The sequence below is a fragment of the Erwinia artemisiae genome (genome assembly GCF_051400835.1).
Classification (GTDB): Bacteria; Pseudomonadota; Gammaproteobacteria; order Enterobacterales; family Enterobacteriaceae; genus Erwinia; species Erwinia aeris.
Map to the genome: position 1 here is coordinate 1 of NZ_JBLFFM010000012.1, position 56,163 is coordinate 56,163.

The window sequence follows — 56,163 nt, forward strand, 5'->3', positions numbered from 1 at the left end:
AAAGAGCGTTGCGGCCAGTGCTTTCGCTTCCTGCCGCGAGGTGGCGTATATTACGCTTTCCTCCTTCAGAGTCAACCTCTTTTTCAGAAGTTTTTCTCCGGCGATTCAGCTTCCTGAACCTCCTGAGCCGCTGGCTGTAAGCCGTTGTGCCGTCTCAGTGGTTGCGCATTATAGGGAGTTCTTGACGGCTGACAAGCGTTTATTACAAATAAATGAACGACAGCCGTATTTTTCAACAAAGCGTCCGTTTTTACTTCACATTGCCTGATAAAGCGGCAAATTCATGGGCAAAACGCGTCACCTGCTCCCAGTCGGTATACTCCACTTCTTTACTGGCATCCGTTTCGCCGCCGGTCATCCGCATAATCAGCTGAATCATAAAGCGGTCGAAGAAGCCGTAACGCGGATAGCGCAGCGCGCCCGCGAACACGACGCAGCAGTCTGGCTGCCACGGCGAGTTCAGCAGGAACTTACGCGTGTAGGCGTTTGTCTGCGGCGTACGCTTCTCCGGCTTGCGCGCGGTCAGGTTAACCGAGAAGAATCCCGAAGGCCTTTTGGTAAGCTCGTTCAGATGCTGCTTAACAAACTTGTCGACCTTAGGATGGAAGTGGCCATAGCGAATAGAAGCGCCGATAAGTACCCTGTCGTACCTGGCCCATTCGATGTTATCCGCCTGAAGGATATTGATCGTATCGCATTCCTGATGCGCTTTGAGCTGGTTAGCTATATAAGCCGCGATTTCACGAGTCTGCCCGTCACGGCTGGAATAAAGAATAAGTGCTTTCATAAGATCCAACTTTTGTTATTCGCGCCAGAAGGTTGGCGTAAACAGAACCAACAGCGTGAAGACTTCAAGACGACCAAACAGCATTGTCAGAATCAAAATCCATTTCGCCGTATCATTCATAGTAGTGAAGTTATCCGCTACTACCCCTAAGCCCGGCCCCAGATTGTTCAGCGTTGCGGCGACGGCGGCAAAGGCTGAAAAATCGTCCACGCCCGTGGCGATAATGGCCAGCATGCTCAGCAGGAACACCAGCGCGTAGGCGGAGAAGAATCCCCATACCGCTTCCAGTATTCTTTCCGGCAGCGCCCGCTGCCCCAGCTTAATAGTGTAAACGGCATTGGGATGCACCAGCCGCTTCAGTTCGCGCGACCCTTGTTTGAACAGCAGCAGGATGCGGATCACCTTCAGGCCGCCGCCGGTCGATCCCGCACAGCCGCCGATAAAAGCAGAGCAAAGCAGCAGTACCGGTAAGAAGAGCGGCCAACGGGCGATGCTGTCGGTAGTGAAGCCTGCCGTCGTCGCCATGGAAACCACCTGGAAAAAAGCCTGGTTCAGCGTCTGCAGCCCGCTTTGATAGACATTGTGCGCCCAAAGCACCAGCGTGCAGATGATAACCAGCGTGAACTGCACCCCGATAAACATACGGAATTCCGGGTCGCGCCAGTAAACACGCAGATTACGTCCGCTGAGCAGCGTGAAATGCAGGCCGTAGTTACAGCCGGAAATCAGCAGGAAAATGGCAATAATGCTGTTAATGGTTGGGCTGTGAAAATAGCCGATACTGGCGTCATGTGTGGAAAAGCCGCCGATAGCTATAGTAGAAAAGCTGTGGCCGATGGCGTCAAACAGCGGCATCCCGGCCAGCCAGAGCGCCAGTGCGCAAATGACGGTTAACAGCACGTAGATCAGCCAGAGCGTTTTTGCCGTTTCGGCAATTCGGGGCCGCATCTTGTTATCTTTCAGCGGGCCTGGCATCTCCGCACGGTAAAGCTGCATCCCGCCGACGCCCAGTATAGGCAGGATAGCCACTGCCAGCACGATGATCCCCATCCCGCCCAGCCATTGCAGCATTTGCCGGTAGAACAGAATGGCTTTGGGCAGGGAATCCAGCCCCACCAGCGTCGTGGCGCCCGTGGTGGTCAGGCCGGAGAAAGATTCAAAGAACGCGTCGGTTAACGACAGGTTAGGATGTTCGGCAAAGATAAAGGGCATCGCCCCGACGCTGCCCAGCACCGTCCAGAACAGCACGACGATCAAAAAGCCTTCTCGCGGCTTCAGCTCGCTTTTCTGCTTGCGGTTCGGCCACCACAGCAGCGAGCCGATCAGTAACGCCATAAAGAAGGTTTGCGTAAAGGCTCGTCCGGCGCCGTCACGGTAGATTAGCGCCACCAGGCCCGGCACGATCATGGTGCCCGAAAACAAAATGACCAGTAAACCCACGATGCGGGTGATGGCACGAAAATGCATGTAGCCTTTCCTTTCCTGACAAGGTGTTAGTCGGTCGGGGCCAGATGGAGCGCCCCTCTGCTGAAATCGGTGAGATTGCGCGTGAAGCCTGCGACCTGCGCATGGGGCAGCGCCAGCGTCAGCGAGATGCGCTGTAAAAACTCGCTGTGCAGCAGCTGACCGTTAAAACGGGCGACCATCCTTTCTATTTCCGCCAGCTGCGCATAGTCGCAAACCAGCGTAAAGGTCAGCATGGGCACCTTCCGCGCACGAGGCAGCAATTTTAATGCCTGCTGCACGCCGCCGCCGTAGGCCTTAACCAGCCCGCCGGTGCCCAGCTGTATGCCGCCGTAATAGCGCACCACTACCGCCGTTATCTCGCCCACGCCGCTGCCCATCAGCTGGGCCAGCATCGGTTTGCCCGCCGTGCCGGAAGGCTCGCCGTCATCCGAGAAACCCAGCTGCTGCGAATCGTCAGGCGCGCCCGCTACCCAGGCCCAGCAGTGATGCCGGGCGGCAGGATGCTCGCCTTTCACCTGCTGCACAAAAGCGCGCGCCGCCTCCACGCCTTCGGTATGCGCCAGCAGCGTGATAAAGCGGCTTTTTTTTATTTCCTCGCTGAAGCTGAAGGTTTCAGCGGGGATCTCCCAGGCGTCCATTAATCCAGCTTCAGATCCCGGGTCATGTTTTCCACGCCCTGTTCATGGATCACCACGTTATCTTCGATTCGGATCCCGCCATAAGGCTTCAGCGCCTCAATGCGCGCCCAGTCGAAGTGCTGGCTGAACTTGCCTTCGCGCCATGGCGCGAGCAGCGACTCGATAAAGTAGATGCCGGGTTCAATCGTCAGCACCATGCGCGGTTCAAGGATGCGCGTGCAGCGTAAAAAGGGATACTGCTGCGGCGCGGCCAGATGGGTGCCGCTGTCATCCTGCATAAAACCGGCGACGTCATGCACCTGTAGGCCAAGCGGATGACCCACGCCGTGCGGCATAAACGGCCCGGTAAGGTTTTCCGCCACCATCGCCTCTTCGCTCAGCCCTTTGACCAGCTGATGTTTCAGCAGCAGTTTCGCCAGCCGCTGATGCATCTGCTGATGGTAGTCGGTATAGCGCACGCCCGCCTTCAGCGTGGCAATCAGCGCCAGCTCTTCTTCATTCATATCCTGAATAAGCGTCGCATAGTCGCTGGCGGGATCGTAAGCGTAGCTGCGCGTCAGATCCGCTGCATAACCGTTATATTCCGTGCCTGCATCCAGTAGAAAGCTGCGCGGCTGTTCCGGCGGCAATTGATCAAGCTTAGTGTAGTGCAGCACGGCGGCATGTTCGTTCAGCGCGACGATATTGCCGTAAGGCACGTCGATATCGCGATGGCCGGTAGCGCTGAGGTAAGCAATATTAATATCGAACTCGCTCATGCCGGAAAGAAAGGCTTCCTTCGCTGCGCGATGACCGATCACCGCCGTCTTTTGCGCTTCGCGCAGGCAGTAAAGTTCGTAATCGGTTTTATAAGAGCGATGATAATGCAGGAAGTCGATCACCCCTTTTGGGTTGATCGCGGCGGCGTTGATGCCAAGCTGAGCGGCACGCTGCGGCACCGGGCCGATATAGGCAACGTTTTCACGGTTTGTCGGCAACAGCTGGCCGATTTCATCCGCTTTTTTCAGCGCCGTAATCTCCATGCCGTCCGTCCAGAAGCTTTGCGGCAGCGGCTCGACGTTGTGCCAGTAATCCACCGGCGAATAAAACCAGAGCTTCGGCTTGTTGACGCCGTCGACCCACAGCCAGCAGTTGGGCACGGTGGTCACCGGCAGCCAGGCTTTAAACTGCGGGTTTACTTTGAAAGGGTAGTCGTGGTCATCCAGAAAAACCGTCAGCAGTTCGCCGGAATGGATCAGCATGGCATCCAGCTTAAAGCGGGCCAGCACCTGCTGCGCGCGCGCCTGTAGCGTCTTCAGATGCTCATGATAAAGGGCGCTCAACGAGTCCATCACTTTACCTCCGTTAATCACGTAATCAGGCGCATCTTAGCACGGCGAGATCGTTTTGCCGCGCCTGTGATCTTGTTTGCAAATAAGCAAACTCTCGTTTGCAAATAATTAACATCAACTCCACACTCTCGATCATCTGGTATGACCAGATCCCTTTAGCGCGGCAGCAGGAGAGAAGAATGCTTTACCAAGGCGACACCCTGACCCTGAACTGGCTGGAAAATGGTATTGCTGAACTGGTTTTTGATGCGCCCGGTTCAGTTAACAAACTGGATACGCAAACCGTCGCCAGCCTGGGCGAGGCGATAGCCGTGCTGGAGCGGCAGCCGGATCTGCAGGCGGTTCTGCTCAGTTCGCGCAAACCGGCGTTTATCGTCGGCGCGGATATTACCGAATTTTTATCGCTGTTCGCCGCCCCGGAGGAACAGCTGACGCAGTGGCTGCATTACGCCAACGCTATCTTTAATCGGCTTGAGGATCTGCCGGTGCCGACCTTGTCGGCCGTACAGGGCTATGCGCTGGGCGGCGGCTGTGAATGTATCCTGGCAACGGATTTCCGTATCGCCACGCCGGACGCGCGTATTGGCCTGCCGGAAACGAAGCTGGGGATCATGCCCGGCTTTGGCGGCTCGGTGCGCCTGCCGCGTCTGCTGGGCGCCGACAGCGCGCTGGAAATTATCGCCGCCGGAAAAGATGTCGATGCGCAAAAAGCGCTGGCGCTGGGCCTGGTGGATGCCGTTGTGGCCGCTGATAAGCTGCGCGATGCGGGCATCGCCATCCTGCGCGAGGCCATTAGCGGCAAACAGCCGTGGCGCGAACGTCGCGAGCCGAAGCTGCAACCGCTGAAGCTCAGTAAAATTGAGGCGATGATGAGCTTCACCACTGCCAAAGGCGTGGTGCTGCAAACCGCGGGCAAGCACTACCCTGCTCCGCTGACGGCGGTAAAAACGATTGAGGCCGCTGCTGCGCTGGGCCGTGATGAAGCTTTGCTGCTGGAAACGCAGGCTTTTGTCCCGCTGGCCCGTTCCGACGAGGCGCGTGCGCTGGTCGGCCTGTTCCTTAACGATCGCGCGCTGAAGGCGAAAGCGAAAAAGCTGGCGCAGAATAGCGCGCTACCGAAGCAGGCTGCCGTATTGGGCGCGGGCATTATGGGCGGCGGCATCGCTTATCAGGCGGCCAGCAAAGGCGTACCGGTATTAATGAAGGATATCAATCCGGCCTCGCTGGAACTCGGTATGACCGAAGCGGCCGGGCTGCTGAATAAGCAGCTGACGCGAGGGAAAATTGACGCGATGCAGCTGGCGGGCATCATCGGCGCTATCCATCCAACCCTGAGCTATGAAGGATTTGAACGTGCCGATATGGTCGTCGAGGCCGTGGTGGAAAACCCGCGCGTTAAAGCGGCGGTGCTGGCGGAGACGGAACAGCATCTTCGTCAGGATGCCGTTCTGGCTTCCAATACCTCGACTATTCCCATCAGCCAGCTTGCTGATGCGCTGCAGCGCCCGGAAAACTTCTGCGGAATGCACTTTTTTAATCCGGTGCACCGCATGCCGCTGGTTGAAGTGATCCGGGGTGCAAAAACCTCGGACGCCACGCTGGCGAAAGTGGTGGCCTGGGCCGACCAAATGGGTAAGACGCCCATCGTGGTGAACGACTGTCCCGGTTTTTTCGTCAACCGCGTGCTGTTCCCCTATTTTGCCGGCTTCAGCCTGCTGCTGCGCGACGGTGCGGATTATCGTCAGATAGATAAAGTCATGGAAAAGCATTTCGGCTGGCCGATGGGGCCTGCCTGGCTGCTGGACGTGGTCGGCATTGATACCGCGCATCACGCGCAGAGCGTAATGGCTGACGGTTTCCCGAACCGTATGAAAAAGGATTACCGTGATGCCATCGACGTGCTGTTCGAGGCGAAACGGTTCGGACAAAAAAGTCAGGCCGGGTTTTATCGCTGGGAGAAGGACAGCAAAGGTAAACAAAAGAAAATTGTCGATCCCGAAGTCGATAAACTGCTGCAAAGCGTCAGCCAGCCGCAGCGCGTTTTCAGCGATGAAGAAATTGTGGCCCGAATGATGATCCCGATGGTTAACGAAGTGGTGCTCTGCCTGGAAGAAAACATTATTGCCACGCCGGCCGAAGCGGATATGGCGCTGGTTTACGGGCTGGGCTTCCCGCCGTTTCGCGGCGGCGTTTTCCGCTATCTGGATACGCAGGGCAGCGCCCGCTTTGCCAGCCAGGCGGCCTTCTTTGCCGCGCTCGGCCCGCTTTATCAGCTGCCGGCCAGCCTGCAGGAAAAAGCGCAGCATAAAACGCAATGGTATCCGCAGGTTCAACCGGCCGATGACGTCCTGAAAACGGCGTAAGGAAAGAGAAATGGAAAAAGTCGTAATTGTTGATGCCATCCGCACGCCGATGGGCCGCTCCAAAGGCGGCGCTTTTCGCCATGTCCGGGCGGAAGATCTCTCGGCGCATCTGATGCGCTCGCTGCTGAGCCGCAACCCGGCGCTGGCGGCGGCAAGCCTGGATGATATTTACTGGGGCTGCGTGCAGCAAACGCTGGAGCAGGGTTTTAACATCGCCCGTAATGCCGCCCTGCTGGCGGAAATCCCGCATCGGGTGCCCGCTACCACCGTCAACCGCCTTTGCGGCTCCTCGATGCAGGCAATGCACGATGCCGCGCGCGCCATCATGGTTGGCGACGCCAGCGCCTGCCTGGTGGGCGGCGTGGAGCATATGGGCCACGTGCCGATGAGCCACGGCGTCGATTTTCATCCCGGCCTGGGCAAAACCGTGGCGAAAGCCGCCGGGATGATGGGCCTGACGGCGGAAATGCTGGCGCGTATGCACCAGATCGGTCGGGAAAGGCAGGATGAATTTGCCGCCCGCTCGCACCAGCGCGCCTGGGCCGCCACGCAGGCGGGCCACTTTGCTGCGGAGATCGTCGCGACCAGCGGCCATGACGGCGACGGCGTGCTCAAGCGCTATGATTTTGATGAAGTGATCCGTCCCGATACCACCACAGCGGGTCTGGCCGCGCTGAAGCCCGCCTTCGATCCGGTTAACGGCACGGTAACGGCGGGCAGCTCCTCGGCGCTCTCCGACGGCGCGGCGGCGATGCTGCTGATGAGCGAATCACGCGCTCGTGAGCTGGGCCTGAAAGCGCGGGCGCGGATCCGCTCGATGGCGGTTGTCGGCTGCGATCCGTCGATTATGGGCTTTGGCCCGGTGCCCGCCTCCCGGCTGGCGCTGAAGAAAGCAGGACTGAACGTCAGCGATATCGATCTGTTTGAGATGAACGAAGCGTTCGCCGCGCAGGTGCTGCCGTGTATTAAGGAGCTGGGATTGATGGAGGAGCTGGATAACAAAATCAATCTGAACGGCGGCGCTATCGCGCTGGGTCATCCGCTGGGCTGTTCCGGCGCGCGGATCGCCACGACGTTGTTGAACCTGATGGAGCGACGCGACGCACAGTTTGGTCTGGCGACCATGTGTATCGGTTTGGGACAGGGCATCGCTACCGTACTGGAAAAGGTTTGATGCAGCCGCCCGTGACGGGCGGCTTTTTTACGCAATCGTTCCGGCTCAGATAAAGGCGAAGGCGTCGCCAAACATCTGTTCCGCTTTCGCCTCGCGCTCGGCACAGAAGCGTTCGCGCGCGATTTTCGCCATTTCAAAACGGCCCGCGATATAGATCTCGTACTCGGCCAGGCTGCGGTGGTCGTTCATAACCGCCGTCAGCACGGTGCCGCTACGCCCTTCCCAGCCCGGCTCAGGCTGTTCCACCACCGGGATCACCTTCAGGTTCGGGTGCTTAACCGCCAGCGCTTCCAGTTCGTCCATATCGTAGAGGTGCTTCAGTTCACGGCCGCCCCAGTAAATTTCGATATGACGCTCCGGCCGCTGCGCCAGCGCGGTCAGCAGGATCGAACGGGCGTAGGAGAAGCCCGTGCCGCCCGCAATCAGGATCAGCGGACGGTCGCTCTCTTCACGCAGCCACGCGTCGCCGTGCGGAATATCCACGGTAATGCTGCGCTGCTCCTGGATCCGTTCCATCACCGCCATCGCGTAGAGATTGAGTTCCGAAGCGCCAATATGCAGCTCAATAATCTCTTTTTCCATCGGCGTGGAAGCCAGCGAGAACGGGCGTTTGTCGCGCTCGTCCATCACTACCATCAGATACTGACCGGCCCGGAAGCTGAAATCGGCTTCCGGCACCATACGGACTCGGTAAACGGTATCGGTTATCGCCTCTACCGAGATCACTTTACAGCTTAACGTTGTCATGCGTTCCCTCTGTCGGGTCGATTATTTGCCGGGCGCGTTTTTGCGCGTGGGCGACTCACTGAAGATGCCTAACTCGTCCCATATGGCATCAATGCGCGCGGTGACGGCGGGATCTTTGCGAATAGGGCGGCCCCATTCGCGCTGGGTTTCTCCGGGCCACTTGTTGGTGGCGTCCAGGCCCATTTTCGAGCCTAACCCGGAAACCGGCGAAGCGAAATCCAGATAGTCGATAGGCGTGTTCTCTACCAGCACCGTATCCCTGGCCGGATCCATCCGGGTCGTAATAGCCCAGATAACGTCGTTCCAGTCGCGCGCGTTCACATCGTCGTCACATACGATAACAAACTTAGTGTACATAAACTGGCGCAAAAATGACCAAACGCCCATCATCACCCGCTTGGCATGGCCTGCGTACTGCTTTTTCATCGTAACGATCGCCAGACGATAGGAACAACCTTCCGGCGGCAGATAAAAATCGACGATTTCCGGGAACTGCTTTTGCAGGATCGGCACGAAGACTTCATTCAGCGCCACGCCAAGCACGGCTGGCTCATCCGGCGGACGCCCGGTATAGGTGGAGTGATAGATGGCGTCGCGGCGTTGCGTAATGTGGGTGACGGTAAACACCGGGAAGTTATCGACTTCATTATAGTAGCCGGTATGGTCGCCATACGGCCCTTCCGGCGCCACTTCGCCCGCCTCGATATAGCCTTCCAGCACGATTTCCGCGCTGGCCGGCACTTCCAGATCGTTGGAGACGCACTTCACGACTTCGGTTTTGGTGCCGCGCAGCAGTCCCGCAAAAGCATATTCAGAAAGCGTATCGGGAACCGGCGTGACCGCGCCCAAAATGGTGGCGGGATCGGCGCCCAGCGCGACGGAGACCGGGAAGCGCTCGCCGGGATGCTGCTGCGTCCACTCCTGGAAATCCAGCGCGCCGCCGCGATGCGACAGCCAGCGCATAATGAGTTTGTTCTTACCAATAACCTGCTGGCGATAGATGCCCAGGTTCTGCCGCTCTTTGTGCGGGCCGCGCGTAACCGTCAGGCCCCAGGTGATCAGCGGCGCGGCATCTTCCGGCCAGCACTTCATCACCGGAATACGGCTCAGATCGACTTCATCGCCCTGCCAGATTTGCTGCTGGCACGGCGCGTCGCGCAGGCGCTTCGTCGGCATATTCAGCACCTGCTTCCACTGCGGCATTTTGTCGAAAAAGTCGCGAAAACCGCGCGGCGGTTCCGGCTCTTTCAAAAAGGCGAGCAGGCGGCCCACTTCACGCAGCGCCTTCACGTCTTCCTGGCCCATGCCCAGCGCAACGCGATCCGGCGTGCCGAAAAGGTTGCACAGCACCGGCATATTATAGCCTTTGGGGTTTTCAAACAGCAGCGCCGGCCCGCCGGCTCGCAGAGTGCGATCGGCAATTTCGGTCATTTCAAGATCGGGATCGATCTCTTGCTTAATGCGTTTTAATTCCCCGCGCTGCTCCAGCAGGGAAAGGAAGTCGCGTAGGTCGTGGTATTTCATGACTTCTCATCAATACGGTCAGTGAATCGGCCATTATAGGGAGGATTAAGCTCTCGTGCTTAGTTTTTCGCGGCAGGAGGTCGGCGCGCTCACGCTGCGACCGCCAAAAATTTTTTCTTCCGGCATCCCGACTCATCAACCGATCCGCTGATAACTACAGTTAATAAGCTTTATGCTTAACGCTGTCCGTTCATTCATCGCGATTTCAGACGCCTTCTGGCCTGCATGTTGCTATAACTATCACGCTATTTTTGTTATTCTTAGCGACCCTGTAATTGCAAAGTGACGTTATGGAATCCTGGTATTTACTTTATTGCAAACGTGGCCAGCTTACCCGCGCGAAAGAACATCTTGAGCGCCAGGCGGTGCATTGTCTCAGCCCCATGATTGCCTTAGAGAAACTGGTGCGCGGCAAGCGTACTCAGGTAAATGAGCCGCTGTTCCCGAACTACCTTTTTATTGAGTTCGATCCGGAAGCGATTCATACCACGACCATCAGCGCCACGCGCGGCGTCAGCCATTTCGTTCGCTTCGGCAATCTGCCCGCGACCGTGCCGCAGGACGTGATCGAAGCGCTGCAAACGCAGGCGACGGTAACGCTGCCCGCACCGACGCTACCGCAGCCCGGCGACAGAGTATTGATTACCGCTGGCGCTTTCGAAGGCCTGAAGGCAATTTTTACCGAGCCGGACGGCGAGGCGCGTTCTATGCTGCTGCTTAACCTACTGAATAAGCAGATCGTCCGCAGCCTGGACAATCGGCAGTTCCAGAAACTCTGAGGCTACTGCGCGTTCAGACGGAAAAGCGCTCGCGCATTGCTGTCGCACTGCTGCCCCAGCGTAGCCGCCTCTTCGCCGCGCAGTAGCGCGACCTGTTCCACGATATGTGGCAGAAAGCACGGCTCGTTACGTCGCGATGCAGGGCGGGGACGCATGTCGCGCGGCAGCAAATAAGGCGCGTCCGTTTCCAGCAGCAGCCTGTCAGCAGGAATAAGCGGCATCAGCTCGCGCAGCTCAAGTCCGCGACGTTCATCGCACACCCATCCCGTAATGCCGATATAAAGCCCGGCAGCCAGACAGGCTTCCAGCTCCGCTTTCGTGCCGGTAAAACAGTGTACGACCGCGCCGGGCAGCTTTGGCAGCCAGGGCGTCAGGATAGCGAGAAAGCGATCGTGCGCTTCGCGGCAGTGCAGAAAAACGGGCAGCTGCAGATCGGCCGCCAGCTCAAGCTGAGCATTGAAGGCGTAAGCCTGCTGTTCCGGCCCGCAGATGTTGCGGTTGAAATCCAGCCCGCACTCGCCAATCGCCGCCACTTCCGGGCTTTCCGCCAGCCTTCTTAAGGTGGCGGCCGTTTCCGCCGACCATTCGCTGGCGTGATGCGGATGAACGCCTGCCGTAGACCAGCAGTAGCCGGAACGACGTTTCGCCAGGCTCTGCGCCTGCTGGCTCTCCAGCGCGTTGGTGCCGGTAATCAGAATGCCGGTGACGCCCGCATCAACGGCGCGTTTTACAACCTTGTCGCGATCTTTGGCGAACTGCGTGCTGGTCAGATTGACCCCAATATCAAACATAGCGTGTTCCAAACAGTAACCGCCCTTACGGGCGGTTATTTTTTAATGTGGGCAGGCCTTCGCGGCTACTCCGTCTCCTGGTCACTCTCTTCCCGCCGTAATCCGGTATAGAAACGGGAGAAGAACACGCCGACCTCAAACAGGCAGTACATCGGAATGGCCAGCAGCGTCTGGGAAAGCACATCCGGCGGCGTCAACAGCATACCTACGATAAAAGCGCCGACCAGAACATAAGGCCGCTTCGCCTTCAGTTCCTCCGGCGTGGTCACACCGGTCCAGCACAGCAGCACGATAGCAATCGGCACCTCGAAAGAGACGCCAAACGCCATAAACAACGCCATTACGAAATCGAGATAGTTATTGATATCGGTAGCGATCTGCACGCCGTGCGGCGCGGTTTTAGCGAAGAACCCAAAGGCCAACGGGAAGACAACAAAGTAGGCGAAAGCCATCCCTATATAGAATAGGAATGAACTGGAAATCAGCAGCGGCACCACCAGCCTGCGTTCGTGGCGGTAAAGCGCGGGCGCGATAAAGGCCCAGATTTGGTAAAGGATCACCGGTACCGCAAGGAAGACGGAAACGATCATGGTCAGCTTGACCGGCGCGAAAAAAGGCGAAGCCACGTCGGTCGCGATCATGCTGGCGCCCGCTGGCATCTGCTCGATCAGCGGCGCGGAAACCAGCTGATAAATATCGTTGGAAAAGTACGCCAGGCAAAGGAAAATCGCCACCACGGCGATAATGCAGTTCAGCAGGCGCTTACGCAGCTCAATCAGATGGCTGATAAGCGGTTGGGTATCTTCAACAGCCATGTTTAGCGTTCATCCGGTTGGGTGGTGGAAACAGGCGCACGGCTGGAAAGCGTCGGCGCTTCGTCTTTAACGGCCTTTGGCTTTTCAGGCGCGGCGGCAGGCGCCGTATTCGACGCGGCGTCCGGCTTTCCGGCGGCGGTTTCATAAGGTGCGCTGGCAGCGGCAGGCGCTTCAGCAGCCCTGGCCGTCGCGGATTTTGCTACGGCCGCATCGCTTGCAGCAGACGAAGCAGGTTCAGCGACCTGGGCTACCCCGCTTGCGGCAGGTTCGGCAACGTGAACCGCAGCGGACGGTGCTACAGCCGCATCGCTTGCGACAGGCGAAACAGTTTCAGCAACCTGGGCTACACCGCTTGCGGCTGGCTCAGCAACGCGAACCGTAGCAGAGTGCGCTGCTGCCATATCGCTCGCCGCAGGCGAAACATGCACGACTGGCGTATGCTGTTCCTGCTGCACCGCAGGCTGTGGCGCTGCACTGGTTGCTGCCTCTGGCGCCTGCGCCGGGGCGCTGGCCTGATGATCGGCCGCAGCAGGCGTCACGCCTTCATGAGAATCCTCGGCGTTTTTCACCAGCGGATTGTGGATAGTGTTAGCTTCGTCGTCCGCTTTTTCGTTCTCGCCCAGATAGGTACGCTTCATGGATTCCGCCGACTGCTTCAGCTCTTCCATCGAGGCTTTCAGCTCCGGCGACAGGCTATTTTTACTGGCCTCTTCCACCTTCTTCAGGCTGTCCTGCAGCTCCTGGAGTTTCAGCTCCTGCGCCAGTTCGTTTTGTACATTAGCCGCCAGCGAGCGCAGCGCGCGGATCCAGCCGACCACGGTTTTTACCGCAACCGGCAAACGCTGCGGACCCAGCACTACCAGCCCGATAATAAACACCAGAATCAGTTCACTAAAACCTATGTCGAACACGGCTTACACCTTGTCGTTCTTAACGTCTTCTTTCTTCGCTTCTGCGTGCTGTTTGTCGGCCAGAGTGGCTTTAAAATCAGCATCGTCGGCATGTGTTTTTGGCTTTTCGTCATCGTCGCTCATGGCTTTTTTAAAGCCTTTGATTGATGAACCGAGATCGGAACCCAGCCCGCGCAGTTTCTTCGTGCCGAAGAGCAGCACAACGATTACGGCAATAATTAACAATTGCCAGATACTAATACCGCCCATAATTTTGCCTCAGATGTCAGTTAATGCAGGTTTCGCAGTATATAAGCCGGGCTGACCGCGCGCAAAGCGCTGCCAGCCCCTCTTTACCTTTCATGACAGTCAGTCGGTTTTACGCCAGCCGACCAGCCAGCTTACCAGACCGCCAGCGACCATAACCGCCGACAGCAAATCCCACTGCGGTCTGGTCAGCAGAATAGCCGTGCCGCTCAGCAGCAGCGTGGCGCCAATACCGAACAGATAGCGCGACTGATGATGCCGCACCCGGTCGTTGCGCAGATCGTAAGAAAGCTTATCGACGCTGTGCTGCAGATGCTTGTGCCGCTTCAGGCTTTCGTAAACCAGCTCCGGCAGCTCCGGCAGTTTTTCCGCCCAGAACGGCGCTTTTTCTTTCAGCGCGCGCACGATAGCCGGAATGCCAATCTGATCTTTGATCCAGTCTTCCAGGAACGGCTTGGCGGTTTTCCACAGGTCTAGCTGCGGATAAAGCTGTCGTCCGACGCCTTCCACATACAGTAGAGTTTTCTGTAACAGCACCAGCTGAGGCTGCACTTCCATGTTGAAGCGGCGCGCCGTATTAAAGAGGTTCAGCAGCACGTGACCGAAGGAGATTTCCGCCAGCGGCTTTTCAAAAATCGGTTCGCAAACGGTACGAATAGCGAACTCAAAATCCTCTACGTTGGTATCCGCCGGCACCCAGCCGGAATCAACGTGCAGCTCGGCAACCTTGCGGTAATCGCGGTTGAAGAAGGCGATAAAGTTCTCCGCCAGATACCGCTTATCTTCTTTATTCAGCGAGCCGACGATACCGCAGTCGATACCGATATATTGCGGATCTTCAGGATGCTCATAGCTGACAAAAATGTTGCCCGGATGCATATCGGCGTGGAAAAAGCTGTCGCGGAACACCTGGGTAAAGAAGACCTGCACGCCGCGCTCGGCCAGCAGCTTCATGTTGACGCCGCGCTGTTCGAGCTGCACCACATCGGAGATTGGAATGCCGTAAATGCGCTCCATCACCAGCATGGTTTCGCTACAGTAGTCGGAATAGATTTCCGGCACGTAAAGCATGTTGCTGCCTTCGAAATTACGGCGCAGCTGAATGGCGTTAGCCGCTTCGCGCAGCAGGTTCAGTTCGTCTATCAGCGTTTTTTCGTAATCGGCTACTACTTCCTGCGGACGCAGGCGGCGCCCGTCCGGCAGCAGGCGTGGCACCCAGGCCGCCATGCGGTTGATCAGCTTCATATCGGCTTTGATCACCGGCAGGATATCCGGACGAATAACCTTAATGACCACTTCCCTGCCGTTTTCCTTCAGCGTGGCGGTGTGTACCTGCGCGATGGAAGCGGAAGCAAGCGGCGTGATCACAAAGTCATCAAACAGGGTTTCCACCTTGCAGCCAAGCGACATCTCAATCTGTTTTTTCGCCTGTACGCCATCGAAAGGCGCGACCTTGTCCTGTAGCATCGCCAGCTGATCGGCGATATGCGGCGGAAAAAGATCGCGTCGCGTGGACATCATCTGACCAAATTTGATCCACACCGGGCCAAGCTGCTCCATGGCTAACCTGATACGCTCGCCAAGCTGACGCTCTTTGTGCAAATTAGGCATCCAGAACAGCGTCCGGCGCCACAGGCGCAGCGGCAGCGCCAGCCGGGTTTTTGGGATTAGCTCATCCAGTCCGTAGCTCAAAAAGATACGGATAATAAAATAGAGACGACGTATTTCTCCGAGGGTCATTTGCCCTCCAGTTGTTTAAGGCGGGTTTCCAGCGCAGCCAGCTCGCGAGCGGCGGCGTCGACTTCTTCAGCAAACCAGGCAAGCTCCAGGCCGCCCGGCGCCAGGCGCCACTCTTCCGTCAGCGCCTGACCCAGATAGCTCTGTTTACGATCAAGATTGCCGCGCACCAGCTGCAACCCGCGACGGGCGGCCTGGCTGATGCCCTGAGCGGCAATATCGCCAATCCAGGGCGCGAGATATTCGGCAGGGTCAAGCTCGGCCAGATCGATCAGCGCGGAGAACTGCTGGACGACCTGTAGATCGCCCTCAACCTCCAGCTCGCCGCTGCGGATCAGGCTGGTTAACTGCTGACGATCGCGCAGCTTGCGCAGCGTCGCCAGACGGGTTTTCACCTTGCAGTCCGGCGTGTCGCACCAGTCGCCCAGCACATCGACCTGTTGGTCGCTGAAGATAAAGATCAGCGGCTGCTTCAGCTCGGCCAGCTCAATGGCCAGGCTGCGGCCGTTAAGACGCTGACGCGCGGCTTTCAGGCCGCGATCGCGATAAAGGATCTGATTGAGCGCCGTTTCCAGCCCTGCGGTTAACAGCGGCGTTAAGGTCATTCGCTATCCTGTTCAGAACTTGAATCCGCGGTGCAGCGCAACGATGCCACCGGTAAGATTGTGATAGGTAGTATTCTCGAAGCCGACATCATCCATCATCTGCTTTAACGTATCCTGATCCGGATGCATTCGGATAGATTCGGCCAGATAGCGGTAGCTTTCGGAATCTTTCGCCACCAGCTCGCCGATACGCGGCAGCACGTGGAATGAGTAGGCGTCATACGCCTTGCTTAGCGGCTCCAGCAGCGGTTTGGAAAACTCCAGCACCAGCAGGCGTCCGCCCGGCTTCAGCACGCGGAACATCGAGGCCAGCGCCTTCTCTTTTTCGGTGACGTTACGCAGGCCGAAAGCGATAGTGATGCAGTCGAAATGATTGTCCGGGAACGGCAGCGCTTCGGCGTTAGCCTGCACATAGTTCACGTTGCCGATGATCCCGTTGTTACGCAGTTTCTCACGGCCTACTTTCAGCATGGAGCTGTTGATATCCGCCAGCACCACTTCACCCGTTTCACCTACCAGGCGAGAGAATTTAGCGGTCAGATCGCCGGTACCGCCGGCCAGATCCAGGACGCGCTGTCCGCGACGCACGCCGCTGCAATCGATAGTAAAACGTTTCCAGACACGGTGGATGCCGAACGACATCAGATCGTTCATCAGGTCATATTTGGCCGCAACGGAATGGAAAACATCAGCCACCATTTCAGCTTTGTCGCTTTTCGCTACCGTGCGAAAGCCGAAGTGCGTGGTATCCTTTGATTCATCTGCCATTTGTTTTGCCTGCTCTGCAATCAGTTATCTGCCAAGTGTATCAGAGTCCCGCAGGCCAGGCACAGCCTTGCGGGTTATTCATTAACTCGGGCCGCGCCTGGCCCGGTTTGCGTCGCCAGATACGCGACATCTTCCTCATCTTCGTTCTCTTGCTCGTCAGCCTCATCCGGCATCGCCTGCGCGACCAGGCGGGGATTAATAGGCCGCTTGATGGCCACGCCCAGCTGCCGAAAACTTTCCGTCTGCGCGATCAGGTTGCCCCGCCCTTCCGCCAGCTTCTTCATGGCCTGACGATAGCTTTCGCTGGCCTTATCGAGGCTTTGCCCCATTGCCGACATGTCGTCGACAAACAGGCGCATTTTGTCATAGAGCTTAGCCGCTCTGTCGGCGATGCGCTGGGCATGACGGCTTTGGTGCTCGTAGCGCCACAGGTTATTGATGGTACGTAGCGCCACCAGCAACGTGGTGGGGCTGACCAGCATGATGTTTTGACCCAGCGCCTCGTTGATCAGTTCCGGCTGACGGTCAATAGCGACCAGAAAAGCGGGTTCGACCGGAATAAACATCAGTACGTAGTCCAGCGATCGTAGGCCGGGCAGCTGCTGATAATCTTTGCGGCTCAGCAGGCGGATATGGCTGCGAATGGCCGCAACGTGCTCGCCGATGGCCGTTTCGCGCGTGGCTTCATCTTCGCCGTTGAAATAGCGTTCGTAAGCCACCAGCGTCATCTTCGCGTCGATCACCACGTCTTTGCCCTGCGGCAGACGCACAATCACGTCCGGCTGCATACGGGCGTTATGCTCCAGCTGAATATTGACCTGGGTTTCATATTCGTGCCCTTCCCGCAGGCCGGAGGCTTCCAGCACGCGGCTGAGCACGACTTCGCCCCAGTTTCCCTGCATTTTATTGTCGCCCTTCAGGGCCTTGGTCAGGTTAATCGCTTCCTGCGCCATTTGGGCATTGAGCTGTTGCAGATTGCGGATTTCATGAGAAAGCGTATGGCGCTCGCGCGCCTCCTGGCCGAAGCCTTCCTGAACCTGGCGACGAAACCCTTCCAGCTGTTCGCGCAGCGGCGAGAGCAGCCCGTCCAGGCTCTGGCGGTTCTGCTCATCGACACGGCGGTTGCTGTGTTCGAAAATACGGTTGGCAAGGTGTTCAAACTGCGCGTTCAGCCGCTGTTCGCTGTTGACCAGCAGGCGCTGCTTCTCTTCCGCCGCCATTCTGCTCTCTTCAAGCCGAATGGTGACCTCGCGCAGTTCCGCCTCCTGGGCGCTGTTGATCTCCAGCTGGGTGCGCAGTTCGCGCGCCAGCTGTTCGGCCTCGCCGCGCCAGTGGTCAAGCTGGGTGAGTTTCTCCTGGGTAGCGGCGAGCGTGCCGTGCAGCTGACGCAGTTCCAGCTCCTGCTGTTTTTGCGCCTGCTGCTGCTGGCTCTGTTGCTGCGTCAGGCGATCGCGCTCCTGCTTCAGCTGCTCGCTGGCCTGTTGCAGCAGCCTGCGCTCCGTTTCCTGGTGCGCCGCGCGCTGCTGGCTGTGATACCAGGCGATAAGCCAGCCGACCAGCGCGCCCGCCAGGCCTGAGCCAATGCCGTAACCGATTATTGCATCCACGCGCCTTCTCCCGTCCAGGCTTCTCTGGCAGAAAAGGTAAGGGCAGGCCGTGGCAATGTCGAGTTAAAAAGCGCGATGTAACGGGATCGAGGAGGTTTTCATCAGGATGTCAGAGACGGCTCGAAAAATTTGCCGTGGGTAGCGCAAGGGCGAAACCATTAAGGGAGCCGCGCTCCCTTAATGAAGGCTGAAGAAGTTAGCGAAACTGGTCTCAACGGCCAGGCCAGAGGTTGGCGAGGCCGATCTCAACGTCTAGATCAGACGGCGCGCCGCCTCAACTACGATACGCACCGCATCGCTTTCGGTTTTCTTCATGGTTTCCGCATCGGGAATTTCCTGCTGGGTGCGGTTCACAATCACGCCCGCCACCATGCCGGCACGCAGACCCTGGCTGGCGCACATGGTCAGCAGCGTGGCGGATTCCATTTCGTAGTTCAGCACGCCCATTTGCTGCCACTCTTTCATGGAGTTCTGGAAACGGCTTACTACGCGGCCAGAAAAGGTGTCGTAACGCTCCTGTCCCGGATAAAAAGTGTCGGAAGACGCGGTGACGCCGATATGCGTGGTCGCGCCAAGCGCTTTCGCCGCTTCGACCAGCGCGGTGGTGCAGGTAAAATCGGCCACGGCCGGGAATTCCAGCGGCGCAAAGTGCAGACTCGCGCCGTCCAGACGCACGGAGCCGGTGGTTACCAGCACGTCGCCCACGCTGATGTCAGGCTGGATAGCGCCAGTTGTACCTACGCGCAGAAAAGTACGGATGCCCAGCTGCGCCAACTCTTCTACCGCGATGGAGGTGGAAGGGCCGCCGATACCGGTTGAACAGACGATAACGGCCTTGCCGTCAATGTCGGCGCGCCAGGTGGTGAATTCGCGGTGCGACGCCAGATGAACCGGATTATCCATCAGCGCGGCAATCTTTTTAACGCGCTCGGGGTCGCCTGGCACAATGGCAAGGGTGGCGCCCTGAAGATCGGCTTTGGTTAAACCCAGGTGAAAAACGTCTGACTGTGCCATGACAAGATCCTGTAATTAAAAGGCGATGAAGCGCTTACAGTAGCGCAAAGCTGTGTGAATTTATGTGAGTAAATTCACTCTGAGTAATGAAAGTTACATTTGGAGTCTATTGAATCGTGACGGTAATCACACAAAAAAGCCTTCCCGCACGAATCGCGCTGTCGGAAACCGATAACGCCGTCGAAGATGACAGGCTGACCTTCACCCGATCGAAACGTAATCCTGGCTATAGTTAGCTGATTGCGCTACTGCATGTATGGAGAGGACAATGAAAAGCGACGATAATCCGACTCAAACATTGAGCAATAAGGGATTCGCTCCTGCGGTTTCACCTGCCGCATCGACCACCATCATTACCGACAGCGCCGACATCGTTTCCGGCGAAACGTCAATTCCAACGCAGGGCGAGAATATGCCTGCTTTCCACGCCAGACCGCGTCAGGCCGATGGCCCGCTACCGGTGGTGCTGGTCGTGCAGGAAATTTTTGGCGTGCACGAGCATATTCGCGATATCTGCCGTCGCCTGGCGACCGAAGGCTATCTGGCCGTCGCGCCCGAACTCTATTTTCGCGAGGGCGATCCCGCCGAGTACGATGATATTCCTACGCTGTTTAAAGAGCTGGTCAGCAAGGTGCCGGATAGCCAGGTGCTGGCGGATCTGGATCACGTAGCCAACTGGGCATCGCGCCACGGCGGCGATATGCGCAATATGGCCATTACCGGCTTTTGCTGGGGCGGCCGGATAACCTGGCTCTACGCCGCGCACAATCCTCAGCTGAAAGCGGGCGTTGCCTGGTATGGCAAGCTGACAGGCGATAAAACCTTGCAGCAGCAGAAGCACCCGGTTGACGTCGCAGTTGACCTGAACGCGCCGGTATTGGGGCTGTACGGCGCGCAGGATGACGGCATTCCGTTGGCGAGCGTGGAAACCATGCGTCAGGCGCTGCGGGCGGCGAACGCCAAATCGGAAATCGTGGTTTATCCCGAGGCCGGGCACGCGTTTAACGCCGATTATCGTCCCAGCTATCACGAAGAGTCGGCCAAAGACGGCTGGCAGCGAATGCTGGCCTGGTTCAGGCAGCACGGCGTCAGCTAACGCTCAGGCCCGCCTCAATCGGCGGGCTGAGGTTGCTGACAAACTCAAACTTAGGCCGCTTGCAGATTGATGAAAAGCGGCAGAGGCAGATCGGAACACGGACACGCCGTAGATACGTCCATGTAGGCTCGTTTCGCGCGTCCATGCGCGAAAACGGTCCGCTTATCCGCTCGGCCTCTGCCACTGTGAAACAGCTGGGTTGCTGTAAGAAACACCAGGATGCATCCGCTATTTAGGTTTGTCAGCAGTCTGAGCCCGCCTCAATCGGCGGGCTTTTTTTATGCCACCCTCGCTGCGGGCACAGCGCCAGCTTCATCGCTCGTACATTCCAAACGCCGCTAAATGTCATTAATAAAAGAGAGGCCCACGGGCAACACCACCATCAGACAGCGGCTTTGCGAAGATTGCGGGCCGCCTCCACCATATTAGCCAGCGCCTGACGGGTTTCCGGCCAGCCGCGCGTTTTCAGGCCGCAGTCCGGGTTCACCCACAAACGCTCCACCGGAATACGCTTCGCCGCTTTCAGCAGCAGCGCCTCTATCCATGCCACGCTTGGCACGTTTGGCGAGTGAATGTCGTAAACGCCCGGGCCGATTTCGTTCGGATAGTCAAATTCCTCGAACGATTCCAGCAGTTCCATATCAGAACGTGAGGTTTCGATGGTGATCACATCCGCATCCAGCGCGGCGATAGAATCCATGATGTCGTTGAATTCGCAATAGCACATATGGGTGTGGATTTGGGTAGCATCCTGCGCCACGGCGGCGTTCAGGCGGAACGCGTCTACGGCCCACTCCAGATAGGCAGCCCACTCTGACCGCCGCAGCGGCAGGCCTTCACGCAGCGCCGGCTCATCAATCTGGATAATGCCGATACCGGCTTTTTCCAGATCGGCCACTTCGTCCCTCAGCGCCAGCGCGATCTGCTTAGCGATGGTTTCACGCGACACGTCTTCACGAGGGAAAGACCAGCAAAGAATGGTTACCGGGCCGGTCAGCATCCCTTTTACCGGCTTGTCGGTCAGCGACTGCGCGTATTTCGCCCACTCGACGGTGATCGCTTCCGGCCGACTGACGTCACCGATAATCACCGGCGGCTTCACGCAGCGGGAGCCGTAGCTCTGTACCCAGCCGTTTTGCGTAAAGGCAAAACCGTCCAGGTTTTCGCCGAAGTATTCCACCATGTCGTTGCGCTCCGCCTCGCCGTGAACCAGCACGTCCAGCCCCAGCCGCTCCTGCTCCACGATCGCCTGTTTGATATGTTCAGCAATGCCGGTGCGGTAGCTCTTTCCGTCCAGACGCCCCTGTTTGAAATCCAGGCGCAGGCCACGGATTTCGGTGGTCTGCGGGAAAGAGCCGATAGTGGTGGTCGGCCAGGCCGGCAGCTGAAAGCGCTGGCGCTGGGCTTCGGCACGCGCCTTATAGCTGCTGTGGCGCTCGCTGTCTTTCGCGGTGATAGCGGCCAGCCGTTTGCTGACGGCTTCGTTATGCACGCGCGCAGAGTCCCGGCGGGCGCGGATGGGCGCGCTCCAGGCTTCCAGCGACCGCGCGTCATTGTGGTTTAACGCATGGCTCAACAGCGCCAGCTCCTGGCATTTCTGTAGCGCAAAGGCGAACCAGCTTTTTACTTCTTCATCCAGGCGGGTTTCGGTACTTAAATCGATGGGGCTGTGCAGCAACGAGCAGGAAGAGCCGATCCATAGCCGCTGACGCTTGCCGACCAGCGGCTGTAAACGCTCAAACCAGCTGCTGAGATCGGCGCGCCACACGTTACGGCCGTTGATTACGCCGACGGAAAGCAACCAGTCGGCCGGCACTTTAGCGTTCAGCGCGGCGATATCGTCCTTGCCGTGTACCAAATCAACATGCAGACCCTGAACCGGCAGCTTAACGATAGCGTCCAGGTTGGTGCCGACGCTGTCAAAGTAGGTGGTCAGCAGCAGTTTGGTTTGCCCTTGCAGCGCCTCGTAAGCCGGTTTAAAGGCGTTGAGCCACGCCTGCGGCAGCTCCAGCACCAGCGCAGGCTCGTCGATCTGCACCCATTCGATATCGCGCTTCGCCAGCTCGCTCAGCACCTGCTGGTAAACCGGCAGAATTTCGGTTAACAGGCTCAGACGGTCGAACGGCTCGCCCTTGACTTTACCCAGCCACAGATAGGTCACCGGGCCAAGCAGCACGGGCTTCACTTTATGGCCCAGCGCCAGCGCTTCGTCCACTTCGTCCAGGATCTGCGTCCAGCTAAGCTTAAACTGCTGCCCCCGGGTAAATTCCGGCACCATATAGTGATAGTTAGTGTTAAACCATTTGGTCATTTCAGCCGCCGCCGCAGGTTCGCCGGTCGGCGCACGGCCACGGCCCAGACGGAACAACGTATCCAGATCGACAGAGCCATCTTTATTTTGATGACGGGCAGGCACGTTGCCCAGCAGCAGGCTGGTAGTCAGCACATGATCGTACCAGGCGAAATCGCCGACCGGTACATAGTCTACCCCAGCCTGTTTCTGCTGTTCCCAGTGGCGGGCGCGCAGTTCGCGGCCTACCGCCAGCAGCGCTTCCTGCGTGCTGTTGCCCGCCCAGTAGCTTTCCTGTGCTTTTTTCAGTTCGCGACGCAGGCCAACGCGGGGGAAGCCGAGCGTATGGTTCAGAATAGTCATCAATGCGTTCCTCAGTTACCGCCCGCTGTCGTGGCAATCGGGCTTTTAGACGTCCAGATGTTTACACATCTATAATCCGCAGGTACTGTATTCACCACAAGCGCAAATTGTTCATTGTCGATGTGAAGGACTCTCATGATCGAACTCAAACACCTGCGGACGCTGCAAGCGCTGCGCAACAGCGGTTCGCTGGCCGCCGCCGCCGCTCAGCTTCATCAGACACAGTCGGCCCTGTCCCATCAGTTCAGCGATCTGGAGCAGCGCCTGGGCTTCCGCCTGTTTGTGCGTAAAAGCCAGCCGCTGCGCTTTACGCCGCAGGGCGAAATTTTGCTGCAGCTTGCCGAGCAGGTGCTGCCGCAGATCCAGCACGCTCTACAGGCCTGCCACGAACCGCATCAGGCCACGCTGCGTATCGCTATCGAGTGCCACAGCTGTATTCAATGGCTGACGCCAGCGTTGAGCAACTTCCGTCAGAGCTGGCCGCAGGTGGTGATGGATTTTAAATCCGGGGTGACTTTCGATCCCCAGCCCGCGCTTCAACAGGGGGAGCTGGACGTGGTGCTCACCTCCGATATTTTGCCGCGCAGCGGGCTGTTCTATTCGCCGATGTTTGATTTTGAAGTTCGCCTGGTGCTGGCGCCCGACCATCCGCTGGCGCAGGTTGATCATATTTCACCGGAAGATCTGGCCAGCGAAGTGCTGATGATTTATCCGGTGCAGCGGCAGCGCCTGGATATCTGGCGGCATTTCTTGCAGCCCGCAGGCGTCAGCCCGGCGTTAAAAAGCGTGGATAATACGCTGCTGCTGATCCAGATGGTGTCCGCGGGCATGGGCATCGCCGCCCTGCCGCACTGGGTTGTGGAAAGCTTTGAGCATCAGGGGCTGGTGGTGACCAAAACGCTCGGCCAGGGTTTATGGAGCCGTTTATATGCCGCCGTGCGCGACGGCGAGCAGCGTCAGGCAGTAGTCGAAGCTTTTATCCGCTCCGCCCGCCAGCACGCCTGCGAGCATCTGCCGCTGGTCAGGGACGCTTCCGCGCCGGGCACGCCGCTGCCGACCTCTTTGCATCATTCCTGAGCGGCCAGTACGGGCGATCGCTTTTGCGCGGTGGCCCTTTTAGCGCAGCCGCGCCCTTATAACGCGCTGGCCGCCTGCCTTTTTGCTGACGGTATTCCTTTATCCAGCGCCATTTGTCTCTATAATGCGGCCAACGATCCTGAACCAATGAGATTTTTATGACCAATAATGACGTTTTGCGCAGCGTGCGCTACATGCTGAGCCTGAGCGATGCTCAGATGGTTGGCATCCTGGCGCTGGCGGAAAGTGAAGTCAGCGAAGCGGAAATGCAAAGCTTCCTGAAAAAAGAAGACGAAGCGGGCTTTCGCGCCTGTCCTGACGTGGTAATGGGCTATTTCCTGAACGGGCTGATTTTTCAGCGCCGTGGCAAAAGCGAAGATGCGCCTGAGCCTTCTGTCGAACGCAAGATGACGAATAATATTATTATTAAAAAACTGCGCATCGCTTTCGATTTAAAAACTACGGATATTATTGACGTGCTTAAGCTGGCGGACTTCGCCGTGGGCCAGTCTGAAATTGGCGCTATTTTCCGAAAGCCAGGGCATAAAAATTACCGTGAATGCGGCGATCAGATTTTAAGGAATTTCCTGAAGGGAATGACAATGAAATTACGCCCTGCCCCTGTTAAAAAAGCTTAAATATTAGTGCAGCCTTCGGGCTGCCTGCTATTTAAAACGCTATCAAAAAATGCATTATTTATATTCCCTTCCTGCCTTTACAGGGCAAGTCACTCCTCATAATATCCGCCTGATATTTACACATTGTAAATATAGCGAACCATGAAAGAAGATATATTATGAGAGCGCAACTATCAGCAGCGCAGGTAAAAACCACGACACTACCAAAACTATTTTCGGCACGCTATTTTCTAAAATTTATAGGCTGCTTTCCCCGTCAGCGCTGAGTTATAGCACCGGGCAGGTAACGACAGCGGGGGAAGATAGCGGTAGCCGTATTGGCAAAACCAGTAAAACGAATGTGAATCTGCTGGTCAGTAAATCACGGCCGCACCTGGTTCACTAACGAGCCAGGCAAAGGCGTTAAGCAGGGCGTGTCGCGCCCCGCTTTTTATCGTCGTGCTATTTTTTGATCACCCAGTGTCGGTGTACCCATAGCGAGGCGAAAATTACCGCTGCGCCAACGATAAAGCTCGGCCAGTGCGGCTGCTGCTGCCAGATTGCAAGGTTAACCAGCAATCCGGCGGGCACGTGCATATTATTCATAATGCCCAGCGTGCCGGCATCAACCTGCGTCGCGCCGTAGTTCCACATAAAGTAACCCAGCCCGGAAGCCGCCACGCCCAGCCAGATCAGGATGCTCCACTGTAGCGTGGTGGTCGGCAGCTTCTGCGGATTGCCCCACAGGCACCAGGCGATAATCGCGACGAGCGCCGCGCCCATATAAAACCAGGAAAAGGCGGCGTGCTGCGGCATCGGACGCGTTTCCTGTAGGCGCTTGTAGCCCACCATGCCAACGGCAAAGCAAAGGTTGGCAAGCTGCACCAGCAGCAGGCCAAACCAGAAGTGGTCGCTGACCTTGTCGTAGCGAATAATCGCCGCGCCCGCCACCGCCAGCAGCGCGCTCAGTGCATAGCCGGGGCGCACGCCTCTTCCGCTCATCAGGTCATAAATCAGGGTGATATAGAGCGGCGTCATCACCGTAAACAGCAGCAGCTCGGAAACGCTGAGGTAGAGGTAAGCCTCAAAGCTGAACAGATACATAATACCCAGCTGCAGCGCGCCTACGCCCATATAGAGCAGCAGCGTTGACGGCCGATAACCGCGCCAGCGCAGAAACGGCAGGAAAACCACGGCGGCCAGCAGCAGACGGATCAGCACGGAAAAGACGCTGTCGACCTGGCCTGCCAGATATTCGCCGATCAGGCTGAACGAAAAGGCCCACAGGATAGTGGTGATTATCAGTAAGATCACGATAAAAACTCGCTGGTGAAAAGTGCGCACAGTGTAGCGAAATCGGCGTGGACGCGGGGAAATATCTGGTTGACATCTGATTGCAAAATGCACTCACCTGTTTTTATCCTGCCGTTTGAGTGAGCCTGCTCACACTCCTTGCCGGCATGGCTAAAAGCATTCAGAGAAGCGTGCCGCATAATTCGTTTGATTGTCATAAAAATGTAACCTTTGGGTTCTTCTTCACAGCGGGGCCGCGCGTTTTCTTTTAGGCTCCTTCCGCTACGGATCGCGTTTATCTGTTGCTGCACGACGAAAAAAACGAATATAAATTGCCATTGGAGGCTGTTATGTTATCTGTTTTTAAACCTGCGTCGCATCGAACGCGCGTTGACACCAGCGAAATCGATCCGCTTTATCGTAAATTACGCTGGCAGATATTTTTTGGTATTTTCTTCGGCTATGCTGCCTATTATCTGGTGCGGAAAAACTTTGCGCTGGCGATGCCTTCGCTGATCGAGCAGGGTTTTTCTCGGGGGGATTTAGGCTTTGCCCTTTCAGGTATTTCCATCGCCTACGGATTTTCTAAATTTATTATGGGATCCGTTTCCGATCGCTCGAATCCACGCTACTTTTTGCCCGCCGGTTTAATTCTGGCGGCGGCGGTCATGTTGTTTATGGGATTCGTTCCCTGGGCCACCTCCAGCATTACCGTGATGTTCGTGCTGCTGTTTTTATGCGGCTGGTTCCAGGGCATGGGCTGGCCGCCCTGTGGACGCACTATGGTGCACTGGTGGTCGCACAAGGAGCGCGGCGGTATCGTTTCCGTCTGGAACTGCGCGCACAACGTCGGCGGCGGCCTGCCTCCGCTGCTGTTTCTGCTGGGCATGTACTGGTTTAACGACTGGAAAGCGTCACTTTATATGCCCGCTTTCGCCGCCATTCTGGTGGCCGTCATCGCCTTTGCGTTAATGCGCGACACGCCGCAATCCTGCGGTCTGCCGCCGATTGAAGAGTATAAAAACGACTATCCGCCTGACTATGATAAAAGCCAGGAAGAGGAGCTGACCGCCAGGCAAATTTTTATGCAGTACGTACTGCCCAACCGGCTGCTCTGGTATATCGCGCTGGCCAACGTATTTGTCTATCTGCTGCGCTACGGCATTCTCGACTGGTCGCCGACTTATTTAAAAGAGGTGAAGCACTTTACGCTGGATAAATCCTCCTGGGCCTACTTTCTTTATGAGTACGCCGGCATTCCCGGCACGCTGCTGTGCGGCTGGATGTCCGATAAGGTGTTCAGAGGCAATCGTGGCGCGACCGGCGTCTTTTTTATGGTGCTGGTGACGATCGCCACCGTGGTTTACTGGCTGAATCCTCCCGGCAATCCGGGCGTGGATATTACCTGCATGATCGTGATCGGCTTTCTGATTTATGGGCCAGTAATGCTGATTGGGCTGCACGCCCTGGAGCTGGCGCCGAAGAAAGCTGCGGGAACGGCGGCGGGCTTCACCGGGCTGTTCGGCTATCTTGGCGGCTCGGTGGCCGCCAGCGCTATTGTCGGCTACACCGTAGATTACTTCGGCTGGGACGGCGGCTTTATCGTGATGATCGGCGGCGGCGTGCTGGCCGTTATCCTGCTGGTTATCACCATGCTGAACGAACACAGGCACAAAAAAGAGGCAACGCAATGAAAAAGCTGATAGCTATGCTGCTGCTGGGCGCTTCGTTCGGCGCAGTAGCCGCGGAAACACACAAGATTGTAATTGCCCATCGTGGCGCGAGCGGCTACCTGCCGGAACACACGCTGCCCGCCAAAGCGATGGCTTACGCGCAGGGATCCGACTTCCTTGAGCAGGATCTGGTGATGACCCGCGACGATCGGCTGGTGGTGCTGCACGATCACTATCTGGATCGCGTAACGGACGTGGCGGAACGCTATCCCGACCGCGCCAGAAAGGATGGACGTTACTATGCCATCGACTTTACGCTGGCCGAAATCAAGGGGCTGAAGTTTACGGAAGGCTTTACGCTAAAAGACGGTAAGAAAGTGCAGACTTATCCGCAGCGTTTCCCGATGGGCAAATCGGACTTCCACGTGCATACCTTTGCCGAAGAGATTGAATTTATTCAGGGCCTGAACCACTCGACGGGCAAAAATATCGGCATCTACACCGAAATTAAAGCGCCGTGGTTTCACCGCCAGGAAGGCAAAGATATCTCCGCCAGGGTGCTGGATGTGCTTAAGCAGTACGGCTATAGCTCGAAAAGCGACAACGTCTACCTGCAATGCTTTGACCATAACGAACTCAAACGCATTAAAACGGAGCTGGAGCCGCAAAGAGGCATGGACGTCAAACTGGTGCAGCTGATCACCGAAACGGACTCAAAAGAGACGCAGGAGCAGCAAGACGGGAAATGGGTGAACTACAGCTATGACTGGATGCTGCAACCGGGCGCGATGAAAACGCTGGCCCGTTACGTCGACGGCATCGGCCCTGATTATCATATGCTGATTGCCAACGGCTCGACCAAAGGCGCGGTTCACTTTACGCCGATGGTGAAGGAGGCGCATCAGAATGGCCTGGTCGTGCATCCCTATACCGTGCGGGCCGACCAGCTGCCCGGCTGGGTGGATAACGTGGACGAGCTGTACGATGCGCTCTATAACCAGGCGGGCGTGGACGGCCTGTTTACCGATTTTCCGGATAAGGCCGTGCGCTTCCTGAAGCGGTAAGCGTTGCCGCCTCTGTAACCAGAGGCGGCTTTTACCGGCTTCAGACGTTGTAGAGCTTGCGCAGATAGTTCGGCACCGCGTTATCCGCATTGCTGCCAATCACTTCCAGTTCCGGCAGCAGATCCTTCAGGCGCTGATGCGAGTTGCTCATGATGCAGCCTTTGCCCGCCATGTTCAGCATCTCTTTGTCGTTCATGCCGTCACCAAAAGAGATGCAGTCCGCCAGCGTAAAGCCCAGTAGTCGGGATACCGCGTCCAGCGCGTGACCTTTGGAAACGCCGCCCGCCATCACTTCCAGACAGGTCGGCAGCGAGAAGCTGACGTTAACCCGATCGCCCCAGCGCGCCATCAGCGCCTCTTCCAGCGGGATCAGCAGTTCCGGCTTAGCGCAGGTAAAGAACACTTTGCTGATGCCGTCGGTTGGCAGCGAATCCGGCTGATAGGTCTGGTAGTTAAAATTGGACTCGCGGAAAAAATCCATCTCTTCCGGGCGGTGGCGGTTAAGGAACCACTCTTCATCGCGGTAGACGTTGGTATAGATATCCTGGTGGCTGTGATGCAAAGCAAAAAGCTCACGGGCAATGTCTTCTTCCAGGTTATGGCTGAAGATCAGCTCGCCTGCGGTATTGTGCACGCGCGCGCCGTTCGAGGTGATCATATAGGCATCAATACCCAGGCTGTCACGCATCTGCCCGACATCAATGTGATGGCGACCGGTGGCGAACACAAAATGGACGCCCTTTTGCGTCAGCAGCTGGAGCGTTTCACGGGCGAAAGCGGATAAACGGTGATCCGGCGACAGCAGCGTGCCGTCGAGATCGGAAGCAACAATCGGGTACATAAAACCTCTGTTAATGGTGAGCTACGGTTGCTATATCTGAGCAGTAAAATCAGGGATGCCGGGCAAAAAACGCCGTAATGGCCTCCAGCGCCTCGGCGCGCATGCTGTCTTTTTCAAACAAGATCTCATGACGCGCGCCTGCGATAATCAGCGGGCCCTCGCAGGGGTTTCCCGCCGCTTTCATGGCCTGGCAAAAGAGATCCTGAGCGCGGTTATCCACCACCTTATCCGCGCTGGCCTGTAACAGCAGCAGCGGCGTCTTTATCTCTTTTGCCTGAGCCAGAATGTTTTTGCCGGCCAGAATGCCTTCTCTGACCCAGTGATAAGTCGGCCCGCCGACGCGCAGCCCCGGATCGTCGGCGTAAAAGCGCAGGTTGCGCCGGTAGCGCTCGCGGCTGTGGGTCAGCTGGTTCATCCCGAACGGCCTGGGCTGCCACTGGCCGGTGCCGATCGCGTAACCGTCGCGCACCACGGGACGCTTTTCCGCCCAGTTCAGAATACAGTGCGTCATCCACAGCGGCATCGGCAGGAAGATCCCGAACATCGGCGCGGCCAGCGCCACGGCGTTAAAGGCCTGCGGCTGCCTGGCCAGCATCAGCGTCAGGATCGCGCCGCCCATTGAGTGCGCCAGCGCATAGCGATGCTGATAGTGACGGCTGAGGATCGCTTTCAGATAGAGCGTCTCCAGATCTTCAACATAGTGGTCGAACAGCTCCACATGGCCGCGATGGCTATCCTGCAGCAGCCTGCCGGAACGGCCCTGCCCGCGATGATCGACAATAATCACATCATAGCCGCAGTGAAACAGGTCGTAGGCCAGCTCCGGGTATTTTACGTAGCTTTCGATACGTCCGGGGCAAATCAGGATAACGCGGTTGTGTTGCGATGACGTGAAGCGAACGTAGCGAATGGGCACGTTTTCCACGCCGATAAACTCGTCTTCTTCCCGCCGCCGCCAGAAATCCAGCAGCGGGCCGGTGGCGAAAGCGGCAAAAGCTTTTTCACGATTTCGCCAGCCATGCTTTTTCATTGACCCGACCTCCGCTTTTTTCACATTCCGCCCGGCCCCGTAGCCTGCGCAGCCGCAATGGCGTATTGTGTCATACTTCTGTGCTATCAGGGAGTCTGACCCAATGACCATGCAGTGGTGGCTGGCCTATCTGTTAACGACCAGCATCTTAAGCCTTTCGCCGGGTTCCGGCGCAATCAATACCATGAGTACCGGCATCAGCCACGGCTATCGCGGCGCGGCGGCCTCTATTTCCGGCCTGCAGGTTGGGCTGGCGGTGCATATTCTGCTGGTTGGCATCGGCCTGGGCGCGCTGTTTTCCCAATCCGTGCTGGCTTTTGAAGTGCTGAAATGGGCGGGCGCGGCTTACCTGATCTGGCTGGGCATCCAGCAGTGGCGCTCGGCAGGCGCGATAGATCTTCAGGCGGTCGCCAAAGCGATGCCGCGCCGCAGGCTGTTTAAGCGTGCGGTGCTGGTGAACCTGACCAACCCAAAAAGCATTGTTTTTCTGGCGGCGCTCTTTCCGCAGTTTATCATCCCGCACCAGCCGCAGGCGATGCAGTATCTGGTGCTGGGCGTGACGACGGTGGTGGTCGATATCATCGTGATGATCGGCTACGCCACGCTGGCGCAGCGGATTGCGGCCTGGATTAAAGGGCCAAAACAGATGAAGCTGTTAAACCGCCTGTTTGGCGGCATGTTTATGGCGGTCGGCGCGCTGCTGGCTTCCGCGCGGCGTATTGCCTGATGCATTAAAGGCTGGCATGGAGGACGCGCCGTCCATGCCAGCCCGCGTCTTCCCCGTTCTCCGGCCGCACGCCCGGCCTACTCTTCGCCGTCGACGTGCTCGCGGATCATCACCATAAACGGCTTGCCGAAGCGCTCCAGCTTGCGCTGACCAACGCCGTTGACGCTCAGCATTTCTGAGGCGGTCAGCGGCATCTGCTCGGCCATTTCTATCAGCGTGGCGTCGTTAAACACCACGTAAGGCGGAATGTTCTCTTCATCGGCAATGGCTTTACGCAGCTTACGCAGCTTGGCGAACAGCTTGCGATCGTAGTTGCCGCCAAACGATTTCTGATTGCTGTTGCGCGGCTTGACGCTGACCATGCGCGGCACCGCCAGCAGCAACGGCACTTCGCCACGCAGCAGGGGACGCGCCGCTTCCGTTAACTGAAGCGCGGAATGCATCGCAATATTTTGTGTCGCAAAGCCCAGATGAATAAGTTGACGGATCACGCTTATCCAGTGCTCGTGGCTCTGATCGCGGCCAATGCCGTAAACCGGCAGCTTGTCGTGCTGCATATCGCGAATACGCTGATTGTTGGCACCGCGCAGCACCTCCACCACGTAGCCCATGCCAAACCGCTGGCCGACACGATAAATGCAGGAAAGCGCCTTTTGCGCCTCTACCGTGCCGTCGTAACGACGCGGCGGATCGAGACAGATATCGCAGTTGTCGCAGGGCTGCTGCCGCCCTTCGCCAAAGTAGTTCAGCAGCACCAGACGGCGGCAGGTCTGCGCTTCCGCAAAAGCGCCCATCGCGTTCAGCTTGTGGCGTTCAATATCCTGCAACGGCCCCGGCGCTTTCTCTTCCAGACAGCGGCGCAGCCAGGCCATATCGGCCGGATCGTACAGCATCAGCGCTTCCGCCGGCAGGCCATCACGACCGGCACGGCCCGTTTCCTGATAGTAGGATTCGATATTGCGCGGGATATCAAAGTGCACCACAAAGCGCACGTTGGGCTTGTTGATACCCATGCCGAAGGCGACCGTGGCGACGACGATCTGGAGATCGTCACGCTGGAAGGCTTCCTGCACGCGGGCGCGATGTACGTTATCCATTCCGGCATGATAGGCGCCGACGCTCAGGCCACGGCTTTGCAAACGCGCGGCGGTGTCTTCCACCTTCGCGCGGCTGTTGCAGTAGATGATGCCGCATTTGCCGCGCTGATCCTGCACGTAGCGGATCAGCTGATCCGTCGGCTTGAATTTTTCCACCAGCGTATAGCGGATATTGGGACGATCGAAGCTGCTGACCTGGATCAGCGGATCGTCAAGCTGGAGCAGGCGCGCGATATCGTTACGGGTGGTTTCGTCGGCGGTGGCGGTCAGCGCCATCACCGGCACGTCCGGCAGCCGCTGACGCAGCTGGCCCAGCGCGCCGTATTCCGGACGGAAATCGTGGCCCCATTGCGAAATACAGTGGGCCTCGTCTACGGCCAGCATCGCCGGATTCCAGTGCGCCAGATTATCCAGGAAGTTATCCATCATCAGGCGTTCAGGCGCGATATAAAGCAGCTTGATCCGGCCCGTGCGGCAGCCGGCGAAGACCTCCTGCTGCTCTTCCCGCGTCTGCGTTGAGTTCAGACAGGCGGCGGCCACGCCGTTAGCCAGCAGCTGGTCGACCTGATCCTTCATCAACGAGATCAGCGGCGACACCACCAGCGTCAGCCCTTCGCGCACCAGCGCCGGGATCTGATAGCAAAGCGATTTGCCGCCGCCGGTCGGCATGACCACCAGACAGTCGCGCCCTTTCAGCGACGCCTGAATAATAGTTTGCTGCCCCGGACGAAATTGCTGATAGCCGAAGGTTTCCTGCAAAACCTGTTGCGTCAGCATCTCCTGATTGATCACTGCAGCCGTAGACACGTGTACTCCAACTTGATGGCGGGCGACGCGTGATGGCCGCCCGGAAAGCATTAAAACAGGTCGTTCAGAATGACGCCGACGCCGACCCTGGTCTGACGATGGTTATAGTCAATCAATGATTCACCATAGCCGCTAAAGACTTGCGTATAGAAACGGACATGTTCGGTAATCGGGTAGCTCCAGCCTGCCTGCGCGCCGCCGAAACCGCTGTTCCAGTTGTAGTTGCCCTGGAGGCTAAAGACGCTTTCGCCCAGCTGATAGCCGACCGTCATGCGATAATACCCCATGTACTTAGTGATATCAGGGTTATCGTCATCATTTTCACCTTCCGGAAGGCGATACCAGGGTTTGGCTTCCACCATCCAGTTGCCGTTCTGCGCCATCAGGCGAGCGTAAACGCGGTTCCAGCTGCGGGAGGTCGGCTCCGAGCGGCCGTTGGACTGGTGATTCAGGCCCAGCTCCACGTCGCGCAACGTCCAGCCGGCGAAGCTGTAGTCGGTGGCCCAGCCCAGGAAAATCTGCGGCTGATAGTCCGTTTCACGGAACGGCGACGAGGCGCCACGGTTAGAGAGCTGCCACCAGGAGGACTGAGTATAAGAGGCGGCAAGCACCGAGTTGTCACCTAAAATGCCCCGCCAGAGAGGAAAGGCCAGGCTCAGCTGGAATTTTACCTCATCGTGCTTCGCCTTATTCGACCAGTTATAGGAATCAATCGCCTCTTTGTTGATGTTGCTGGTATCGGTGTACAGCAGATAGTTGCTTTCATAAGGAAAAAGCACAAAAGGGTTGTCATGCTTTTCCAGAAGATTAGCAATAATACTGCCACGCACCGCGGGCTGGTCATGCACCTCTGTGACCTGAGCCTCTTGCGCCAGGGTCAGACAGGGAAAAAGGAGCGCTGCAGCCAGCGGGCCTTTCAGCATCGACATAAGATTCTCCAGAACTGATAAGGGTGATGGATAAAAAGCACGCCATTCTACACAGAATTGCTGGTCGGCATTAGTGCTGTTTTTGTAAAGTAAACGACCCGTTAACAACGGATAAAAATAGTCAATCTGATAAGCGACTTACGTTGTAAAGGAATTTTGCTATGACTTCATCTGCGCCGCTCGATCGGCAGGCCGCTCGCCGCCTGATTGGCGACATCTTTGTTTATGATATGCCGTTTAACCGCACGCTTGGCCTCACGCTGGATCGGCTGGAGCCGGATTATGCGGAGCTGAGCTTCGCAAACCAGCCGCAGCTGGTGGGCAACATCGCACAAAAGATTCTGCACGGCGGCGTGATTGCGGCCGTACTGGACGTGGCGGCCGGTCTGGTCTGCGTCAGCAGCTCGCTGACCCGCCAGGAAACCATTACGGAAGAAGAGCTGCGGCAGCGCCTGTCGCGCATGGGCACTATCGATCTGCGGGTCGACTACCTGCGGCCCGGCCGGGGCGAACGCTTTATCGCGACCAGTAGCCTGCTGCGCGGCGGCAATAAGGTCGCGGTGGCACGGGTTGAGCTGCATAATGACGCTGGTCTTTATATTGCCAGCACTACGGCAACCTATCTTGTAGGTTGATTTCCCAACATTAACGGAGTGATGTTACATGGATGCGCAGCAAACTCGTCAGGGCATTTTTTATGCCCTCGGCGCTTATTTTATCTGGGGCATAGCACCTGCCTATTTCAAGCTTCTTCAGCAGGTCGCACCGGGCGAAATCATCACCCATCGGGTGATCTGGTCGTTCTTTTTTATGCTGCTGTTGCTGAGCGTCAGCCGCAGCTGGGGCAACGTAAAAGCGATTTTTAAAACGCCGAAGAAGGTGCTGCTGCTGGCGGTTTCCGCCACGCTGGTGTGCAGCAACTGGCTGATCTTTATCTGGGCGGTGAATAACCAGCATATTCTCGAAGCCAGCCTGGGCTATTTTATCAACCCGCTGTTAAACGTGCTGGTAGGGATGCTGTTTCTGGGCGAACGCTTCCGGCGTCTGCAATGGCTGGCGGTGGCGCTGGCCGTCTGCGGCGTGATTATCCAACTCTGGAAATTTGGGTCGGTGCCGGTCATTGCGCTGGGTCTGGCGGTGACCTTTTCGCTGTACGGCCTGATGCGCAAAAAAATCGCCGTCGACGCGCAGACCGGTATGATGATTGAAACCAGCTGGCTGTTGCCCTTCGCCGCTATTTATCTTTTCGGCATTGCGGACAGCAGCACCAGCCATCTGACGCAGAATCCCTCGTCGTTAAACCTGCTGCTGATCGCTGCTGGCGTGATAACCACCGTGCCGCTGATGCTGTTTACCGCCGCCTGCACGCGCCTGCGCCTCTCTACCGTTGGGTTTTTCCAGTATCTTGGCCCAACGCTGATGTTCCTGCTGGCGGTGATCTTTTACGGCGAGAAAATGACGCCGGATAAAGTGGTGACGTTCAGCTTTATCTGGGCGGCGCTGGCCTTATTTATTTTCGATGCGCTTATAACGTTAAAACGCAGGCGGCCCGCCGAGGTCTGACCGTTAATTGCTTTCCCCGGTTGCGGCCTGGCCGGGGAAAGTAACACTTAAGTAAAAACTTTATAACCTGACGTACCCATCGTAAATCAGTGCAAATCTTTTGGCACAGTACGTCAGGATAATGCCAGAATAGACGCGTGTTTAACTACTGAGGACAATATTCACTCCACCAGGATGAGAAGCAATAGCGTGGATGAGTTGTAAATCTATGGACAGTTTGTTCATTTCCCTGATACTTCCTGCATTTTCCCCCCTCCGGCTTGCCTGCCGTCCCGTCGCTGACCAGCACTGGCGTTTCGCGCTGTAGCGCACTCTCTACAGATTTTCTGCCGCGCATCGATTGCGCTCATTATTTCAGTTTCCGGAGAGAGAAAATGTTTTATTGGTTATTATTGGCGCTTGCCATCGTTTTTGAAATTGTTGGCACGCTGGCCATGAAATGGGCCAGCCTTAACGGCCACGCTGCCGGTTATTTTTTTATGCTGGCAATGATCGCCCTTTCTTATATTACTTTGTGTTTCGCCGTTAAAAAAATTGCGCTGGGCGTGGCCTATGCTATTTGGGAAGGCGTCGGCGTGCTGTGTATTACGCTGTTCAGCGTCATGCTGTTTGACGAGGCGCTGCCCCTGATGAAAGTGGCCGGACTGGCGACGCTGGTGACCGGTATTGCCCTGGTGAAGTCGGGGACGATAAGCCGCAAGGAGGCCAGCCATGCTGCCGCTTAACGGGACGCATATTGCCTGGCTGGCGCTCGCCGTGGTGCTGGAAATTTTAGCCAATATTTTTCTTAAATATTCGAACGGCTTTCGCCGCCCGCTGTATGGCCTGTCGTCGATTGTTGCCGTGCTGGCGGCCTTTAGCGCGCTGGCGCAGGCGGTTAAAGGTATCGATCTGTCGGTAGCCTATGCGCTGTGGGGAGGCTTCGGCATCGTCGCTACGGCGACGGCGGGCTGGATACTGTTCGGTCAGCGTCTGAACCGTCGCGGCTGGTTCGGCCTGCTCGTACTGCTGGTCGGCATGGTGTTGATCAAGCTTGCCTGAGAGTGGAGAGCGTCCTCGAACGCTCTCTTATCGTCTGCTACAGCCAGTTTTTACGCTTGAAATAGGCGTAAGGCGCCAGGCCCGCCAGGATCATCAGGCAGATAGCGCCCGGATAGCCGAAGCTCCACTTCAGCTCCGGCATAAACTCAAAGTTCATGCCGTAGCTGGAAGCAACCAGCGTTGGCGGCAGAAACACGACCGATACCACCGAGAAGATTTTGATAATGCGGTTCTGCTCGATATTGATAAAGCCCATCGCCGCCTGCATCAGGAAGTTGACCTTCTGGAACAGCGATTCGTTATGCGGCAGCAGCGATTCGATATCGCGCAGGATCTCGCGCGCCTGCTCCAGCTGATTGCCCGGCAGACGCGCCTTGCGCACCAGGAAGTTTAACGCCCGCTGGGTATCCATCAGGCACAGGCGCACCTTCCAGCCAATATCTTCCAGCTCGGCCAGCGTGGAGAGCGCGGCATCGAACTCATCGCCCTGCTGGCCTTCCATAATCACGCGGCTGAGCTTTTCCAGATCGCTGTAAATGTTTTCGATTTCGTCCGCCAGCTGTTCGATTTTGGTTTCAAACAGATCCAGCAGCAGCTCATACGCGTTGCCGTCGGTCAGAACCTGGTTACGCGCGCGCATACGATAAAGACGGAACGCGGGCAGTTCGCGCTCGCGCAGCGTATAGAGGCGGCCGTCGCGGATGGTAAAGGCTACGGTGGAGTTGCCCGCGTGATCTTCTGCATCTTCGTAGAAGAAAAAGGAGTGGATATGCAGACCGTCTTCATCTTCAAAAAAGCGTGCGGAGGCCTCGATATCTTCCAGCTCGGGACGGGTCGCCAGGCTTTGGCCCAGCTCGTTCTGCACGCGATCGCGCTCATTTTCTTCTGGTTCGATCAGATCGACCCAGACCGAACTGGACAGTTCGTCCGTGGTTTCTTCCAGCTCCAGGCGGGCAAGGCGGCTTTGATCAAGTTTAAATGCGCTCAGCATAGCTGTACTCCCAATTCGTCATAGCGTGGGACGCGCCTGAACACGGGGAATCTGACTCAGAGCGAAGCGGGATGCGGGTCGCCAACAACCACGAAGGCTATCGGCAGAGGAGGATAGCCTTAGGAGTTGTACCTGTTTTCCAGGTCAATGAGCCAGTATCTACTGGGTGTGTCCAAGGCGAATGTCCTCTGAGGGTGATAGTGCGCGCATGTTACGCTGTGCTGAAAATGGCGTCAACAGCCAGCCGGGAGAAACGAAGCGGCAGGCACGGGCATCCACGCCGACTGCCGGAGAAAGCGCGCGGGCGGCGTTGAAGCAGCGAAGGGGAAAACCGTAAAGGCGGCGCGGGGTTAGGCGCGCCGCCGCGGGATCAGACCGTTTCTAACTTCGCGTAGGCGGCCACCAGCCATTTGATGCCCTGGCCCTGGAAAGCAACCTGTAACCGACTGTGATCGCCGCTGCCTTCCAGATTGACGATGGTGCCCTCGCCGAATTTAGCGTGGCGCACGCGCTGGCCGAGCGCAAAACCGCTGTCGTTTTGCGTAACTGGCGTGCCCATTCGCTGATGGTTGACCGGACGGCTGACGCTGGCGCGCAGGCGCACTTCCTCTACGCACTCTTCCGGCAGCTCGCCGACAAAACGCGATGGCCGGTGATACACCTCTTTGCCATACAGCCGACGCGTTTCCGCATAGGTCAGCGTCAGCTTCTGCATGGCGCGCGTGACGCCCACATAGGCCAGGCGACGCTCTTCCTCCAGCCTGCCGCCCTCTTCCAGCGACATCTGGCTCGGAAACATGCCTTCTTCCATCCCCACGATAAAGACCTGGCGGAACTCCAGGCCTTTGGCCGCGTGCATGGTCATCAGCTGCACCGCATCCTGCCATTTATCCGCCTGACCTTCGCCCGCTTCCAGCGCCGCGTGGGAAAGAAAAGCCTGTAGCGGCATCAGGTCTTCGTCTTCATCCTGATAGCTGTACTGCCGCGTGGCGTTGACCAGTTCCTCAAGGTTTTCGATACGCGCCTGGCCCTTTTCGCCTTTTTCCTGCTCGTACATCAGCCACAGGCCGGAATCTTTGATCACCCGGTCGGTCTGCACGTGCAGCGGCATTTCGCTGGTTTCCTGCGCCAGCGAGTCCACCAGTTCGGTAAAGCGTTGCAGCGCCGAGGCGGCACGACCGGCCAGCGCTTTTTCCTGAAGCAGCACGCGGGCGGTCTGCCACAGCGTCAGCTGGCGCTCACGCGCCGTTTGCCGCACCACGTCCAGCGTGCGATCGCCAATGCCGCGAGTCGGCGTATTGACCACGCGCTCGAAAGCGGCGTCGTCGTTACGGTTGGCGATCAGCCGCAGATAGGCCAGCGAGTCTTTGATTTCCTGACGCTCGAAGAAGCGCATTCCGCCGTAGATGCGGTAAGGCATACTGGTTTGCAGCAGCGCTTCTTCCAGCACGCGCGACTGGGCGTTGCTGCGATAGAGAATGGCGCAGTCGTTCAGCGCGCCGCCGTTTTCCATCCACACCTTGATGCGGTTCACCACGAAGCGGGCTTCGTCCAGCTCGTTGAACGCGCAGTAGATAGAGATCGGCTCGCCGTCGCTGCCGTCCGTCCACAGCTCTTTCCCCAGACGACCGTTATTGTTGGCGATCAGGGCGTTGGCCGCCTTCAGAATATTGTTGGTGGAGCGGTAGTTCTGCTCCAGACGGATGGTCTGCGCGCCGTGAAAATCATTAAGGAAGCGCTGGATGTTCTCAACCTGCGCGCCGCGCCAGCCGTAGATCGACTGATCGTCGTCGCCTACGATGATCACTTTTCCGCTGTCGCCCGCCAGCATCCGGATCCAGGCATACTGGATATTGTTGGTATCCTGAAATTCGTCCACCAGGATATTGGTGAAGCGCTCGCGATAGTGGTTAAGGATATGCGGCTTGTTCAGCCACAGCTCGTGCGCGCGCAGCAGCAGCTCGGCGAAATCCACCAGCCCGGCGCGGTCGCAGGCTTCCTGGTAGGCCTGATAGATGCGCAGCCACGTCTGCTCAACGGGATTGCCGTAGCTCTCAATATGCTTTGGCCGCAGCCCTTCATCTTTTTTGCCGTTGATGTACCACATGGCCTGGCGGGCGGGCCACTGCTTCTCATCCAGATTCATCGCTTTGATCAGGCGTTTTAATAAGCGCATCTGATCTTCGCTGTCGAGGATTTGAAAATCCTGCGGCAGGTTGGCATCCAGGTGGTGCGCGCGCAGCAGGCGGTGCGCCAGGCCGTGGAAGGTGCCGATCCACATGCCGCCCTGGCTGGTGCCGATCAGCTGCTCAATGCGGTGGCGCATCTCGGCGGCGGCCTTGTTGGTAAAGGTCACGGCCATGATGGAGTAAGGCGAACAGTTTTCAACCCCCAGCAGCCAGGCGATGCGGTGAACCAGCACGCGAGTCTTGCCGCTGCCCGCCCCCGCAAGCACCAGCAAATTGCTGCGCGGCGCGGCTACGGCCTCGCGTTGTTTGTCATTCAAGCCGTCGAGAAGGTCAGAAACGTCCATAAGCACCGTCAGGTTAGGGGAAGCTGTTGCTCCACTGGATATTTAACCAGCGTATTATAACAACGCGGTCAGGGATGCCAACTGCGAAATTTCCAGCGTGGGCAGCAGGCGGCTGTCGCTGGCCTGCATCAGGTTGTGATGATGCAGGTTGATCCAGCACGCCTGCATCCCGCAGCGCACCGCGCCAGCCACGTCCGTCGTGAGATCGTCGCCCACGTGCAGAATGCTGTGTAAAGGCAGGTTAAGCTTTTCTGCCGCCAGGTGATACATATCGTGATAAGGCTTGGCGCGGCCGTGCGGCCCGGCTCGCAGAATAAATTTAAAGTATTTATCCAGCCCGAACAGGTGCGGCTCGGCGTTGCCGTTGGTGATCGCCACCAGCGGGATTTTCGCCGCCAGTGCGGCCAGCGTGCTGTGCGTTTCGGCCGGCACCTCGATCTGGCTGCGCCAGTGGGCGAAATGCGCCATCACCGCGCGCGAGCCTTTTTCCGCTTCCGACGCGCTAAGGCCGCTATTCAGCATTGCCAGCTCCACCGCGCGGCGACGCCATTCGCTGACGTCGTGATAAATGTCCGGCTCCTGCTCAAGCAGGCTGTCACGCAGCTGCTGATACTGTAAGGGACTGAACTCGTTCAGCGCCGGATGATAGGCCTGCAAAAACGCGTGGGTTTCTTTAGCGGTGCGGCTGATTACCGGCCGATTGTCGTACAGCGTATCGTCCAGATCGAAGGTCATGGCCGCGATCGGCCGCAGCGAACGGTAAAAATGCATCAGGTTTTTCCTCGTTTGGCACGGGGATGCGCGGCATCGTAAACCGAGGCCAGATGTTGAAAATCAAGGTGGGTATAGATTTGGGTCGTGGTGAGATTGGCGTGGCCCAGCAGCTCCTGTACCGCGCGCAAATCGCCGCTCGACTCCAGCATATGCGTCGCAAAGGAGTGACGCAGCTTGTGCGGATGAATATGGCTGGACAGCCCCTGCTTCACGCCCCACTCCGCAAAACGCTTTTGCACATTGCGGGTGGAAATGCGCTTGCCCTGTTTTGACAGAAACAGCGCGTTATCGGATGGCGCGAACAGCTCGCGCAGCGCCAGCCAGCGCTCCGTCCATTCCACCGCCATGCGGCCAATCGGCAGACGGCGCTCTTTGCTGCCCTTGCCGGAAACCCATACTTCGCCGGAAGCCAGATCGAGATGGGAAATATCGATGCCGACCAGTTCAGAAAGGCGCAGCCCGGCACCGTACATGACTTCCAGCATGGCGCGATCGCGCACCGCCAGCGGATCGTTCAGATCGATATCCAGCAGGCGGTTAACCTCGTCCACATCGATATTTTTCGGCAGATGCCGGGAAGCGCGCGGCGTGGCGACGCCCTTGGCCGGGTTGGCTTTCAGCTTGCCCTGGCTGATTTGCCAGTCCAGAAAGCTGCGCAGCGCGGAAAGGCGTAGCGCCAGGCTCGCGGGCTTAAGGCCGCCACGGCGGCTGCGTGCGGCCAGCGCGCGTACCTGGGCGGCGTCCAGCTTCTCCCAGGCGGCAAGCTTCATCTCATCCAGCAGGATAATACAGGCGCTCAGCTGCCGCTCGTAGCTAATCTGCGTGAGCGGGCTGAGCTGGCGCTCGACTTTCAGGTAGCGCAGGAAGCCCTCTACGGCTGGCTGTAGAGGAGACGCGTTCATGCCCTTTCCACCCAGCGCTGCAGCAGTTCCGGCAGCATATGCGAGAGGTGCTGCAACAGCACCGTGCCCATGCCGGACTGATAGTGCTGGCTGTCGCGGCTGCTGAAGATCAGCACGCCCAGCTCGCCGCGCTCGCCCAGCAGCGACATCGCCACCGAGCCGACCGCTTTGGCCTGCGGCAGCAACAGCAGCAGTTCCGGGCCGTTAAGGCTGCCCAGATAGTGCTGCTGCTTGCCCAGACGCTGAATACGTACCGGCTCGAACGCCTGCCGCGACAGCGCCAGCTGCGTGAAGTCGGACGGCGCGCCAATCCGCCACTTTTCGCTGAACAGCCGCACGTTGGCGCCCGCCAGCCCCAGCTCGCGCGCCCAGCGATGCAGGCGGTTGAGCATCTCGTGCAGGCTGTCGGCCGCCGCCAGCCGCGTCTGCAAGGTCAGCAGCTGTTCGAACAGCCGATGATTGGCGCTGGCCTGCTCCATCAGCAGCGTTATTTCCTCTTCCAGCTGCGCAATCTGGTGGCGCTGGCGGCTGAGCTGCCACTCCACCAGCGAAACCGTGCCGCGTACCGGATGCGGCACAATCATTTGCTCGACCTGGCGAGCGTTGCGGATAAAGAAATCCGGGTTTTGCAGCAGGTAATCGCTCACCGCGCGATCGTCCAACAGGATATCGCTGGCGGCCTCGCTGACATGTTTCATAGATGAATAAATCCGTCGTAAACGTGAGTGGCCGGGCCGGTCATATAGAGCGGATGTCCCGGCCCTTTCCAGGCGATATGCAGGCTGCCGCCGGGCAGATCGACGCGAACCTTTTCCGCCAGCAGGGTTTGCTGAATGCCGACCGCTACCGCCGCACAGGCGCCGCTGCCGCACGCCTGCGTTTCGCCCGCGCCGCGCTCGTAGACGCGCAGGCGGATATGCTCGCGGCTGACCACTTCCATAAAGCCGACGTTAACGCGTTCGGGAAAACGCTCGTGGCTTTCCAGCACCGGCCCTAAGCTTTCCACTCGCGCCGTTTTCACGCTGTCGACCTGTAATACGCAGTGCGGATTGCCCATCGATACCACGCCGCACATCACCGTTTGCTCCGCCGCGCGCATCAGATAGAGGCTTTCCGCCTTGTTAGCGCGAAAAGGCACCTGCTGCGGCTCAAAATTTGGCTCGCCCATGTTGACGCACACCAGCTCATCCGGCGTGACGCTCAGCACCATGCGCCCGGTCTGCGTGCTGACGCGGATCTCGCTTTTATTGGTCAGCCCTTTCAGACGCACAAAGCGGGCGAAGCAGCGCGCGCCGTTGCCGCACTGTGCCACTTCGCTGCCGTCGGCGTTGAAAATGCGGTAGTGAAAATCCAGGTCGGGATCGTAAGGCGGTTCCACGATCAGCAGCTGATCGAAGCCGATCCCCAGATGCCGATCCGCCAGTCGCCGGATCAGTTCAGGAGAAAAATAGACGTTTTGCGTCACGGCATCGACCACCATAAAGTCATTGCCCAGACCGTGCATTTTGGAGAACTGCATGTTTGGCTCCAGCGAGTGCGTCATGAGTTACTGAGCCGATTGCTGTTCCGCATCGGTAGTCGTTGACTGCTGCTGCGCGCCGGACGCCGTACCGCTGGCGGTTTTTGGCGGTGTCGTCGCGCCGGCGTTTTTTGGCGGCTGCTCCTGCTTTGGAAAATAGAGAGGGCCTTTCAGTCCGCATCCCGCCAGGCTGACCACGGCCAGCGCCAGCGCCATCCGGCAAATCATCTTCTTCATGCTTGTTCTGCTCATCATTGCTGCCTGTTGGTAGACTATCATCGCAGGTGAAGTGCTAAAAGCAACAGGAAAAAGGCGAAGGTTGCAGAAAGGAAAGCGGTAAAAGGCACGGCATCCTGTTTGCCGTGCCGGGCAAAAAGCAGCGGCGGCGATGGGCTACAAAAAGTCTTCGCGCTGTGGCGTAAAGAGATCGATCAGCACGCCGCTTTCCAGGCAGACGCATCCATGCGGTATATTCGGCTGCTTATATAAGCTGTCGCCCGCTCTCACCTCGCGCTGTTCCTTACCGATAGTGAACAGAAAGACGCCGGAACGCACCCAGGTTAGCTGTTCATGAGGATGGCTGTGCATCGGGCCAATCGCGCCCTGCTCAAAACTGACCTCCACGCACATCAGCTTGCCGCCGTGCGCCAGCACGCGACGGGCGACGCCTTCACCCGCTCTTTCCTGCCGTGAATCTTTATAAAAGAAAAACATGCGTGTTCTCCTTACAATAAATTTGGCCGCTATTCTGCTCCGGCAGCGGCAATTTTCCAGGCAACGCAAAACCAACTGTGACGGCTATCATGCCGATTTGTACAAAAGCGCAAACGGATGAGTTGGGATGGCGTGATAGTTATTCCCGCCGCGAGGCTGGTTAATTTTTTACCATTTTGTGATGGGCGGCAATTACAGGGCGGGCAGCCTGGCTGAAGATGACTATTTATTTGCAAACGACGCCCGCGATAAGGATATAAAGCCATGACGATTACGCTTCCACGCGAGACGCATTTCCGCCATCCCGATGAAAAAGTTATTTTTCATTTCTGGCGGCCGGAAAAGAGCCTGTGTCAGGAGCACCGGCATGAGTATTGCGAACTGTTTCTGGTGGAAAAAGGCAGCGGCATCCACGTTATTAATGAAAAACCCTACTTATTAACCGCAGGCACATTGTGTTATCTCAACCGTCACGATTATCACCTTTTCGAAGAGATGAAAAATATCAGGCAGGTGAATTTACTTTATCTGGCGCCCGATCGTTTTAACGTGCTAAAAAATATTGAGCACTTATTGATTCAGCCGGGTGAAAGCCGCGTCTGGCAGATTAATATACGGGTAATAAAGCAGATCATGGCCAGATTAATGGCGCATTCGGCCACAAAGTACGAAAACAAGCTGCTTGGCGAAAGCCATAAGGAAGCTATTTTTCTGGAAACGCTGCATACGCTGAACCAGTGGCGCTATAAAACCCAGGATTTCGCCTCCAGCGACGATCGCATCAGCCAGATTATTATCTGGCTGAATAGTCATCTGGCCGAGCCGCTGGATATGGAGCGCCTCTGCCAGACGTTTGCGATTTCCCGCCGCACGCTGCAACGGGGGTTTGTCGACTATACGGGCGTCTCGCCGCAGCAATATCTGACCACCACCAGGCTGCTCCAGGCAAGATATCACCTGCAATACAGTGATATGACCATCTCCGAAGCGGGAAAGCGGGTCGGCTTTAACGAGGTCAGCTATTTTTCCCGTCTGTTTCGCAAGCAGTTTGGCCTGTCGCCCGGCCAGTGCCGTTAAGCCCAAAGCAGTTAGCCCTGCGCTTCGACCAGTTCCAGCCTGCCCGGCGCCACCGTCGCCGGATAAGGTTCGTCGCGGCAGATCGGCAGCGCCTCCCAGCGCAGCCAGTAGCGATGCTGCGGGCTATAGTCGCTGTTTTGCGCCGCCAGCAGCTGCACCTCGGCCTGCGGATGCAGCTGCTGGCGCGGCCGCAACAGCGTTTCCGGCAGCGTTACGCGGGCGGGGAGCGTTGCCGTCACGGTTAAGGATGCTTCATCAATCAGCCAGCGCCCTGCGCCGCTCCATAGCGAACGCCACGCCACTTCCAGCTGGCCTTCGGCGGTCACGCGCGGCGGCTGCAAAACCAGATCCGGCGGAATAGAACCAGGCCCGTTGAAATCCCAGCGGAAATGCCACTGGCTGAGCTGGCTTCTCTGCCAGTTTCCCGTGCCGTCCGGCCTGGCGAGATAAGCCTGAGAACAGCCGTTCTGGCCGTAGCGGTGATAAATCAGCAGCGGCCTTCCCTGACTGTCAAAACCGATTTCCTGCACCATATTAATCAGCCCTTCGCCAACCCCGGCGCTATCAACAATTTCGCCTCGTTCCCGCGAGATGGGCAGCGTCAGGTGCTGTCCGGCAGAGGTTTCCCAGCGTTGCAGGTCGCGGCTTCGCGCATAGGATAAATTGTTGTTGGTTTCACAGTACGGGGTTTCGCGCCACATCCAGACCAGATGCCACCAGCCATCCGGCCCGGCTACCGGCGGCCGCGCGTAGCCGTTGCGTAAGCCTTCGCCGTCCAGCAGCGGCGTGTCCAACAGGCGCGACCACTGCCGCCGCGCCGTATTATATACGTTATAGATATCGTCGCCGTTGCCGCTACAGCCGTCGCGATAGCGGAACAGTAAACGTCCCTGCGCGTCTTTAAAAAACAGCGGATAAGTCGTGCGCGCTTCACGTGCGCCGGTCATCGCTCTGACCACGCGCAGCGAATAAATATCCAGCGGGCGTTCGGAGCGAAAATAGATCAGCGGATCGACATGCATATTGCCGGAAAGGTGCAGGTAGCCTTCGCTGTCTATGGCCATCGTCAGGTAGTTATGTGAATCGTAATCGGTGACGTTGGCGTCACGGTTGCGCGACGCCAGCCAGAAGCCTTCCGGCTGAAAAGTTTCCCATATCGCTACGCCTGCACGACGGCATCCCACGGTGATGCGATGCGCGGCGTCGTACCAGGCGGCAAACAGCGTCCCCTCATGATGCAGCAGGCAATAGAGCACGTTAAAATCTGCGCAGGCCTCACCCACGGCAGAGACATGAACCTCTGTACTCATCTTTCATTCTCCTTGATTATTTTTACGGCGCAGGAAATAAACGGCCAGCACGATGGCACCGGCGGGATGAAGCATCGCGCCGATATAGATCGGTACGGCATAGCCAAAGGCATCAATAATGGTGCCGACAAAGCCGTTGAAGAGAATGGCGCTGATGCCGCCGAGCGCGCTCATGATACCGATAGCGGTAGCGATGGCCGCGCGCGGCACCAGCCCGCCCATCATGATGGTCACCATGCTCAGCCAGGCGGTGCACATAAAATTAATCACGGTCATAATGCCTACCGCCAGCCAGATGTTTTGTACCGTGGGCAGTAAAAAAATCAGCGGCGCCAGACAGGTTACCGTCCAGATCAGATTCAGCCGCGCCCGGGTTGGCTCGACGCCGCGCGCCACCAGCCGATCGGAGATCCGGCACACCAGCAGCACGCCAAACACCGCCGCCAGCGGCGGAAACCACATCAGCTCGCCGACGCGTGCCAGGCTCAGCCCCAGCTTTTCCTGCATAAAGCCGATCTGCCAGTATTGATAAAAGAACCAGAAAGGATCGGTCAGCAGCCGCGCGATAATCAGCGTCCAGACGGGCGCGGAAGCCAGCACCAATTTATAGCGTTGCAGCGTGGAGACGCGGTCGTCCTCTTTTTCCGGCAGCGGCTCCGCCGACGTCGGCTGGCGACGGCTGGCCAGAAACCACAGCAGGCCGACCACGATGCCCGCCGCGGCCGGAATAAAGAATGCCCAGCGCCAGCCGCCCGCCAGCGTGACCCAGGCAATAAAAGGCGGCGCAACGATCAGGCCCAGCGACTGAATAATATTGGTCAGCTGAAAAGCGAAAGCGCGCTGCTCCGCTCTAAACCAGGTAAATATCGCCAGCGTCAAGGCGGGCACGACGCCGGACTCCGCTATGCCAAGAATAAAGCGGCCAATCAGCATCCCGGTCAGCGAATGCGCCAGGCCGGTGATCAGCGTGGCTATCGACATTAGCAGCATTAAAAAGGTCAGCACGCAGCGGCTGCCGAATTTATCCACCAGCGCGCCCGAGAAAAAATACATCACGATATAGGGCAGCATAAAAGCAGTAATCAGCAGCGAATACTCTTTATTGCCCACGCCCATTTCATGCATCAGCGTGGTTTTAAGAATGGAAACGATTTGCCGATCAAAAGAGAAGAAAAACAGAATGCAGCCGAGCAAGAGCAGAAGCAGAGAAATAAAAAGGCCGAACTTATTTCCTTCCCTGGTGAGTAATGCCTGTCCTTTTTCCATATATCCCTCGCGGTAATGCCTTTAAATGAGAATACGGCGCGAGTATAAAATGGATGATATCGGGCAAGAGCGCGGGATGATTTACTCTGTGAATAGCATCATGGCGATTTGTACTTCAGCGCCAGAACGGCGGAAGAAATGGCATTTGCCCGCAGATGGCGGGCAGTATCAATGCATCTGATAACGCGGCGTGTAGTCGCTGGGATCGTTGTCTGAATCGGTCGCGCACAGCTGCGTCAGCGTCTGGCTGCGGAAAGGGATAACCTGAAAACGATCGTCCACCTGCACAATCTGATAGAACTGCGGCAGGTTAAAGTTGATAAAGCTGGAGCCGTAGGTAAAGCGATCGTGCGAGGAGGAGTAGAAGCGGCTGACGTCGCGTACCAGCTCCTCTTTGCTGCCCTCGCAGTGATGATAGATCTCCACCCGATTGGTCTCATCCAGGATGTAGATATTAAAGCCGCGATCGTCTTTCGTATCCTCAAAGAAAAACTGGATGATGCCTTCGCTGGCGTAGCCGTTGACTACCGACGGCAGCCGCGTCTGATCGGTTTCCACCTTGATCGACAGGCCGTGCAGCTTGTTGTTGGAGATGGCGCCATAAAACTCCACGGCGTTTTCCAGCTTTTGCACCGAGACGCTCAGCCGCTCAAAGAACAGTCCCCAGGTTTGTCCGGCCACGCGCACGGCTTTAAACCGACCGGGTTCCTGGCGCGTGCTGGAGAGGCGCAGCTCGATACACTCCGACACCAGCTGCTGCACGCGAGTGCGGATCAGGCCGCGCAGATGCTGGCTGTAACAAAAGACCTCGACGTTATCCGGCGGCGCCGCATCCTGATGCATTTTACCCAGGATGGTTTTCAGCGCCTCGATCATCGCCTGCTCGCCGTTGAAATGCAGCGTACGGACTTCATTCCACGAGTTGCGGTAAAGCAGATCGATGCTGCCGATCAGGCACTGCTGCTGCTGCCCAAAGCTGAACACGTCCAGCTTGCGGAAGTCAAAATGCACCACCTGATTGCGGAAGGCCGCCGTAGGATCGTGTTCCAGGTTAACGATGATTGCCAGATGGCGGATCTCGCACGGGCTGTAAAGCGCCTTTGCCGTCGGCGCGGGCAGCCGCAGCGGGAAATGGTGCGACACGTCCGTCACCAGCTCCTGTAACCTGGCCAGATCGCAAATCTCATTGCCTTTAATATGCAGTCGCGTTTTGCTGGTCAGCAGGCCGTTGAACCACGCCCACGCCACCAGCTTGTTCAGGTAGCGGTTATATTCCAGCGGCTGATGGCTGATGATGGACTGCATATCCGGCGACTGATTATAAAGATACCAGCCGGCGCGGTTGGCGCGGCCGTGCGGCACGTGAATAAAGGTCAGATGCGGCTCGGAAAGATCGGGCGAAATCTGTGGATTGACCAGCGTCACCTTGCCCGGCAGCGCCTCGAAAGCGGCGTAGAGTTTGCGCGTCAGCACGCCGATATCCTGCGGACTGGCGCTGACGCTCAGATTATTGCGGCGGGCAAAGCGGATCAGGTTGCGGTAGCTCTGCATCATCGCGTCCAGCAGCTCGTTGTGCGCTTCACGCACGCGGCCGATTTTCCACTCGGCGCGGCTGTCCAGCATTGTGAGCCGCTCTTTGTCCCAGCCCCATTCACTGACCAGCTGGCTGAGAATTTCGCGCCGCCAGCCCGGATCGCTGTCGACGGAAAGTTTTTCGCGCACCTTCAGATAGAAGCAGCGGCGTACCAAATCCAGACGCGCATGATCGTCAATGCTGGTGAGGTAGTGCGTGACGCGTTCCAGCATCATGCAGTAGGGATCCAGACCATAAGAGACGATTTCGCCATCGTGCAGGCGCTGTTTGATATCCATCGCCAGCAGCCGGGTGCCCGGATACTCCCAGGAGTAGGCTTCCAGCAGCAGCGTCTTCAGCACCGCCTTATAGGGCGAGTCGATGCTTTTATAGAGCTGCCACAGGCTCGCGCCGAAATACTCCTCGGCGGAAAGCGTGCTCAGACCGCCCAAATCAAGCCACTCGTTCGGGGTCAGCACGCCTTTTTGATACAGCGACATCACGTAGTCGTCGTAATGCTCTTCTTCTTCGCCCGGCACCATATTCCACAGAATGCGTTTGCCGGCCATGCGTACCGCAGTGCGATAGAATTCGTCCAGCAGCAGGATATGCTGCGTGGAACCGCAGTCTTCGCCGCCCAGGCTGCCGCTTTCGTTATGACGGAAGCGGTTTTCGTCGATCAGAAAGAAGCTGGCATCGACGCCCATACCGGCGCACCATTTTTGCAGCAGCGTACATTTCTTTTGCAGCGCCAGCCGCTCTTCGTTATCCAGCCAGGATTGATGGCAGACCCAGATATCCAGGTCGGAAGTGGCGTTCTGGCCGACGGAAGAAGTGCTGCCCATGGAGTAAACGCCGGTGATCGGCATCTCGCCCTGCGGCGTCAGCGCGGCGAGGGATCCAGATTTGCCTTCTAAATCATAAAGATAATTTTTTTGGCTTTCATCAGGCGTGTAGAAGCTGATGCCATGTGGAACGTTACCTGCAAGGTAACCCGGCATCAACGGATGATGATAATGTAATAAGGTCGGCAGCAGACTGTAAACCTGTTGAAAAGCAGGTCCCATGGCCGCCAGCGCGCGATCGACGCGTAGCTGGTTGATGGCATCCAGTCTCTGTTTCAGTGTCTCAATGTAGAGGTACAAGACGTCTCGCCTGATTATCCCAGTGCCTGCAAAAAACCCCGTTCCCGACATCCGCCGCTTGCTTTAAAAATAGTCGTGCGAATAATTGCTGGAAACGTGATCAATCTAACACCTGGTCGGTTGACCGTAAAGAAAGTTGCGCTACCAAACAGTTTAGCACGTTTTACCATCACCCCGACCGAAAAAGCCCGCATACCGCCCGCGCCTGCCGTTTCAGGCGGCGGAAACTGTCAGCCTTCCCGTATCAATGATAGGATAATCAGTGAACGATAAAAACGGTAACCAGCATGTCAGACAAAATTTTAAGAATAGCTACCCGCCAGAGTCCACTTGCGCTGTGGCAGGCGCACTATGTTCAGCAGCGCCTGATGGCCTGTCATCCGGGGCTGAGCGTTGAGCTGGTGCCCATGGTCACCAAAGGCGACATCATTTTAGATACGCCGCTGGCCAAGGTCGGCGGCAAGGGCCTGTTCGTGAAAGAGCTGGAACAGGCGCTGCTGGACGGCCGTGCGGATATCGCCGTTCACTCCATGAAGGATGTGCCGGTCGAGTTTCCCCAGGGCCTGGGGCTGGTCACGATTTGCGAGCGCGAAGATCCGCTGGACGCCTTTGTTTCTCATCGCTTTGATTCCGTGGACGCGCTGCCTCAGGGCGCGGTGGTCGGCACCAGCAGCCTGCGCCGCCAGTGTCAGCTGAGCGCGCGCCGTCCGGATCTGGTTATCCGCTCGCTGCGCGGGAACGTCGGCACCCGCTTAAGCAAGCTGGATGCGGGCGAATACGACGCCATTATCCTTGCTGTCGCCGGACTGAAGCGTCTGGGCATGGGCGATCGTATTCGCCATGCCATGCCTGCGGAAGAGTCGCTGCCTGCGGTCGGCCAGGGCGCGGTCGGGATCGAATGCCGTCTTGACGACGCGCAGACCATTACGCTGCTCGCCGCGCTGAATGATGAAGACACCGCGGTGCGCGTCAAGGCCGAGCGGGCGATGAATACCCGGCTGGAAGGCGGCTGTCAGGTGCCGATCGGCAGCTTTGCCGAGCTGGAAGGCGACGAGCTGTGGCTGCGCGGCCTGGTCGGCTCGCCGGACGGGCGCGCTATGATCCGTGGCGAGCGCCGTGGCCCGCGCGAAGACGCCGAAAAGATGGGCATCTCGCTGGCGGAAGAGCTGCTGAATAATGGCGCGCGCGAAATTCTGGCGGAAGTGTATAAAGGAAATCCGCCCAGATGAGCATCCTGGTAACCCGTCCGACACCGGCGGCCGAAGAGTTGGTCAGCCGTTTACGTACCGCTGGCCGGGTTGCCTGGGCGATGCCGCTGATTGAATTTACGCCGGGCACCGGTCTGGACGATCTCCCGAACCAGCTGACGTCGTTGCAAAGCGGCGATCTGGTTTTTCTTCTGTCGCAGCATGCGATCCATTACGCTCATCCCGCCTTAGTGCGAGCCGGCGTGTCGTGGCCCGCTTCACTGCACTACTATGCTATAGGCCGCACTACCGCGCTCGCCTTGCATACCGTCAGCGGACACGATGTCGTCTGGCCGCACGAGCGCGAAACCAGTGAGATCTTAATCCAGCTTCCTGCCTTACAGCAGGTAGCCGGCAAACGCGCGCTGATCCTGCGCGGCAACGGCGGGCGGGAATTACTGGCGGAAACCTTGCAACAGCGCGGCGCTGATGTACAGTTTGTTGAATGCTATCAACGCTGTGCGAAAATTTATCAGGGCGCCATTGAAGGCCGCCGCTGGCGTGACCGGCAGGTGGATACGCTGGTGGTTACCAGCGGCGAAATGCTACAGCAGCTTTATTCGCTGTTCCCGGAGATCGATCGCGAGGAATGGCTTCTGCACTGTCGGCTGATTGTCGTCAGTGAACGCCTGGCTACCCGTGCCGCAGAACTGGGCTGGCGCGATATCAGGGTGGCCGAGGGTGCCGATAACGACGCCTTACTGCGCGCGTTACAATAAACTTAAATATGGGATGTGCCACAATGACGGAACAAAAAGAGTCCTCTGCCATGGTTGAAGCAACCACCCCGGAGGAAGCGACCTTAACGCCAAAGCAACAGCCCGACCGTAAGCCGCGCAATGCCGCTACGGCGCTGGCCGTGCTGGCGATTGCGATTGCGCTGGCTACGGGCGCAGGCCTCTATTTCCACGCCCGCACTCAGGCTCAGCAGCAGGCCGCGACCAACAAGGCGCTGGCTGACCAGCTTGCCAGTTTGCAGCAGGACGCCGCTGGCGAAAAACAGAATCTGGTGCGTCAGCTGGCCACGCAGAGCAGCGCGCTGGATACCGCACGCGCTCAGCAGGCGGCCACGAGCAAGCAGCTGGAAGAGCTGAAAGAGAAAGTGGCGACTATCTCCGGCAATGACGCACACACCTGGCTGCTGGCGCAGGCGGATTACCTGGTCAAGCTGGCCGGGCGCAAACTGTGGAGCGATCAGGATGTGACCACGGCCGCCGCGCTGCTGAAAAGCGCCGATGCCAGCCTGGCCGATATGAACGATCCCAGCCTGATCGACGCGCGTCGCGCGTTAACCCAGGATATCAGTTCGCTCTCCGCCGTCAGTCAGGTCGACTACGACGGCATTATCCTCAAGCTGAACCAGCTCTCCAACGGCGTGGATAATCTGCGCCTGGCCGATAACGACAGCGACGACGCGCCGATGGACGCCGACAGCGGTGAGCTTTCCTCTTCGCTGCGCGAGTGGCGACAGAACCTGGTGAAAAGCTGGCATAACTTTATGGATGATTTCATCACCATCCGCCGCCGCGACACCACCGCTGAGCCGCTGCTGGCCCCTAATCAGGATATTTACCTGCGGGAAAACATCCGTTCGCGCCTGCTGATTGCCGCTCAGGCCGTACCGCGTCATCAGGATCAGGTTTATAAGCAGTCTATTGATACGGTCTCTGCCTGGGTACGCGCCTGGTTCGACACTAACGATGCGGCCACCAAAGCCTTCCTGAGCCAGCTGGACGAGCTGAGCCAGCAGAGCGTGTCGATGGACGTGCCGGATACGCTGCAAAGCCAGCCGATGCTGGATAAGCTGATGCAAACGCGCGTGCGCAACCTGCTGGCCCAGCCGGGTGTCCAACAGCAGCAGGGAGAATGAGCATGCTTAAAGTACTGATTATTTTTATCTTGCTGATGGTCGGCGTCGTGCTTGGCCCGATGCTGGCGGGCCATCAGGGTTACGTGCTGATCCAGACCGACAACTGGAATATTGAAACCAGCGTCACAGGGCTGGCGATCGTGCTGATCCTTTCGCTGTTGGTGATCCTGTTCGTCGAGTGGATCCTGCGCCGTTTATTCCGCACCGGCGCCAAAACCCGCGGCTGGTTTAAGGGACGCAAGCGCAGCCGGGCGCGTAAGCAGACTAACGCCGCGCTGATCAAACTGGCGGAAGGCGATCATCGTCAGGTTGAAAAGCTGCTGTCGCGCAATGCGGATCACGCTGAACAGCCGATGGTTAACTATTTGCTGGCGGCGGAAGCCGCTCAGCAGCGTAACGATGAGGCGCGCGCTAATCAGCATCTGGAACGCGCTACCGAGCTGGCCGGCAACGATCAGCTGCCGGTGGAGATTACGCGCGTGCGTTTACAGCTGGCGCGTAATGAAGATCATGCCGCGCGTAACGGCGTTGATCGCCTGCTGGAGGTCGCGCCTCGCCATCCGGAAGTGCTGCGTCTGGCCGAGCAGGCCTACGTTCGCACCGGCGCATGGAGCGCCTTGCTGGATATCCTGCCCGCTATGGAAAAAGCGCACGTTGCCGATGAAACGCACCGTCTGGCGCTACAGCAGCAGGCCTGGCTGGGCCTGATGAATCAGGCGATGGCCGATCAGGGCAGCGAAGGCCTGAAGCGCTGGTGGCATGACCAGAGTCGTAAAACGCGTCAGGAAACGGCATTGCAGGTGGCGATGGCGGATCATCTGATCGTTTGTGACGATCATGACAGCGCGCAGACCATCGTGCTGGACGGCCTGAAGCGCGGTTACGATGAGCGACTGGTGCTGCTGATGCCGCGCCTGAAAACCGGCAATCCTGAACAGCTTGAAAAAGCGCTCCGCCAGCAGATCAAGCAGCACGGCGCTACGCCGCTGCTGCACAGTACGCTGGGTCAGCTGTTGATGAAGCACGGCGAGTGGGAGCAGGCGAGCGAAGCTTTCCGTGAGGCGCTGAAGCAGCGTCCTGACGCGTTTGACTACGCCTGGCTGGCCGACACGCTGGATCGTCAGCACAAGCCGGAAGAAGCCGCGCAAATGCGTCGCGACGGTTTGCTGCTAACGCTGAAAAACAATCCCTGATCCAGGCTGGATTAACGAGCCGGGCGCCCTGCCCGGCTTTTTTTTACCTGTAGCCCGATAAAAAAACACCCGCCGATTTGGCGGGTGTAAATAAACAGGCCGAAAGACCGGCTGGTACCTGACTCAACGTTTTGCCCTGAACCTCCGTTAAGGCCTGACGGCGATAGCGGCAGATGGACAACAGGTACCCTAATGGCTCTGCATCATTCCCGGGTTTATGAAGCTTACGCGAACATAAGAGGTGGAATGAGCATTCTACAGGGGGATTGTAGCATATACCGTGCCAGGTCTTCAGCTACGCCTGTGAACAATGCTTATTTCTATTAAATTCAGCCTGTTATCCTGAAAATATTCTTATATTACTTTTCAGGGGCCGTCGCTAAAAAACAACAGAGGCCGTTTACAGCGTCGTCAGTCAGCGACAGCTTATGTACAGGCGGGTAAACCTTTTAAATAACAATGAGATGAATGTCGTCTTTCAGAGACAAAGCAGAGAAGCCCTCGCCGGAAGCGCTGTTTACTGTAAAACGCACGAAAGCCGGGACGTTATGAAGGCGGGAAGCAACGTTGTCTCGCTGCGCTCGGCGCAAACCTCCTTCGGAGGTTCCAGACCGCTGACAAAGTTGTAGAGAGTTCGTGTGAACAGGATTTTTTTTGCAGCGAAACGGCAGCTTCGCAGCAGCAGAGGCTGAGCGGATAAACGGACCGTTTTCGCGCATGGACGCGCGAAACGAGCCTCCATGGACGGATCCACGGCGTGTCCGTGTTCCGATCTGCCTCTGCTGCTTTTCGCCAGCCCGAACGCGACTTGATGACAGAGGATGGGTTTGTCAGCAACCTCAAACCTCCTTCGGAGGTTCTCATCCTCTGGAAACTACAGAGACAAAAAGGCCAGCTCGAGAGCTGGCCTTTTCTTAAAGTGGTCGGCGAGAGAGGATTATTCCCCTGCGGGCCGTTGCTGTAGCAACGTTGTCTCGCTGCGCTCGGCGCAAACCTCCTTCGGAGGTTCTCATCCTCTGGAAGCTACAGAGACAAAAAAGCCAGCTCGAGAGCTGGCTTTTTCTTAAAGTGGTCGGCGAGAGAGGATTATTCCCCTGCGGGCCGTTGCTGTAGCAACGTTGTCTCGCTGCGCTCGGCGCAAACCTCCTTCGGAGGTTCTCATCCTCTGGAAGCTACAGAGACAAAAAAGCCAGCTCGAGAGCTGGCTTTTTCTTAAAGTGGTCGGCGAGAGAGGATT

Annotated in this window: 51 protein-coding genes, 2 other RNA genes and 1 pseudogene; 19 read left to right on the plus strand and 35 right to left on the minus strand. The window is 57.6% G+C overall.

What is annotated here, in order from left to right; translation table 11 throughout:
* The coding region (locus ACMGEE_RS19750) for a hypothetical protein (RefSeq protein WP_436830535.1) at nt 1-268 on the plus strand (268 nt) is incomplete at its 5' end.
* On the opposite strand, the gene hemG is transcribed toward ACMGEE_RS19750, so the two are convergent.
* The 4 genes from hemG to pepQ are packed head-to-tail and all read right to left on the minus strand — an operon-like array spanning nt 251 to nt 4,223.
* Nucleotides 251-787, minus strand: a complete 537-nt coding sequence (hemG, locus tag ACMGEE_RS19755) for a menaquinone-dependent protoporphyrinogen IX dehydrogenase (protein WP_436830536.1) — start codon at nt 785-787, stop codon at nt 251-253. The two genes, ACMGEE_RS19750 and hemG, sit on opposite strands and share 18 nt — an antisense overlap.
* A gap of 15 nt (nt 788-802) precedes the next feature.
* Nucleotides 803-2,254: a Trk system potassium transporter TrkH gene (trkH, locus tag ACMGEE_RS19760; protein ID WP_125290673.1), complete on the minus strand. Its 1,452-nt coding sequence runs from the start codon at nt 2,252-2,254 to the stop codon at nt 803-805.
* 26 nt (nt 2,255-2,280) lie between these two features.
* A complete protein-coding gene (locus ACMGEE_RS19765) occupies nt 2,281-2,892 on the minus strand; it encodes an IMPACT family protein (protein WP_301253063.1) in 612 nt (203 codons plus the stop codon).
* On the minus strand, nt 2,892-4,223 hold the full coding sequence (gene pepQ, locus ACMGEE_RS19770) for a Xaa-Pro dipeptidase (protein ID WP_301253065.1): 1,332 nt from the start codon (nt 4,221-4,223) through the stop codon (nt 2,892-2,894). Before pepQ ends, ACMGEE_RS19765 begins: the two co-directional genes overlap by 1 nt.
* A gap of 179 nt (nt 4,224-4,402) precedes the next feature.
* Between pepQ and fadB the strand changes: the two genes are divergently transcribed.
* The gene (gene fadB, locus ACMGEE_RS19775; protein ID WP_369896729.1) at nt 4,403-6,586 is read left to right on the plus strand and encodes a fatty acid oxidation complex subunit alpha FadB; all 2,184 of its coding nucleotides are present in this window, start codon (nt 4,403-4,405) and stop codon (nt 6,584-6,586) included.
* A 10-nt stretch (nt 6,587-6,596) separates the two neighbouring features.
* Nucleotides 6,597-7,760 carry an acetyl-CoA C-acyltransferase FadA gene (gene fadA, locus ACMGEE_RS19780; protein ID WP_436830537.1) on the plus strand — a complete coding sequence of 388 codons (1,164 nt, stop codon included), beginning with the start codon at nt 6,597-6,599 and terminating at the stop codon, nt 7,758-7,760.
* Between the two features lie 45 nt (nt 7,761-7,805).
* Here fadA and fre read toward each other — a convergent pair whose 3' ends face one another.
* Nucleotides 7,806-8,507 (minus strand): NAD(P)H-flavin reductase, encoded by a 702-nt coding sequence (gene fre, locus ACMGEE_RS19785; RefSeq protein ID WP_253457309.1) that lies wholly within the window; start codon nt 8,505-8,507, stop codon nt 7,806-7,808.
* 21 nt (nt 8,508-8,528) lie between these two features.
* Nucleotides 8,529-10,031, minus strand: a complete 1,503-nt coding sequence (gene ubiD, locus ACMGEE_RS19790) for a 4-hydroxy-3-polyprenylbenzoate decarboxylase (protein ID WP_253457306.1) — start codon at nt 10,029-10,031, stop codon at nt 8,529-8,531.
* Between the two features lie 290 nt (nt 10,032-10,321).
* Here ubiD and rfaH point away from each other — a divergent pair, with 290 nt between their 5' ends.
* Nucleotides 10,322-10,810 carry a transcription/translation regulatory transformer protein RfaH gene (gene rfaH / locus ACMGEE_RS19795; RefSeq protein ID WP_253457303.1) on the plus strand — a complete coding sequence of 163 codons (489 nt, stop codon included), beginning with the start codon at nt 10,322-10,324 and terminating at the stop codon, nt 10,808-10,810.
* A gap of 2 nt (nt 10,811-10,812) precedes the next feature.
* Here rfaH and tatD read toward each other — a convergent pair whose 3' ends face one another.
* From tatD to udp, 9 genes and pseudogenes are all read right to left on the minus strand, one after another.
* On the minus strand, nt 10,813-11,601 hold the full coding sequence (gene tatD, locus ACMGEE_RS19800) for a 3'-5' ssDNA/RNA exonuclease TatD (RefSeq protein WP_253457301.1): 789 nt from the start codon (nt 11,599-11,601) through the stop codon (nt 10,813-10,815).
* Nucleotides 11,602-11,666: 65 nt separating this feature from the next.
* Nucleotides 11,667-12,416 (minus strand): Sec-independent protein translocase subunit TatC, encoded by a 750-nt coding sequence (gene tatC, locus ACMGEE_RS19805; protein ID WP_253457299.1) that lies wholly within the window; start codon nt 12,414-12,416, stop codon nt 11,667-11,669.
* 401 nt (nt 12,417-12,817) lie between these two features.
* Nucleotides 12,818-13,327 (minus strand): annotated as a pseudogene (gene tatB / locus ACMGEE_RS19810) (Sec-independent protein translocase protein TatB); the annotation flags it as partial.
* A 3-nt stretch (nt 13,328-13,330) separates the two neighbouring features.
* On the minus strand, nt 13,331-13,576 hold the full coding sequence (tatA, locus tag ACMGEE_RS19815; protein ID WP_125290683.1) for a Sec-independent protein translocase subunit TatA: 246 nt from the start codon (nt 13,574-13,576) through the stop codon (nt 13,331-13,333).
* Between the two features lie 99 nt (nt 13,577-13,675).
* Entirely contained in the window at nt 13,676-15,313 is a 1,638-nt protein-coding gene (ubiB, locus tag ACMGEE_RS19820) for a ubiquinone biosynthesis regulatory protein kinase UbiB (RefSeq protein ID WP_253457296.1), read from the minus strand.
* On the minus strand, nt 15,310-15,915 hold the full coding sequence (ubiJ, locus tag ACMGEE_RS19825) for a ubiquinone biosynthesis protein UbiJ (protein ID WP_125290685.1): 606 nt from the start codon (nt 15,913-15,915) through the stop codon (nt 15,310-15,312). Before ubiJ ends, ubiB begins: the two co-directional genes overlap by 4 nt.
* A gap of 12 nt (nt 15,916-15,927) precedes the next feature.
* Nucleotides 15,928-16,683, minus strand: a complete 756-nt coding sequence (gene ubiE / locus ACMGEE_RS19830; RefSeq protein ID WP_125290686.1) for a bifunctional demethylmenaquinone methyltransferase/2-methoxy-6-polyprenyl-1,4-benzoquinol methylase UbiE — start codon at nt 16,681-16,683, stop codon at nt 15,928-15,930.
* Nucleotides 16,684-16,757: 74 nt separating this feature from the next.
* The gene (rmuC, locus tag ACMGEE_RS19835) at nt 16,758-18,290 is read right to left on the minus strand and encodes a DNA recombination protein RmuC (RefSeq protein WP_301253054.1); all 1,533 of its coding nucleotides are present in this window, start codon (nt 18,288-18,290) and stop codon (nt 16,758-16,760) included.
* 252 nt (nt 18,291-18,542) lie between these two features.
* Entirely contained in the window at nt 18,543-19,304 is a 762-nt protein-coding gene (gene udp / locus ACMGEE_RS19840; protein WP_253457286.1) for a uridine phosphorylase, read from the minus strand.
* 268 nt (nt 19,305-19,572) lie between these two features.
* Between udp and ACMGEE_RS19845 the strand changes: the two genes are divergently transcribed.
* Nucleotides 19,573-20,400: a dienelactone hydrolase family protein gene (locus ACMGEE_RS19845; RefSeq protein WP_253457283.1), complete on the plus strand. Its 828-nt coding sequence runs from the start codon at nt 19,573-19,575 to the stop codon at nt 20,398-20,400.
* Between the two features lie 382 nt (nt 20,401-20,782).
* On the opposite strand, the gene metE is transcribed toward ACMGEE_RS19845, so the two are convergent.
* The gene (gene metE, locus ACMGEE_RS19850; RefSeq protein ID WP_253457280.1) at nt 20,783-23,053 is read right to left on the minus strand and encodes a 5-methyltetrahydropteroyltriglutamate--homocysteine S-methyltransferase; all 2,271 of its coding nucleotides are present in this window, start codon (nt 23,051-23,053) and stop codon (nt 20,783-20,785) included.
* Between the two features lie 135 nt (nt 23,054-23,188).
* Between metE and metR the strand changes: the two genes are divergently transcribed.
* The gene (gene metR, locus ACMGEE_RS19855) at nt 23,189-24,130 is read left to right on the plus strand and encodes an HTH-type transcriptional regulator MetR (RefSeq protein ID WP_253457277.1); all 942 of its coding nucleotides are present in this window, start codon (nt 23,189-23,191) and stop codon (nt 24,128-24,130) included.
* A 158-nt stretch (nt 24,131-24,288) separates the two neighbouring features.
* On the plus strand, nt 24,289-24,768 hold the full coding sequence (locus tag ACMGEE_RS19860; protein WP_301253051.1) for a YehS family protein: 480 nt from the start codon (nt 24,289-24,291) through the stop codon (nt 24,766-24,768).
* A gap of 441 nt (nt 24,769-25,209) precedes the next feature.
* On the opposite strand, the gene ACMGEE_RS19865 is transcribed toward ACMGEE_RS19860, so the two are convergent.
* Nucleotides 25,210-26,061 (minus strand): carboxylate/amino acid/amine transporter, encoded by an 852-nt coding sequence (locus tag ACMGEE_RS19865; protein ID WP_253457272.1) that lies wholly within the window; start codon nt 26,059-26,061, stop codon nt 25,210-25,212.
* A gap of 329 nt (nt 26,062-26,390) precedes the next feature.
* Here ACMGEE_RS19865 and glpT point away from each other — a divergent pair, with 329 nt between their 5' ends.
* Complete coding sequence (gene glpT, locus ACMGEE_RS19870; protein ID WP_253457269.1) at nt 26,391-27,734, plus strand: glycerol-3-phosphate transporter; 1,344 nt, start codon at nt 26,391-26,393, stop codon at nt 27,732-27,734.
* A 14-nt stretch (nt 27,735-27,748) separates the two neighbouring features.
* On the plus strand, nt 27,749-28,777 hold the full coding sequence (gene glpQ, locus ACMGEE_RS19875; protein WP_436830544.1) for a glycerophosphodiester phosphodiesterase: 1,029 nt from the start codon (nt 27,749-27,751) through the stop codon (nt 28,775-28,777).
* A 40-nt stretch (nt 28,778-28,817) separates the two neighbouring features.
* Here glpQ and yigL read toward each other — a convergent pair whose 3' ends face one another.
* Nucleotides 28,818-29,618 carry a sugar/pyridoxal phosphate phosphatase YigL gene (gene yigL, locus ACMGEE_RS19880; RefSeq protein ID WP_253457265.1) on the minus strand — a complete coding sequence of 267 codons (801 nt, stop codon included), beginning with the start codon at nt 29,616-29,618 and terminating at the stop codon, nt 28,818-28,820.
* Between the two features lie 49 nt (nt 29,619-29,667).
* Entirely contained in the window at nt 29,668-30,648 is a 981-nt protein-coding gene (gene pldB, locus ACMGEE_RS19885) for a lysophospholipase L2 (RefSeq protein WP_253457263.1), read from the minus strand.
* A gap of 103 nt (nt 30,649-30,751) precedes the next feature.
* On the opposite strand from pldB, the gene rhtB reads away from it, so the two are divergent.
* Entirely contained in the window at nt 30,752-31,375 is a 624-nt protein-coding gene (rhtB, locus tag ACMGEE_RS19890) for a homoserine/homoserine lactone efflux protein (protein ID WP_125290699.1), read from the plus strand.
* A gap of 77 nt (nt 31,376-31,452) precedes the next feature.
* Here rhtB and recQ read toward each other — a convergent pair whose 3' ends face one another.
* Together recQ and pldA are read right to left on the minus strand one after the other, a co-directional pair.
* On the minus strand, nt 31,453-33,279 hold the full coding sequence (recQ, locus tag ACMGEE_RS19895; protein WP_253457261.1) for an ATP-dependent DNA helicase RecQ: 1,827 nt from the start codon (nt 33,277-33,279) through the stop codon (nt 31,453-31,455).
* 50 nt (nt 33,280-33,329) lie between these two features.
* Nucleotides 33,330-34,208, minus strand: coding sequence for a phospholipase A (gene pldA, locus ACMGEE_RS19900; RefSeq protein ID WP_253457259.1), 879 nt, complete (start codon nt 34,206-34,208; stop codon nt 33,330-33,332).
* A gap of 161 nt (nt 34,209-34,369) precedes the next feature.
* Between pldA and ACMGEE_RS19905 the strand changes: the two genes are divergently transcribed.
* The 4 genes from ACMGEE_RS19905 to mdtI all read left to right on the plus strand — a co-directional run bounded on the left by ACMGEE_RS19905 (nt 34,370) and on the right by mdtI (nt 36,812).
* The gene (locus ACMGEE_RS19905) at nt 34,370-34,843 is read left to right on the plus strand and encodes a thioesterase family protein (protein ID WP_125290702.1); all 474 of its coding nucleotides are present in this window, start codon (nt 34,370-34,372) and stop codon (nt 34,841-34,843) included.
* 28 nt (nt 34,844-34,871) lie between these two features.
* Entirely contained in the window at nt 34,872-35,771 is a 900-nt protein-coding gene (gene rarD, locus ACMGEE_RS19910; protein WP_253457257.1) for an EamA family transporter RarD, read from the plus strand.
* 374 nt (nt 35,772-36,145) lie between these two features.
* A complete protein-coding gene (gene mdtJ / locus ACMGEE_RS19915) occupies nt 36,146-36,496 on the plus strand; it encodes a multidrug/spermidine efflux SMR transporter subunit MdtJ (protein ID WP_253457255.1) in 351 nt (116 codons plus the stop codon).
* A complete protein-coding gene (gene mdtI, locus ACMGEE_RS19920) occupies nt 36,483-36,812 on the plus strand; it encodes a multidrug/spermidine efflux SMR transporter subunit MdtI (RefSeq protein WP_301731022.1) in 330 nt (109 codons plus the stop codon). The genes mdtJ and mdtI overlap by 14 nt, the downstream gene beginning before the upstream one ends.
* A 37-nt stretch (nt 36,813-36,849) precedes the next feature.
* On the opposite strand, the gene corA is transcribed toward mdtI, so the two are convergent.
* The 9 genes from corA to ACMGEE_RS19965 all read right to left on the minus strand — a co-directional run bounded on the left by corA (nt 36,850) and on the right by ACMGEE_RS19965 (nt 44,245).
* Complete coding sequence (corA, locus tag ACMGEE_RS19925) at nt 36,850-37,803, minus strand: magnesium/cobalt transporter CorA (RefSeq protein WP_253457251.1); 954 nt, start codon at nt 37,801-37,803, stop codon at nt 36,850-36,852.
* Between the two features lie 119 nt (nt 37,804-37,922).
* The gene (gene ysgD, locus ACMGEE_RS19930) at nt 37,923-37,979 is read right to left on the minus strand and encodes a YsgD/CorL family protein (protein WP_367317867.1); all 57 of its coding nucleotides are present in this window, start codon (nt 37,977-37,979) and stop codon (nt 37,923-37,925) included.
* A gap of 194 nt (nt 37,980-38,173) precedes the next feature.
* Complete coding sequence (gene uvrD / locus ACMGEE_RS19935) at nt 38,174-40,336, minus strand: DNA helicase II (protein ID WP_253457248.1); 2,163 nt, start codon at nt 40,334-40,336, stop codon at nt 38,174-38,176.
* Nucleotides 40,337-40,390: 54 nt separating this feature from the next.
* Entirely contained in the window at nt 40,391-41,107 is a 717-nt protein-coding gene (gene yigB / locus ACMGEE_RS19940; RefSeq protein ID WP_301731021.1) for a 5-amino-6-(5-phospho-D-ribitylamino)uracil phosphatase YigB, read from the minus strand.
* A complete protein-coding gene (gene xerC / locus ACMGEE_RS19945) occupies nt 41,107-42,012 on the minus strand; it encodes a tyrosine recombinase XerC (protein WP_253457242.1) in 906 nt (301 codons plus the stop codon). Before xerC ends, yigB begins: the two co-directional genes overlap by 1 nt.
* Nucleotides 42,009-42,710: a DUF484 domain-containing protein gene (locus tag ACMGEE_RS19950; protein ID WP_253457239.1), complete on the minus strand. Its 702-nt coding sequence runs from the start codon at nt 42,708-42,710 to the stop codon at nt 42,009-42,011. Before ACMGEE_RS19950 ends, xerC begins: the two co-directional genes overlap by 4 nt.
* Nucleotides 42,707-43,531, minus strand: a complete 825-nt coding sequence (gene dapF, locus ACMGEE_RS19955) for a diaminopimelate epimerase (RefSeq protein ID WP_253457236.1) — start codon at nt 43,529-43,531, stop codon at nt 42,707-42,709. The genes ACMGEE_RS19950 and dapF overlap by 4 nt, the downstream gene beginning before the upstream one ends.
* Nucleotides 43,532-43,558: 27 nt before the next feature.
* On the minus strand, nt 43,559-43,768 hold the full coding sequence (lptM, locus tag ACMGEE_RS19960) for an LPS translocon maturation chaperone LptM (RefSeq protein ID WP_253461191.1): 210 nt from the start codon (nt 43,766-43,768) through the stop codon (nt 43,559-43,561).
* Between the two features lie 156 nt (nt 43,769-43,924).
* On the minus strand, nt 43,925-44,245 hold the full coding sequence (locus tag ACMGEE_RS19965; protein WP_301253042.1) for a cupin domain-containing protein: 321 nt from the start codon (nt 44,243-44,245) through the stop codon (nt 43,925-43,927).
* Between the two features lie 264 nt (nt 44,246-44,509).
* Between ACMGEE_RS19965 and ACMGEE_RS19970 the strand changes: the two genes are divergently transcribed.
* A complete protein-coding gene (locus ACMGEE_RS19970; protein ID WP_253457230.1) occupies nt 44,510-45,322 on the plus strand; it encodes a helix-turn-helix domain-containing protein in 813 nt (270 codons plus the stop codon).
* Between the two features lie 11 nt (nt 45,323-45,333).
* On the opposite strand, the gene ACMGEE_RS19975 is transcribed toward ACMGEE_RS19970, so the two are convergent.
* From ACMGEE_RS19975 to ACMGEE_RS19985, 3 genes are all read right to left on the minus strand, one after another.
* Nucleotides 45,334-46,632: a BNR repeat-containing protein gene (locus ACMGEE_RS19975; protein ID WP_436830538.1), complete on the minus strand. Its 1,299-nt coding sequence runs from the start codon at nt 46,630-46,632 to the stop codon at nt 45,334-45,336.
* Between the two features lie 3 nt (nt 46,633-46,635).
* Nucleotides 46,636-47,898 (minus strand): MFS transporter, encoded by a 1,263-nt coding sequence (locus ACMGEE_RS19980; RefSeq protein ID WP_253457226.1) that lies wholly within the window; start codon nt 47,896-47,898, stop codon nt 46,636-46,638.
* Nucleotides 47,899-48,066: 168 nt separating this feature from the next.
* Nucleotides 48,067-50,616, minus strand: a complete 2,550-nt coding sequence (locus tag ACMGEE_RS19985) for a class I adenylate cyclase (RefSeq protein WP_253457223.1) — start codon at nt 50,614-50,616, stop codon at nt 48,067-48,069.
* A 287-nt stretch (nt 50,617-50,903) separates the two neighbouring features.
* On the opposite strand from ACMGEE_RS19985, the gene hemC reads away from it, so the two are divergent.
* Genes hemC through hemY form a run of 4 tightly spaced genes read left to right on the plus strand, consistent with a single transcriptional unit; the run spans nt 50,904 to nt 54,926 of the window.
* A complete protein-coding gene (gene hemC, locus ACMGEE_RS19990) occupies nt 50,904-51,845 on the plus strand; it encodes a hydroxymethylbilane synthase (RefSeq protein ID WP_125290718.1) in 942 nt (313 codons plus the stop codon).
* Nucleotides 51,842-52,582, plus strand: coding sequence for a uroporphyrinogen-III synthase (hemD, locus tag ACMGEE_RS19995; RefSeq protein WP_253457220.1), 741 nt, complete (start codon nt 51,842-51,844; stop codon nt 52,580-52,582). Before hemC ends, hemD begins: the two co-directional genes overlap by 4 nt.
* Nucleotides 52,583-52,605: 23 nt before the next feature.
* A complete protein-coding gene (hemX, locus tag ACMGEE_RS20000; protein WP_369896711.1) occupies nt 52,606-53,733 on the plus strand; it encodes a uroporphyrinogen-III C-methyltransferase in 1,128 nt (375 codons plus the stop codon).
* A 2-nt stretch (nt 53,734-53,735) separates the two neighbouring features.
* Nucleotides 53,736-54,926 (plus strand): protoheme IX biogenesis protein HemY, encoded by a 1,191-nt coding sequence (gene hemY / locus ACMGEE_RS20005; RefSeq protein ID WP_436830539.1) that lies wholly within the window; start codon nt 53,736-53,738, stop codon nt 54,924-54,926.
* A gap of 920 nt (nt 54,927-55,846) precedes the next feature.
* On the opposite strand, the gene ACMGEE_RS20010 is transcribed toward hemY, so the two are convergent.
* Nucleotides 55,847-55,960, minus strand: a non-coding RNA gene (locus tag ACMGEE_RS20010) — RtT sRNA.
* Nucleotides 55,961-55,995: 35 nt separating this feature from the next.
* A non-coding RNA gene (locus ACMGEE_RS20015) (RtT sRNA) lies at nt 55,996-56,109 on the minus strand.
* Nucleotides 56,110-56,163 lie beyond the last annotated feature (54 nt).

Coding starts and splice junctions, on each gene's coding strand:
- hemY (WP_436830539.1), top strand. CDS start 53,736: ATGCTTAAAGTACTGATTATTTTTATCTTGCTGATGGTCGGCGTCGTG.
- ACMGEE_RS19950 (WP_253457239.1), bottom strand. CDS start 42,710: ATGAAACATGTCAGCGAGGCCGCCAGCGATATCCTGTTGGACGATCGC.
- hemD (WP_253457220.1), top strand. CDS start 51,842: ATGAGCATCCTGGTAACCCGTCCGACACCGGCGGCCGAAGAGTTGGTC.
- trkH (WP_125290673.1), bottom strand. CDS start 2,254: ATGCATTTTCGTGCCATCACCCGCATCGTGGGTTTACTGGTCATTTTG.
- hemX (WP_369896711.1), top strand. CDS start 52,606: ATGACGGAACAAAAAGAGTCCTCTGCCATGGTTGAAGCAACCACCCCG.
- ubiJ (WP_125290685.1), bottom strand. CDS start 15,915: ATGACCTTAACGCCGCTGTTAACCGCAGGGCTGGAAACGGCGCTCAAT.
- ACMGEE_RS19975 (WP_436830538.1), bottom strand. CDS start 46,632: ATGAGTACAGAGGTTCATGTCTCTGCCGTGGGTGAGGCCTGCGCAGAT.
- rfaH (WP_253457303.1), top strand. CDS start 10,322: ATGGAATCCTGGTATTTACTTTATTGCAAACGTGGCCAGCTTACCCGC.
- hemG (WP_436830536.1), bottom strand. CDS start 787: ATGAAAGCACTTATTCTTTATTCCAGCCGTGACGGGCAGACTCGTGAA.
- fadB (WP_369896729.1), top strand. CDS start 4,403: ATGCTTTACCAAGGCGACACCCTGACCCTGAACTGGCTGGAAAATGGT.
- fre (WP_253457309.1), bottom strand. CDS start 8,507: ATGACAACGTTAAGCTGTAAAGTGATCTCGGTAGAGGCGATAACCGAT.
- glpQ (WP_436830544.1), top strand. CDS start 27,749: ATGCTGCTGCTGGGCGCTTCGTTCGGCGCAGTAGCCGCGGAAACACAC.
- yigB (WP_301731021.1), bottom strand. CDS start 41,107: ATGCATTTTTACCGTTCGCTGCGGCCGATCGCGGCCATGACCTTCGAT.
- ACMGEE_RS19905 (WP_125290702.1), top strand. CDS start 34,370: ATGACTTCATCTGCGCCGCTCGATCGGCAGGCCGCTCGCCGCCTGATT.
- pldB (WP_253457263.1), bottom strand. CDS start 30,648: ATGAAAAAGCATGGCTGGCGAAATCGTGAAAAAGCTTTTGCCGCTTTC.
- uvrD (WP_253457248.1), bottom strand. CDS start 40,336: ATGGACGTTTCTGACCTTCTCGACGGCTTGAATGACAAACAACGCGAG.
- mdtJ (WP_253457255.1), top strand. CDS start 36,146: ATGTTTTATTGGTTATTATTGGCGCTTGCCATCGTTTTTGAAATTGTT.
- ACMGEE_RS19970 (WP_253457230.1), top strand. CDS start 44,510: ATGACGATTACGCTTCCACGCGAGACGCATTTCCGCCATCCCGATGAA.
- xerC (WP_253457242.1), bottom strand. CDS start 42,012: ATGAACGCGTCTCCTCTACAGCCAGCCGTAGAGGGCTTCCTGCGCTAC.
- tatC (WP_253457299.1), bottom strand. CDS start 12,416: ATGGCTGTTGAAGATACCCAACCGCTTATCAGCCATCTGATTGAGCTG.
- ubiE (WP_125290686.1), bottom strand. CDS start 16,683: ATGGCAGATGAATCAAAGGATACCACGCACTTCGGCTTTCGCACGGTA.
- rarD (WP_253457257.1), top strand. CDS start 34,872: ATGGATGCGCAGCAAACTCGTCAGGGCATTTTTTATGCCCTCGGCGCT.
- mdtI (WP_301731022.1), top strand. CDS start 36,483: ATGCTGCCGCTTAACGGGACGCATATTGCCTGGCTGGCGCTCGCCGTG.
- udp (WP_253457286.1), bottom strand. CDS start 19,304: ATGGCACAGTCAGACGTTTTTCACCTGGGTTTAACCAAAGCCGATCTT.
- rhtB (WP_125290699.1), top strand. CDS start 30,752: ATGACCATGCAGTGGTGGCTGGCCTATCTGTTAACGACCAGCATCTTA.
- ubiB (WP_253457296.1), bottom strand. CDS start 15,313: ATGACCCTCGGAGAAATACGTCGTCTCTATTTTATTATCCGTATCTTT.
- pldA (WP_253457259.1), bottom strand. CDS start 34,208: ATGTCGATGCTGAAAGGCCCGCTGGCTGCAGCGCTCCTTTTTCCCTGT.
- lptM (WP_253461191.1), bottom strand. CDS start 43,768: ATGAAGAAGATGATTTGCCGGATGGCGCTGGCGCTGGCCGTGGTCAGC.
- tatD (WP_253457301.1), bottom strand. CDS start 11,601: ATGTTTGATATTGGGGTCAATCTGACCAGCACGCAGTTCGCCAAAGAT.
- fadA (WP_436830537.1), top strand. CDS start 6,597: ATGGAAAAAGTCGTAATTGTTGATGCCATCCGCACGCCGATGGGCCGC.
- ubiD (WP_253457306.1), bottom strand. CDS start 10,031: ATGAAATACCACGACCTACGCGACTTCCTTTCCCTGCTGGAGCAGCGC.
- yigL (WP_253457265.1), bottom strand. CDS start 29,618: ATGTACCCGATTGTTGCTTCCGATCTCGACGGCACGCTGCTGTCGCCG.
- pepQ (WP_301253065.1), bottom strand. CDS start 4,223: ATGGACTCGTTGAGCGCCCTTTATCATGAGCATCTGAAGACGCTACAG.
- dapF (WP_253457236.1), bottom strand. CDS start 43,531: ATGCAGTTCTCCAAAATGCACGGTCTGGGCAATGACTTTATGGTGGTC.
- glpT (WP_253457269.1), top strand. CDS start 26,391: ATGTTATCTGTTTTTAAACCTGCGTCGCATCGAACGCGCGTTGACACC.
- ACMGEE_RS19980 (WP_253457226.1), bottom strand. CDS start 47,898: ATGGAAAAAGGACAGGCATTACTCACCAGGGAAGGAAATAAGTTCGGC.
- hemC (WP_125290718.1), top strand. CDS start 50,904: ATGTCAGACAAAATTTTAAGAATAGCTACCCGCCAGAGTCCACTTGCG.
- metE (WP_253457280.1), bottom strand. CDS start 23,053: ATGACTATTCTGAACCATACGCTCGGCTTCCCCCGCGTTGGCCTGCGT.
- ACMGEE_RS19845 (WP_253457283.1), top strand. CDS start 19,573: ATGAAAAGCGACGATAATCCGACTCAAACATTGAGCAATAAGGGATTC.
- tatA (WP_125290683.1), bottom strand. CDS start 13,576: ATGGGCGGTATTAGTATCTGGCAATTGTTAATTATTGCCGTAATCGTT.
- metR (WP_253457277.1), top strand. CDS start 23,189: ATGATCGAACTCAAACACCTGCGGACGCTGCAAGCGCTGCGCAACAGC.
- ACMGEE_RS19965 (WP_301253042.1), bottom strand. CDS start 44,245: ATGTTTTTCTTTTATAAAGATTCACGGCAGGAAAGAGCGGGTGAAGGC.
- ACMGEE_RS19860 (WP_301253051.1), top strand. CDS start 24,289: ATGACCAATAATGACGTTTTGCGCAGCGTGCGCTACATGCTGAGCCTG.
- ACMGEE_RS19765 (WP_301253063.1), bottom strand. CDS start 2,892: ATGGACGCCTGGGAGATCCCCGCTGAAACCTTCAGCTTCAGCGAGGAA.
- corA (WP_253457251.1), bottom strand. CDS start 37,803: ATGCTGAGCGCATTTAAACTTGATCAAAGCCGCCTTGCCCGCCTGGAG.